Origin of the sequence: Chitinophaga sp., from assembly GCF_017745275.1 — a bacterium.
GTDB lineage: Bacteria > Bacteroidota > Bacteroidia > Chitinophagales > Chitinophagaceae > Chitinophaga.
On the sequence record NZ_JAGHZS010000001.1, the window covers coordinates 461372 to 519042 of the forward strand.

The 57671-nt window shown below is 46.7% G+C and carries 44 protein-coding genes (2 of these 44 running past the window's edge); 20 read left to right on the forward strand and 24 right to left on the reverse strand.

From position 1 onward, the window contains the following. A protein-coding gene (locus tag J7623_RS01780; protein ID WP_291916527.1) for a hypothetical protein crosses the window boundary here: on the forward strand, window positions 1-946 show its 3' portion. Its footprint begins 59 nt before the window's first position; only the last 946 of its 1005 coding nucleotides appear in the window; its start codon lies beyond the left edge, outside the window; its stop codon occupies window positions 944-946. Between the two features lie 202 nt (window positions 947-1148). Then, entirely contained in the window at window positions 1149-2000 is an 852-nt protein-coding gene (locus tag J7623_RS01785; protein ID WP_291916529.1) for an aldo/keto reductase, read from the forward strand. A 90-nt stretch (window positions 2001-2090) separates the two neighbouring features. Here J7623_RS01785 and J7623_RS01790 read toward each other — a convergent pair whose 3' ends face one another. Both J7623_RS01790 and J7623_RS01795 read right to left on the reverse strand, forming a co-directional pair. Further along, complete coding sequence (locus J7623_RS01790; RefSeq protein ID WP_291916531.1) at window positions 2091-3062, reverse strand: hypothetical protein; 972 nt, start codon at window positions 3060-3062, stop codon at window positions 2091-2093. Window positions 3063-3180: 118 nt separating this feature from the next. After that, a complete protein-coding gene (locus tag J7623_RS01795) occupies window positions 3181-4143 on the reverse strand; it encodes a hypothetical protein (protein ID WP_291916533.1) in 963 nt (320 codons plus the stop codon). 108 nt (window positions 4144-4251) lie between these two features. Between J7623_RS01795 and J7623_RS01800 the strand changes: the two genes are divergently transcribed. The 4 genes from J7623_RS01800 to J7623_RS01815 all read left to right on the forward strand — a co-directional run bounded on the left by J7623_RS01800 (window position 4252) and on the right by J7623_RS01815 (window position 7544). After that, a complete protein-coding gene (locus tag J7623_RS01800) occupies window positions 4252-5193 on the forward strand; it encodes a YafY family protein (RefSeq protein WP_291916535.1) in 942 nt (313 codons plus the stop codon). A 53-nt stretch (window positions 5194-5246) separates the two neighbouring features. Then, the gene (locus J7623_RS01805) at window positions 5247-6299 is read left to right on the forward strand and encodes a winged helix DNA-binding domain-containing protein (RefSeq protein WP_291916537.1); all 1053 of its coding nucleotides are present in this window, start codon (window positions 5247-5249) and stop codon (window positions 6297-6299) included. Between the two features lie 80 nt (window positions 6300-6379). Further along, a complete protein-coding gene (locus J7623_RS01810; protein WP_291916538.1) occupies window positions 6380-7180 on the forward strand; it encodes a HipA family kinase in 801 nt (266 codons plus the stop codon). Further along, window positions 7158-7544 (forward strand): DUF3037 domain-containing protein, encoded by a 387-nt coding sequence (locus tag J7623_RS01815; RefSeq protein ID WP_291916539.1) that lies wholly within the window; start codon window positions 7158-7160, stop codon window positions 7542-7544. The genes J7623_RS01810 and J7623_RS01815 overlap by 23 nt, the downstream gene beginning before the upstream one ends. A gap of 64 nt (window positions 7545-7608) precedes the next feature. Here J7623_RS01815 and J7623_RS01820 read toward each other — a convergent pair whose 3' ends face one another. From J7623_RS01820 to J7623_RS01840, 5 genes are all read right to left on the reverse strand, one after another. Continuing rightward, a complete protein-coding gene (locus J7623_RS01820; protein ID WP_291916541.1) occupies window positions 7609-10101 on the reverse strand; it encodes a glycoside hydrolase family 95 protein in 2493 nt (830 codons plus the stop codon). 171 nt (window positions 10102-10272) lie between these two features. Beyond that, entirely contained in the window at window positions 10273-12654 is a 2382-nt protein-coding gene (locus J7623_RS01825; protein ID WP_291916543.1) for an ABC transporter permease, read from the reverse strand. A gap of 616 nt (window positions 12655-13270) precedes the next feature. Further along, on the reverse strand, window positions 13271-14257 hold the full coding sequence (locus J7623_RS01830) for a hypothetical protein (RefSeq protein WP_291916544.1): 987 nt from the start codon (window positions 14255-14257) through the stop codon (window positions 13271-13273). 66 nt (window positions 14258-14323) lie between these two features. Further along, window positions 14324-15859 carry a hypothetical protein gene (locus tag J7623_RS01835; RefSeq protein ID WP_291916546.1) on the reverse strand — a complete coding sequence of 512 codons (1536 nt, stop codon included), beginning with the start codon at window positions 15857-15859 and terminating at the stop codon, window positions 14324-14326. Between the two features lie 43 nt (window positions 15860-15902). Further along, the gene (locus J7623_RS01840; RefSeq protein ID WP_291916549.1) at window positions 15903-18668 is read right to left on the reverse strand and encodes a TonB-dependent receptor; all 2766 of its coding nucleotides are present in this window, start codon (window positions 18666-18668) and stop codon (window positions 15903-15905) included. Window positions 18669-19225: 557 nt separating this feature from the next. Between J7623_RS01840 and J7623_RS01845 the strand changes: the two genes are divergently transcribed. Next, on the forward strand, window positions 19226-21061 hold the full coding sequence (locus J7623_RS01845) for a hypothetical protein (RefSeq protein ID WP_291916550.1): 1836 nt from the start codon (window positions 19226-19228) through the stop codon (window positions 21059-21061). A gap of 174 nt (window positions 21062-21235) precedes the next feature. Here the strand turns inward: J7623_RS01845 and J7623_RS01850 are convergent, their stop codons facing one another. Then, window positions 21236-21823, reverse strand: coding sequence for a sigma-70 family RNA polymerase sigma factor (locus J7623_RS01850; RefSeq protein WP_291916552.1), 588 nt, complete (start codon window positions 21821-21823; stop codon window positions 21236-21238). Window positions 21824-21952: 129 nt separating this feature from the next. Between J7623_RS01850 and J7623_RS01855 the strand changes: the two genes are divergently transcribed. From J7623_RS01855 to J7623_RS01885, 7 genes are all read left to right on the forward strand, one after another. Continuing rightward, window positions 21953-22546, forward strand: coding sequence for an RNA polymerase sigma factor (locus J7623_RS01855; RefSeq protein WP_291916554.1), 594 nt, complete (start codon window positions 21953-21955; stop codon window positions 22544-22546). Window positions 22547-22630: 84 nt separating this feature from the next. After that, on the forward strand, window positions 22631-23824 hold the full coding sequence (locus J7623_RS01860) for a FecR family protein (protein ID WP_291916556.1): 1194 nt from the start codon (window positions 22631-22633) through the stop codon (window positions 23822-23824). Window positions 23825-23988: 164 nt separating this feature from the next. Continuing rightward, on the forward strand, window positions 23989-27567 hold the full coding sequence (locus tag J7623_RS01865) for a SusC/RagA family TonB-linked outer membrane protein (RefSeq protein ID WP_291916558.1): 3579 nt from the start codon (window positions 23989-23991) through the stop codon (window positions 27565-27567). Window positions 27568-27584: 17 nt separating this feature from the next. After that, the gene (locus J7623_RS01870) at window positions 27585-29012 is read left to right on the forward strand and encodes a RagB/SusD family nutrient uptake outer membrane protein (protein ID WP_291916560.1); all 1428 of its coding nucleotides are present in this window, start codon (window positions 27585-27587) and stop codon (window positions 29010-29012) included. A gap of 22 nt (window positions 29013-29034) precedes the next feature. Continuing rightward, window positions 29035-29931, forward strand: a complete 897-nt coding sequence (locus tag J7623_RS01875) for a substrate import-associated zinc metallohydrolase lipoprotein (RefSeq protein WP_291916562.1) — start codon at window positions 29035-29037, stop codon at window positions 29929-29931. Window positions 29932-29954: 23 nt separating this feature from the next. Continuing rightward, window positions 29955-31337 carry a DUF4302 domain-containing protein gene (locus J7623_RS01880; RefSeq protein ID WP_291916563.1) on the forward strand — a complete coding sequence of 461 codons (1383 nt, stop codon included), beginning with the start codon at window positions 29955-29957 and terminating at the stop codon, window positions 31335-31337. 23 nt (window positions 31338-31360) lie between these two features. Then, window positions 31361-31759, forward strand: coding sequence for a hypothetical protein (locus J7623_RS01885; protein ID WP_291916566.1), 399 nt, complete (start codon window positions 31361-31363; stop codon window positions 31757-31759). Between the two features lie 102 nt (window positions 31760-31861). Here the strand turns inward: J7623_RS01885 and J7623_RS01890 are convergent, their stop codons facing one another. Next, a complete protein-coding gene (locus J7623_RS01890) occupies window positions 31862-33343 on the reverse strand; it encodes a PLP-dependent aminotransferase family protein (RefSeq protein ID WP_291916568.1) in 1482 nt (493 codons plus the stop codon). 92 nt (window positions 33344-33435) lie between these two features. On the opposite strand from J7623_RS01890, the gene J7623_RS01895 reads away from it, so the two are divergent. Beyond that, a complete protein-coding gene (locus tag J7623_RS01895; RefSeq protein ID WP_291916569.1) occupies window positions 33436-33876 on the forward strand; it encodes a carboxymuconolactone decarboxylase family protein in 441 nt (146 codons plus the stop codon). A gap of 6 nt (window positions 33877-33882) precedes the next feature. Then, window positions 33883-34314 carry a GNAT family N-acetyltransferase gene (locus J7623_RS01900; protein WP_291916571.1) on the forward strand — a complete coding sequence of 144 codons (432 nt, stop codon included), beginning with the start codon at window positions 33883-33885 and terminating at the stop codon, window positions 34312-34314. A 142-nt stretch (window positions 34315-34456) separates the two neighbouring features. Here the strand turns inward: J7623_RS01900 and J7623_RS01905 are convergent, their stop codons facing one another. The 5 genes from J7623_RS01905 to J7623_RS01925 all read right to left on the reverse strand — a co-directional run bounded on the left by J7623_RS01905 (window position 34457) and on the right by J7623_RS01925 (window position 39454). Continuing rightward, entirely contained in the window at window positions 34457-35023 is a 567-nt protein-coding gene (locus tag J7623_RS01905) for a YceI family protein (RefSeq protein WP_291916573.1), read from the reverse strand. Between the two features lie 129 nt (window positions 35024-35152). Next, window positions 35153-36796: a bifunctional aspartate transaminase/aspartate 4-decarboxylase gene (locus J7623_RS01910; RefSeq protein ID WP_291916574.1), complete on the reverse strand. Its 1644-nt coding sequence runs from the start codon at window positions 36794-36796 to the stop codon at window positions 35153-35155. Between the two features lie 17 nt (window positions 36797-36813). After that, window positions 36814-37860, reverse strand: coding sequence for a type II asparaginase (locus J7623_RS01915; RefSeq protein WP_291916576.1), 1047 nt, complete (start codon window positions 37858-37860; stop codon window positions 36814-36816). Window positions 37861-38056: 196 nt separating this feature from the next. After that, a complete protein-coding gene (locus J7623_RS01920) occupies window positions 38057-38482 on the reverse strand; it encodes an SRPBCC domain-containing protein (protein WP_291916578.1) in 426 nt (141 codons plus the stop codon). 60 nt (window positions 38483-38542) lie between these two features. Then, window positions 38543-39454 carry an AraC family transcriptional regulator gene (locus tag J7623_RS01925; RefSeq protein ID WP_291916580.1) on the reverse strand — a complete coding sequence of 304 codons (912 nt, stop codon included), beginning with the start codon at window positions 39452-39454 and terminating at the stop codon, window positions 38543-38545. Window positions 39455-39615: 161 nt separating this feature from the next. Here J7623_RS01925 and J7623_RS01930 point away from each other — a divergent pair, with 161 nt between their 5' ends. Beyond that, window positions 39616-40602 (forward strand): aldo/keto reductase, encoded by a 987-nt coding sequence (locus J7623_RS01930; protein ID WP_291916582.1) that lies wholly within the window; start codon window positions 39616-39618, stop codon window positions 40600-40602. A gap of 95 nt (window positions 40603-40697) precedes the next feature. Here J7623_RS01930 and J7623_RS01935 read toward each other — a convergent pair whose 3' ends face one another. Beyond that, a complete protein-coding gene (locus J7623_RS01935) occupies window positions 40698-42137 on the reverse strand; it encodes an arylsulfatase (protein WP_291916584.1) in 1440 nt (479 codons plus the stop codon). A 191-nt stretch (window positions 42138-42328) separates the two neighbouring features. Between J7623_RS01935 and J7623_RS01940 the strand changes: the two genes are divergently transcribed. Next, a complete protein-coding gene (locus J7623_RS01940) occupies window positions 42329-44071 on the forward strand; it encodes a hypothetical protein (RefSeq protein ID WP_291916586.1) in 1743 nt (580 codons plus the stop codon). 1 nt (window position 44072) lies between these two features. Here the strand turns inward: J7623_RS01940 and J7623_RS01945 are convergent, their stop codons facing one another. The 4 genes from J7623_RS01945 to J7623_RS01960 all read right to left on the reverse strand — a co-directional run bounded on the left by J7623_RS01945 (window position 44073) and on the right by J7623_RS01960 (window position 48339). Then, the gene (locus J7623_RS01945) at window positions 44073-44795 is read right to left on the reverse strand and encodes a LytTR family DNA-binding domain-containing protein (protein WP_291916587.1); all 723 of its coding nucleotides are present in this window, start codon (window positions 44793-44795) and stop codon (window positions 44073-44075) included. Further along, entirely contained in the window at window positions 44792-45784 is a 993-nt protein-coding gene (locus tag J7623_RS01950) for a histidine kinase (protein ID WP_291916589.1), read from the reverse strand. Before J7623_RS01950 ends, J7623_RS01945 begins: the two co-directional genes overlap by 4 nt. 297 nt (window positions 45785-46081) lie before the next feature. Further along, on the reverse strand, window positions 46082-47446 hold the full coding sequence (locus J7623_RS01955; RefSeq protein ID WP_291916591.1) for a Gfo/Idh/MocA family oxidoreductase: 1365 nt from the start codon (window positions 47444-47446) through the stop codon (window positions 46082-46084). Between the two features lie 29 nt (window positions 47447-47475). After that, on the reverse strand, window positions 47476-48339 hold the full coding sequence (locus tag J7623_RS01960; RefSeq protein ID WP_291916593.1) for a sugar phosphate isomerase/epimerase family protein: 864 nt from the start codon (window positions 48337-48339) through the stop codon (window positions 47476-47478). Window positions 48340-48585: 246 nt separating this feature from the next. Here J7623_RS01960 and J7623_RS01965 point away from each other — a divergent pair, with 246 nt between their 5' ends. Both J7623_RS01965 and J7623_RS01970 read left to right on the forward strand, forming a co-directional pair. Next, complete coding sequence (locus J7623_RS01965; RefSeq protein ID WP_291916595.1) at window positions 48586-48909, forward strand: hypothetical protein; 324 nt, start codon at window positions 48586-48588, stop codon at window positions 48907-48909. 4 nt (window positions 48910-48913) lie between these two features. After that, window positions 48914-51397, forward strand: a complete 2484-nt coding sequence (locus tag J7623_RS01970) for an Hsp70 family protein (RefSeq protein ID WP_291916597.1) — start codon at window positions 48914-48916, stop codon at window positions 51395-51397. 3 nt (window positions 51398-51400) lie between these two features. Here J7623_RS01970 and J7623_RS01975 read toward each other — a convergent pair whose 3' ends face one another. From J7623_RS01975 to J7623_RS01995, 5 genes are all read right to left on the reverse strand, one after another. Next, window positions 51401-53014, reverse strand: a complete 1614-nt coding sequence (locus J7623_RS01975) for a hypothetical protein (protein ID WP_291916599.1) — start codon at window positions 53012-53014, stop codon at window positions 51401-51403. 30 nt (window positions 53015-53044) lie between these two features. Then, on the reverse strand, window positions 53045-54691 hold the full coding sequence (locus J7623_RS01980) for a hypothetical protein (protein ID WP_291916600.1): 1647 nt from the start codon (window positions 54689-54691) through the stop codon (window positions 53045-53047). A gap of 26 nt (window positions 54692-54717) precedes the next feature. Then, window positions 54718-55971, reverse strand: a complete 1254-nt coding sequence (locus J7623_RS01985; protein ID WP_291916604.1) for a putative sulfate exporter family transporter — start codon at window positions 55969-55971, stop codon at window positions 54718-54720. Between the two features lie 25 nt (window positions 55972-55996). Further along, complete coding sequence (locus J7623_RS01990) at window positions 55997-57415, reverse strand: NAD(P)/FAD-dependent oxidoreductase (protein ID WP_291916605.1); 1419 nt, start codon at window positions 57413-57415, stop codon at window positions 55997-55999. 72 nt (window positions 57416-57487) lie between these two features. After that, window positions 57488-57671: the 3' end of a GAF domain-containing protein gene (locus J7623_RS01995; RefSeq protein ID WP_291916607.1), read on the reverse strand. Its footprint extends 2147 nt past the window's final position; the window shows 184 of its 2331 coding nt (coding positions 2148-2331); its start codon lies off the right edge, out of view — the gene reads right to left on this strand; it ends in the stop codon at window positions 57488-57490.

Below are 57671 nucleotides of genomic sequence, written 5' to 3' on the forward strand. Positions count from 1 at the left end.
GCAAACAGCCCTTAAATTAAAACTGGTGCAGGTGGTGTCAGACAAATTACCATTGCCGCCTGCTTCACTGGAAGGGGCATACAACCTGGCACATAGTGCCGGCGAGCAGAAAAGAACCGTGAATACCAGGCAGGATGTTTATAACCGTGCCCAGGAGCAAATCAATACAGTCATTGCAAAAATAGAGGCGGGCGCTCCCCCGCCATCACAGGCAGAAAGCGCGGATATCGCGGTAGATCTGGCAAAAAAAAGCAATTCTTTTGTAGCAGGTAGCCCGGAAATGCAACGCGCTATGCGGGATCTGCAGGATAAGCTGCAAAACGATGAAAAATTCGCCGAAGAATTTGAAGCCAAAAGCGATAAGGAGAAAGAGATTTTTCTGAAGGAGTGGAATAAGAAATATAACGTGAAAGCACCAACGGGGCCTGTGGTGACCAATGATGTAGTAGCCAAAGAAATGGAAATGTTCAAAAGCCTGAGCATGGAGATGGGTAACTTCCAGAAAAACATGGAAACCCGGTATTTCCAACCATTATCCAAACCGGATTTAAGTATACATGAAGCACTGGATAGGAAAGAAGCCGCTGAATTAAAAGCCCTGCCTATTATTCAAATGGGTGAATATACCGGGGCGGATCCCGGCAAAGAAAAGTTGATCCGCACCAAATATTTCAACGAGCACATGAAAGTGGCCAAAGACGCACTGGTAAAAAATAAAGAACTGTGGCTGCTGGCTCAAAAAGATTACCTGGCTGGCCTCGCAAGGTTTGATACGAAACTGGCGGAGATCGGCTGGGGTGATAAACTGGTGAATCCCATGCTCCGCCCTGGTGTTGGCGGCCTGCAAAAAGGTTTGCTGGAACTTGCAAATAAACTGGTGGATTGTGAACACGTGATGACCTACCAGGCAGGCACCTGGTACGCCGCCTCCCTGGACAGGCCATAGTCCGGACATTACATTAAGACCTCTTTTCTAGTTATAGTCAGATTTTCATCGTAAAATACATGAAGTTGGTATAAGGCGGGTGTCTACCCGCCTTTTTTTATGCCGGAAAAACAATTCTTTGATTTCTACAAGTTGGTCTTTTATTTTCACAATTTTTGTAACCAATTCTCCCCTTACCTTTGGTTCATTAAAATTTAAAAAAATGGCAACAACAACAATATCACAGCAATATACTTTTCGCCTGGGCAATGATCTGAATATTAACCGTATGGGTTACGGCGCCATGCGCCTGTCCGGCGAGCAGGCTTTTGGAGAAGGGGCAGATCGCGCTTCCGGTATCAAAGTATTACAACATGTAGTAGATGCCGGCGTGAATTTTATTGACACCGCCGCTGCCTATGGCCCTGAATTAAACGAACGACTCATAGCAGATGCATTGCATCCCTATAAAAAAGGACTGGTGATTGCTACCAAAGGTGGTTTCCACCGCGCCAATCCACAAGAATGGCGCACTGATGGCACACCGGCCTGGATTAAACAGGAAATAGACAACAGCCTTAGAAACCTGAAGGTAGAGCAAATAGACCTCTGGCAATTACACCGCGTAGATCCTAATGTACCGGTAGAAGAAACCATCGGCGCTGTAGCAGATGCCGTAAAAGCAGGTAAAGTAAAACATGTAGGACTGTCGGAAGTAAACGTAGAACAAATCCAACGCGCGGAAAGCGTACTGCCGATCGTATCTGTACAAAATTTGTATAACCTGGGGAACCGTCAATGGGAAGATGTGCTGGACTATACCACGCAAAAAGGTATTGCTTTCATTCCCTGGTTCCCACTGGCTGCCGGTCCGCAAACGCTGGAGGAAAAAATCAGCCACATTGCGGCTAAGTATAATGCCACCACTGCACAAATTGCACTGGCCTGGCTGCTGAAACGCGCAGATAACATCCTGCTCATCCCGGGTACCAAGAGTATTCACCACCTGGAGGAAAACCTGAAAGCCGTTAATATTGATTTATCAGCAGAAGATTTTGCACTGCTGTCAGCATAAAAAAAAGCTATCAGCTGTTAGCCTTTAGCTTTTAGCAAAATGCAGCGGAGATGAGCAGATGACCTGTTCTTCGCTGCATTTTTCATATAATTATTTCGCTAACCTTACCTGTGCAGGCAGTTGTTCATATCCTTTAGCAGGGCCTTTATATACAAACCTTCTCTCTTGTACAAAGTGTATTTTTTTCTTTCCCTGCAAAAGTGCGTCTACTCCTTTAGGTAAACCTCCTGCATCTGTGGCGATAGCCGTGCCCGTTGTCGTGACCACAATATCCCGGAAATATTTTTTATCACTGGCAGGCACGCTATAAGTACTCTTCCAGTTGGAAGCTATTCCTGTTTTGTCTTCATCTACCAATTGCTGAATATCATGCACGGCCATTACCTGTTGATAAGCGCCGTTAATACCTGCTATCAGGTAATACGTTTCATGAAACGGCCCATCACCCATACCACTGCTATGTTCCAGCATAAAAGCATATTGATCGGCTCCAATCTGCAATGGCTTCGGGGCCGGGCAGGCGGAGTAGTCGCCGTAAGCCTTGATAACCGGTGTAAACATGCGCAGGTGCCAACCCTGATCCGTGCGTACAAACTTAGCCAGTCCTAACAAACCACCTACCAAACGGGTTCCCTGGAAACCTTCTTTATGAAATACAGAATGGTTAAAGCTCATCACCTTATATTGCAGACCAGATGAATCTTTGAAATCCATTACATTCAGCAGGCGGGTAGCTATCCCTTCCGCTTTGGGAAAGTCCTGGAACCCATCGTTCTCGCCAGGTCCATTCACATCTTCGTATCTTTTCGGCATGCACGTTTTACATTTCCAGTTAATCATCTCATTTACATTCTTTCCATCTACCAACCGGTAATGCTTACCAGGAAATAACTGCAGCAAGGCTTCCTGCGGATTAAAATCACTATTCAGTATTAAGTTGCGGGTGGGTAGTAAAAAGGTATCGTTGATATTTTTTAACTGGAGATCGCCTTTGGGCGCCTGTGCAAAGCAGGTAAGCGTCAGGACTACCTGCATACATAACATAACAAACAAACGTTTCATAGGTATATTGCTTCTTGTATTTAAAATTCAGCTATTAGCTTTTAGCTTTTAGCAAAATGTAGCAGAGCCCACGTAATATGTTCTCCGCTGCATTTTGCTAAAAGCTAACAGCTAAAAGCTATTTCGCCTGACTAACCTTTGCAGGCAACTGTTCTTCATATCCTTTAGCAGGGCCCTTATACACGAATCTCCTCTCCTCCACAAACTTCACTGATTTCTTTCCTTTCAGGAAAGCTTCCACCCCCTTTGGCACATGATCCATGTCTGAAGCGCTGGCTGTTCCAGTGGTGGTAACCAGGATATCGCGGAAATACTTTTTATCACTGGCTGGTACGCTATACGTACTGGTCCAGGTACATGGCACTACCCCATCTTCTTCACCACCTGTTAGTTCTACAGCATAAGCAGCCATTACCTGTTGATAAGCACCATTGATACCAGCTATCATAAAATATGACCCGTAATAAGGACCACCGGCAGGGCCGTTGCTGGACTTGAGTATAAAGGCATATTGATCTACGCCTATCTGCAGTGACTTAGGCGTTGGGCAGTTAGAAAATGCGCCATAAGCTTTGATAGCCGGTGTGAACATGCGCAAATTCCAGCCCTGGTCTGTGAGCACAAACTTAGCTAACCCTAACAAGCCTCCGGTAAATCGGGATACCTGCGCACCGTCTGCATCAAATTCAGAATGATTAAAGCTGATTACTTTGTATTGCATACCGGAGGAGTCTTTGAAATCCATCGCATCCAGCAAGCGGGTTGCCACACCATTTTCATAAGGGAAACCACCAAGGCCATCTTCATTTACATCTTCATATTGCTTCCGTTTAGCGGTTTTACATTCCCAGTTAATCATCTCATTCACATATTTGCCATCTGTCAACCGGTAATGCTTGCCGGGAAATAACTGTTGCAGCGCAGTTTGGGGATTGAAAGGACCCTTCAGTAATAAGCTCCGGGTTGGCAACAGAAAGGTATCACTGATATTCTTTGTTTTAAGCCCGTCTTGAGGAACCTGTGCAAGGCAGGTAACCACCAGGCCCACCTGCATACATAACATAACAAACAAACGTTTCATATAGTATAATTCACTGCCGGGATTTTACGGCGCCAGCAAAGATAACGATGTATTTAAAATTCATATCTCCCAAAAACTGTACTTTAGCTGTTAAATATACCGTTACCCATGAACCGCTTCGATAGACTAACTGCTATTCTCATACACCTTCAATCTAAAAAAATTGTACTGGCCCAGGAAATAGCCGATCGGTTTGACGTGAGCCTGCGTACCATTTACCGCGATATCCGTTCCCTGGAACAAGCCGGTGTACCCATTCTCGGAGAAAAAGGTTTGGGCTACTCCATTATGGAAGGCTATCGCATTCCACCCGTGATGTTTACCGAAGAAGAAGTAGTGGCTTGCCTGATGGCAGAAAAACTATTGGAAAAACACGCCGACCTGTACAACAGCGAGCAGTTCAAAGCCGCCATGTTCAAAGTAAAAGCCGTACTTCGTCATGCACAGAAAACCGTGATGGAAAATTTGCAGGAAAATATCGAGGTAAAAGACAAAGTATCCGAACACAATCACCTGCTCAACGGCATACTTCCCCAGATCATTAAAGCAGTGGGAGAAAAATCCCTGCTGACCATACAATACGCTACTGAAACAGGTATCAATGAAAGAGAAATAGCGCCCATCGGAATTTATCATGAACATGGTACCTGGAACGCCATCGCCTGGTGTACCAAAAGCAAGAAATACCATCCCTTCCGCACCGAAAGGATACTCACCATTCGGGATACCGGCAAAACCAGTAAACAAACACACCTGAGCCTGCAGGAATACCTGGCGCAACGCCCGGTGGTGAATGATGGCTCCTTCCCGGTTACCATCTCGGTAAATAATTTCCTGGCCCGATACCTGGTAGAGCAAAAATACAATTACGGCTTCCTGAATGAAACACAAGACGCGGAAACAACAACCATGCATTTCCAGGCGCCCTGTATACAGGCGTTTTCCCGCTGGTATATCACTTTTGCAGATGAAGCCAGCATCATATCGCCGGCATCACTTAAAACCCTGGTAAAAGACCGCTTAAAAGAAATGTTGGCCAAAGTTTCATGACCCGTTTTAGCAACTGACATAGGGTTGTCATATTCCCCAGGTAATTTTGGTATATGAACAGTCAGCAAATTGCACAAATACGCCTGCAACAGCAGCAGATAAGAAGTACCCAGTTGACCAGCCCCGCCGCACTGGTGGAATGGATGGGATGTATCCAGGCCCAGGACTATGCCGGCGCCAAATGGGCCATCGGCAGCCGGATACCAGGCAGCACCGATGCTTCCATTGAAAAGGACTTCAACGATGGCCGCTTCCTTCGTACCCATATCCTGCGCCCCACCTGGCACTTTGTATCGCCACAAGACATCCGCTGGATGCTGCAACTGACTGCCCCTAAAATAAAAGCATTCAATAAAAACCTGCATGTTAAACTGGGCATCTCTGATAAAGATCTCAGCCAAAGTAAAACCATCATTGGCAAAGCACTGAGTAATAAAACCTTTCTCACCCGAAGCGCCTTGAAGCCCTTACTGACAAAAGCAAAAATCAATACCGATGATATCCGCCTCGGCTTCCTCCTGATGGATGCGGAACTGGATGGACTTATCTGCAGCGGTCCCCGGCAAGGCAAACAATTCACCTACGCCCTGCTGTCTGACCGGGCTCCCGCACAAGCGCCGCTGGACCGGGATGAAGCTATTTCCCGCCTCACCCTCCGTTATTTCTCCAGCCACGGCCCCGCTACGGTCAATGACTTCCAGTGGTGGAGCGGACTCAATATGACAGACATAAAAAAAGGATTGCTCCTGAATAAATCCGCTCTCACACATATTGTGGCTAACGGACAAGCCTATTGGTTTCCTGCTGCCCTTAAGGCCGATCAGGCGCCCCCTGTCACTGCATTTCTACTGCCATCTTATGATGAATACACGGTAGCCTACAAGGACCGCAGCGATATCCTGCCCCCCGCCCTGAACACATTAACCGGCTACGGTATTTTTAAACCGGTGATCGTGATTAACGGACAAATCCACGGTATCTGGAACCGCAAAGAAGTCGGTAAACAACTGGTAGTGGATACACAACTTATCAAAAAGCAAAAGAGCGCCGACCGGGCCATTACCGCTGCTATACAACGTTATAAGACATTCATGGGGAACGCATAAGCCAACTGCAAAAAAAGGCTGATATTTGGTGCTTGTTGACAACGCTATTCATATTATAGAAAACAATAACCAGATATTAGATGATAGAAGATATTCAACTTCAGCTAAGAACGGTCAACGTTACCCGCTACGTAACACCCTTGCGTGAAGGCGGTTCATTGCCCGCTATTGCCGAAGCAGACGATGGATTTTTATATGCCCTGAAATTCCGGGGAGCCGGACAAGGTGTAAAGGCATTGATTGCCGAATTAATCGGCGACGAAATAGCCAGGGTACTGGGTTTAAAAGTACCAGAACTGGTGTTCGCTAATCTCGACGAAGCTTTTGGTCGCACTGAACCGGATGAAGAAATACAAGACCTGCTGAAAAAGAGCGTAGGCCTCAACCTGGCCCTGCACTACCTTTCCGGTGCCACTACGTACGATCCAACGGTAAACACCGTAGCCCCGGCGCTGGCCTCGCAGATTGTGTGGCTAGACTGCCTCTTAACCAACGTAGACCGCACTGCACGCAATACCAATATGCTGATGTGGCGTAATGAACTATGGCTGATTGATGCCGGCGCCTCCCTGTACTTTCACCATTCCTGGCAAAACTGGCAGGAGCAGGCCCTGCGCCCTTTTGTGCAGGTAAAAGATCATGTGCTGTTACCGCAAGCCAGCGAACTGGAAAGTACCGATGCCACATTTCGCGCATTACTAACGCCAGCGCGTATACGTACTATTGTGGATATCATCCCGGATGAGTGGCTGGTAGCCGACCATTCCGATGAAACGCCCGCACAGCGCCGGCAGGTATATTTCGAATTTTTAACGACCCGGATCAGCCATTCAGAAATTTTTGTAAAAGAAGCACAACATGCAAGACAAACACTTATATGAATATGCCGTGATACGCGTAGTACCAAGTGTAGAACGGGAAGAATTTTTGAATGTAGGTGTAATTCTTTATTGCAGACAACAGAAATTTCTCCAGGCCGTATATACGCTGAACGAAGAACGGCTCCGCGCCTTTTCGCCTGCTATAGATATTCCTGCTATCCGTCCTTACCTGGACGCATTTGTAGAGATCAGCAAAGGCAGCAAAGCCGGAGGCCCTATCGCCAAACTGGATATGGCAGCGCGCTTCCGTTGGCTCACCGCTACCCGTAGCAGCATTATACAAACCTCCAAAGTACATCCAGGATTTTGTACCAGCGATGCAGCAGCTACACTGATACGATTGCAGGAACAATTGGTAGGTTAAGTAACGATCATAAAAAAAGCGCCTCACTGAATAGTGAGGCGCTTTTTTTATGATCGTGATATCCTTATTCTTTCGTGAAGGTGTACGTTTTGCCAGCCTGCGTGGCTACATCATATTCCACTGTTTTCTTTAATGCACCCGGGACTATGGAAGCCGCCGGATTCAGCAATGCCGCAGCCGTTTCATCAGGCTGGAAAAAGACATTGGTTTGTGGACCAGCAACTGGTGTCAGCCTGCTGTTGTTGTGCAACGCATTGGGTACCCGCAAACGCAAATTGCCTCCCAGGGTGGAACGGATGGTCACTTTACGTAGCTCCCCATTTTCCCAGGTCATCTCTGTTATTTCAAATCCGCCACGGGCACGCAATCCACTAACCCGTCCTTTTTTCCAGTCGTCCGGTAAAGCCGGCAACAGGTGAACGGCGCCGTCCTGGCTTTGTAACAACATTTCACAGATCCCCGCAGTACAACCGAAGTTACCATCTATCTGGAAAGGCGGATGTGCATCAAACAAATTAGGATAGGTACCACCGCCACTATTTTCTGCCCTATTTTTTCCTGCCGGCGTCAATTGATCTTTGATCAGTTTCCACGCATGATTACCATCCAGTAACCGCGCCCAGAGATTCACTTTCCATCCCATTGACCAGCCGGTAGATACGTCGCCACGCTGTATCAGCGAGGTACGTGCTGCTGCAAATAACTCCGGCGTGCGATACGCAGAAATCTGGTTGGCTGGATATAGTCCAAACAAATGTGACACATGACGATGTTTATCATCAGGGTTGTCCAGGTCCTGCAGCCATTCCTGCAACTGTCCGTACTGACCAATTTGCATGGGTGGCAGCCGCTTGCGGGCCGCTTTGAGTTGGGCTACCAGCTCCGTATCTGTGCCCAGTGCTTCTGCTGCGTGAATGGTGTTGGAAAACAGGTCAAATACCAATTGATTATCCATCGTAGCACCTGCAGCTATAGATACGTTTGGATATATTTTGGGATTATTCTCCGGCGACATAGAAGGCGATACTACTAACCATTTATGAGTAGGCTCTTCCACCAGGAAATCCAGGTAAAAGGCTACGGCACCTTTCAGCACCGGGTAAATAGTTTGCAGGTATTGCTTATCTCCGTTGAACATATACTTTTCCCAGAGGTGGCGACTCAACCACGCACCTCCCATCGGCCACATAGCAGAATAAATACCATCCACAGGCCCCGTAATACGCCATAAATCAGTATTATGGTGAGTAACCCATCCGCGGGCGCCATACATCACTTTGGCTGTTTCCTGTCCTGTAACAGCAATCTCTTTTACCATCTGCACCAATGGTTCATGCATTTCTGTCAGGTTAGTTTCCTCTGCCGGCCAATAGTTCATTTCAGTATTGATGTTGATGGTATACTTACTGCCCCAGGGTGGATTCATGTGCGGATTCCAGATGCCCTGCAGGTTGGCGGGCTGTCCGCCGGGCTGGGAAGCGGCAATGAGTAAATACCGGCCAAACTGAAAGTACAGGGTTACCAGTTGCGGATCGTTGCCGGTGGCAAAATCCCTCACCCGGATATCCGTGGGATGCTTGATGGAATCTGTACTTCCCAGGTCCAGCTGCACCCGGTTAAAGAAGCGCTGGTAAGCAGCAATATGATTTTTTAATAACCCGGAATATGATTTAGGCCATACCCGGTTCATATAATCGGTAGTGCGTTTTACCTCGTCGGCGCTGATATCAGCGTAGTTAACATAGTTGGTAGCGATGGAGACGTATACCGTTACCTCGTTAGCGCCGGTAACGTTGACGGTATCTCCGGCTGCGGTACTGGTGCCGCCGGTTGTTTTGAACCGTATCTGCGACTGGAATTTCACTTTACCGGGTACACCGTCTTTGTCGCCGCTGATCCCGGACAACACTATTTCGTTGTTATCTTTAACGGCCACGGTAGAACGTTGCGGACTTTTTGCCCGGGCGGTAAAGGTAAGGCGGCCAGGTTGGCTGGCGGTGAGGTGTATAATGATAGCCTGGTCAGGAATGGAAGCAAATACTTCGCGGGTGTAGGTCACACCATTGACGCTATAAGAAGTGCTGGCAACGGCTGTTTCCAGGTTCAACTCCCGGGAGTAGCCGGCATACTGCTCATGGCCCGGGAAATGTAGTTGCAGATCACCAACCGGCTGATAACACATGCCGTTGATTTTTTCCGCCTGGATATTTTTAGCGGCGAGATCGCTGGCGGCCTGCATTTTTCCTTCAAATATCAGTTTTCTGACTTCCGGTAATGCTGCCAATGCATGGGGGTTATCGTTGCGGTTGGGGCTGCCGCTCCATACGGTATTTTCGTTTAGCCGTATCAGTTCATCGCCGGGATTACCATATACCATGGCGGCCAGCCGGCCATTGCCTACGGGCAACGCTGCCTCCCATACTTTACCGGAGGGGCGGTCGTACCAAAGTTTCAGTGGCTGCTGCGATAGTGCAGGCCTGGCTACCAGGAGGGTAACCAGGTAAACGGCTATACGCCGTTTTAATTTTTTTTGCGTGGAATCGTGGAATTTTATCATTGTTATTTTAGTTAGCTTTTAGCCATTAGCTCTTAGCTTTTAGCAAATGCAGCGGGTGTCAAAGTATGATCACCTTCGCTGTATTTGCTAAAAGCTAAGAGCTAATGGCTAAAAGCTAAAAATAATCGGATTCTGCTTTATTCCAAAACCACTTAAAATATTTTTTGGTCGCTACTCTGCGCGCATACTTTTCACGGGATCAGCCAGCGCCGCTTTAATGGCCTGGTAACTGATAGTACTAATGGCGATGAGTAAGGCAATAATACCTGCTACCAGGAATACCCACCAGCCTATGCTGATGCGGTAAGCAAATACCTCCAGCCATTTGTGCATGCAATACCACGCTACTGGTGTGGCAATTAAAAAGGAAATAAGCACCAGTTTGAGAAAGTCGCGGGACAATAAATTCACGATATCTGTAACAGAGGCGCCCATTACTTTACGGATACCTATTTCGCGGGTACGCTGTATAGCGCTGTAGGAAGCCAGTCCCAGTAATCCCAGGCAGGAGATAATAATGGCCAATAATGCAAAGTTGAAGAAGAGTTTACCAAATCGTTCTTCTGTTCGATACTGCCGGTCAAAGAATTCGTCAAGGAAAAAATAAGCGAAAGGCCGGTTCGGCATGAGTGCTTTCCATTGTTGCTCAATGGCCGACAAAGTACCGGGAAAATCACCAGGCGCTACATTCACCGAAATCATATCGCAATCTCCTGGTTCAATGCGCATTGTAAGCGGGCTGATATCCTGCTGCAGGGAACGATAGTGATAGTTTTTTATAACACCGATGATGGTGCCTGTCCGGCCCCATTGCCGGAAGGTTCTGCCAATAGCTTCATCCGGTTTGGTATAGCCAAACAGCTTCACAGCAGCTTCATTAATGATCATTGCCTGCGTGGTATCTGTACCATAATCCTTCGAAAAAGCACGTCCAGCTACCATCTTAATTTTATATTGTTTCAGGTAATCAAAGTCTACATCATACAGATCCAGGTTGGCTACCTGCATTTCTCCCTGCTTATTCATGATCTCTGTATATGCACCATTGGCTTGCCCTCCGGGAACACCAGATCCCATACTCACTGAATTCACTTTCGGCATCCGGGCAATGGCGTCTCTCAGTGCGTTCCTGGCAGGGTCACCATGCGTATCTATGACCAGCATCTGGTCTTTATAGAAGCCCAGGTCTTTGGTATGCATATAATGCATCTGCAGATACACGATGATAGTACCAATGATCAGGGCAATGGAAATCGCGAACTGTGTTACCACCAAACCTTTGCGAAGAAATATACCCTTAGTGCCGGTGGCAAAACGTCCTTTTAATACAGATACGGGTTTAAAAGAAGAAAGGACCAGTGCCGGGTAAATACCTGCCAGCAAACCAATCACAACAGAAGCCACAAACAATATCGCGATATATTCTCCATGAGCAAAAACACCGGCACTGATGGTTTTTCCTGCCAGCTGGTTAAACGCCGGCAGTAACCCTGCAAATAATACGACCGTTAATGCAAAAGAGATACAACATAACAGCACACATTCCCCGATGAATTGTCGTATCAGCTCCGCTTTAGTAGCTCCTACTACTTTGCGGATCCCTATTTCTTTGGCACGTTCTACAGAGCGGGCGGTGGTAAGGTTAATGAAATTAATACAGGCAATAAAAAGGATAAAAATGGCGATTACGGAAAAAATATACACATTGGTGATACTTCCTTTTTGATAAGCAGAATAAGGTCCCGAGTACAGATAAATTTTCTCTAAGGGTTGCAGCTTTATGGTATAGAACATTTTAGTCTCCTTTCTTTCTTCCCCATTATGCCGTTCTATAAAATCAGGGAATTTTGCTTCCAGCGAGGCAGCATTGGTATTGGGCTTTAATAACAGAAATGTAGTTGCACCAAAATTCCCCCATTGGTTATCAATCCCCTTGTTCAACTTCACCAGCGTACTCATAGATACCAGCATGTCAGCCTTCAGCTGCGAATTCTCCGGCATGTCTTCCATTACGCCGGTAACTGTAGCGGGCATCTGCTCTCCGGTCAATAGTACTGATTGACCAATAGGATCCGCGTCGCCAAAATATTTCTTTACAGCGGTTTGGCTTAATACGATACTGTTGATATCCTTCAACGCCGTGGCTGGATCTCCTTTCAGCAGTTTAAAATCAAACATCCCGAAAATGCTGGAATCCGCGAATAACGAATGTTCTTCCTGGAAACTGACATTGCCTTTTTTCACCAGTAAGTTCCCTTTACTCACCCGCATAAAGGCTTCTACTTCGGGAAAGTCGCGTTGCATATTAGGACCAAACGGCCAGGGAGTAATTCCCCCGTTAATCAGTTCACTCGGGGTTTGTATATCACACGTAACCCGGTAAATGCGGTCGCCTTTTGAATGGAATTTATCATAACTCCATTCAAAATGCACATACAAAAAAATAAAAAAACAAGCGGTCAATCCTACGGTAAGACCCAATACATTGATCAGGGAAAACACTTTATTTCTCCAGAGATAACGCCAGGCAATTTTGAGATAATTTTTAAACATTGCTGATGGTTGAAAAGATGAATCACTTACACATGCCGGCTCAGGATGGCGAAGAAAATGCCACGTCAAAAGCAACTCAAAATCAAACCCTATCAAATATACAAATTAAAACATGTGTCCACTTCAGGACGGGCATTGTCCGGAAATGAACAAGCCCTTTTAAGGTCATTAAATATTATTTCGGAGGTGATAATATTTCGATCATCACGCAAATAAAATGCGTGGTGCGCAGGTATGTTTGTGATAGCAAAAGACGGTTTGTTAACCCCTAAATTTTAATAAATAGCATGACCCTTATAATGAATAGTTTGACCCCTTAAAACCCATTATTGTTAACCCTTAAAATCCATTGTTATTGATCCTTAAAAGTCCATAATTGTTGATTGAAGTCCATTGTTGTTGTTAACTAAAATCCATTGTTGTTAACCCTACCCCTCCCTTCCACCTATACCTATGTACTGTCCGGCGTTGTTCCCGTGGAAAGACGATTGATAAATAATCGGCTTCCACGGAATGATGTCCGGGAGCGGGCTTCCTGCGATGCTGTATTTCTATAGAATAATTTTCATTCTTCTACCCTTCTACCCCAGATATCCACCATTCTTTCTCCTACAACTTATTTCCTTTTATAAAATGAAATGGCTACTTTTTCGCTGGCATATTTTTTTGTCTCTGAATCCGTGAAATAACCGCTGCCATCCACCGCAAAGCACAAACCTTCTCCCTGGCGCTCATTGCGGGCATAAGGTGCATCCTGTGGCTTCCGCAATAAGGCAGCAGCAATAGTTTCGCCGGCTTGCCTTTTCCAATACCAGATCTGCCCGGTATTGCGTACCAATATCTCTGTTCCATCCGGCGAAATATCGCCTGCCGTGAGCAGGTCGAAAGGCAGCTTATCCAAAGCCACCAGCGTGGTTTTGCTGGTAATGGATTGCGGATAACGCGCCACGTACAGCGTACTGCGACCTTGTTCTTTAGTAGCGATGTACAGGTCTTTGGTCAACGGATCCAGCAACAGTGACTCAGCGTTTACCGGGCCGCCCGGATAGCTTAATTCAATTTTATCAACGGTAGTGACGTTAATTACGGTTGTAGCGTTGGCAGCCGATAAATCGGGCTCCGGGAAACGATAAATAAAGATGCCGGGCCAAACGGAATTGTTATCGCCAATTTCTGCTACGTAGATATACGACTTATCTTTCTCCGGCCCCGGACCGGTGGCAATATCTTCCCAATCGCGGTTCGTGATACCGGTCAACACCAGCTTGCCGGCGTTTCTGCCATCAGCAGCGGTCACATATACTTCGTTGGAATTGCCACTGTCTTCATGCACATATAACAATCCGGGGTTACGGTGACTGGGTGCTATGCCTGATAATTCCTGGTAGTCCTGCCTGGCGGTAACGCTCACCTGTGGCGTTTCATTAAACAACACACAGCGGTCCAGCAGGGAAAGATCATAGGTGGCTGTTTTTGTCGTGTCTACTATCACGCCGGAAGAATCTTTAACGGGTGCTGCCTCATCTCCCTTACTCCCTTTACTACAAGCCACCGTAGCACCTATGCAGGCAGCTATAAAAAGAAAACTATAAACATATTTCATCTCTGGAAAATTAAAATGAAAAAGGACGTACAAAGACGTCCTTTTTCGTAGGCTTAGGTATAGCGATTAATAAGTGTGCTGATTCCCTGAGTTATCGGTAGGGAATGCACCGAGATCTCTGTTAGGCGGAGTAACAGTAGCCCCATAGATACCGCCGGCAGGCACCACTTTCATTGGGAAACCATATTGTGCCAGTAAAGGAGCACCAGGTTTAGCAGGAATCGCATTTTTACCGGTACCACCCGGATAAACACCTGCACCAATGGCAGGAGATCCTGCTTTCAGGTGGAAGTCGGCGCCTCCGGGGATTTGGTAAACGCGATAGTTGAGGCCAAGGCTCATCGCAGCCATATCATAGTTAACAAACATTGGATCATATTTCAGGGAGTCGTTTGCAGGGTTGGTACCGTTGTTGGTACCGTCTGCTGCAATGGGACCATTGATGTAACCATTAATATCAAAAGACTGCTTCAGCGTGAACTGGTTAGGTTCAATGAACACCATGTATTGTTCTGCACCGCCCATTGGATTACCTCTTCCGATAGCGGTAAGGTTGTTATTGTACAGGGTATTCAGGGTATCGCTTGGTTTACCTTTCTCAGAGTGGAAAGATATTCTCAGACCCGCTTTACAGTTCACAATGATGTTATTGAAGATGTAACCACCAGCGTTGGTTTCGGTATTGATAGAACCATTACGGGTCGCTTTGGTTTGTCTGAATCCGCAGTTAACAACGGTGTTGTTGTAGATGTTTACCATGCAGGTTTTACCGGTAGCACCGGAAGTTTTCAGACCGTTGGTAGCGATACCGTAGGTAAGGTTATAAGCCATATCACCGTATACACCATCTTTGATGTTCAGTGATTCGCCACCGGTACCACCCATTTTAGTGAAGGTGTTGCGCATGATGCTCATGTATACGTTATTGGGACGGATACCATCATCTTTACTACCATAGAACCAGGAGTCTTCTACGATCAGCTTACCTAAATCAGTGCTTTTGCTGTTCATAGAAATAGTGAAACGGGCATCACCTGGCTTTGCACCATAATTAGGCGCATCTGCTCCCCAGGCGCCACCGGTATATTCTACGTGCGTCCAGCGGAGCAATAAAAGTTTAGCGTTACCACCGCATTGGAAACCGCCCCAGTAGCCTTTGAAAGCTGGGTCGTTAGCAGCATCATCTTTGAAGCTGTCATTCGATTTCTTCACTTCCTCTGTTTCTGCAACCGTAAACCAGTTCTGTGCATTTTTAGCGCCATCACTTACCAGCGTACCGTTTACCAGGAATGCGGGAGAAGTAAGAGGGCTTTTACCATCACCATGAATCAATACTTTTACACCTGGTTGCAGGTACAGGGTATCGCCTTCGTTGATGGTAACATCCGACATGATATGATAGGTTTTACCAGCCAGCATGGTGCCTTTCAAAGGGATCGAATTGTTATTGGCATCCTTCTTCGGGAGAATGGTGTCGCTGATAGTTTGACCAACTACCACCAGTGGTTTGGAGATGTCTACATGTTCGTCACCTTTTTTACAGGAGATGACAGACATTGCTACCAGGGCAACCAGGCCGCTTTGAGAGAGGATCTTTTTCATAAGTTTCTACTTGGAAATTTGAAAAATTTATTATGGAAAAATGTTAAAGCACAAATCTTGCACCCAGCTGAAAATCCCGACCGAATGTATCTTTCTGGATCAGTGTTTTATTATCTCCGGCCTTCGGCATAGGCACAGTGTTAGATGGCACGCCATTGATATATAACTCGTAAGGCGTATTCAACAGGTTCTGAATTTTGGTGAAGACAGAAAAATGTCGGCCGATTTTCTTCTCTGCAGAAAAATCAAACGTGTTCATGTCTTTCTGCCAGTAATCATATCCATAATAGGGAGATAACGCAGCAATACGCTTACCGGTGAGTTGCCAGTTCAACTGCATATCCAATCCAATCTTTGGATTCTTATACAGCAGGGCAGCATTGGCTATATGCGCCGACTGCCCCTGTAACGGACGCTTCTCCAGCTGGTTAGCTTCCGTACGGTTAAATGTGCGCTGCTTCATTGCTTCTATGGTAGAATTGGTATAGGTATAATTAGCACGGATACCAAAGTTGCGGATGTATTTTTCATACACTACTTCAAAACCAAAGTTTGTAGCGTCGCCATAGTTATTGGGTTGCAATATCTGCTGATTCTGTCCCATGCCCCGTACAAATCCCCACTCAATCGGGTTAGCCAGCTTCTTATAAAAAGCTCCAATCAATATCTGTTCTTCAGGACGCGGAAAATATTCATACCGAAAATCAATGTTGTCCGCTGTAGTATGCTTCAACTTTGGATTGCCCTGTTCCATATACTCATCTCCATTGTAAGGATAAGGTATCAGTTCAAAATAACCCGGGCGACTGATAGAGCTGAAATAAGACAAACGCAGGTTGGTTTTATTACTCAGCATATATTTCAAATGCACGCTGGGCATGATATCGCTGTAAGTAATCGCACCATTTTTACCTTCCATGCTTTCCGGCGCATCTGTAAAATATTTTTGATCAGTATTCTCCATACGCGCACCTACAATAGCTTCCAGCTTCTTCACTGTAAATTTCAGCATAGCATAACCAGCCGCAATGCTTTCATCAGCCCGGTAGTTATTACCATCTGCCGGCGATCCTGCCGGGTTGGTGACGGTCCAGTTAAAATGATAGATGTCTGTCCACAGTTGAAACGGCTGTCCGGCATCCGTAACCCTATCCAGTTTATACACCTGGTGAAAGTTATCACGGTGCTTATCCCTGTACATACCGCCAACAGTGATTTTGAAAGGAATCTCTGCTACATTCCCGGTATAACTGGCATTCAGGTAGCCGGCATAGTCGCGGTCATTATTCTTCCACCATTCCCGGTTGTAAGCGGTAACTACATTTGGATGCTGATAAGGATCCTTGTTGGTCCCATCTGCATAAAAACCGCCATCATACTCATATTCTGCCAGATCCGGGATACTGTTACTCGCTTTTGAATACACAGCAGACCAGTCCAGTTTCAATTGTCCCGGCAGTACATCGTGCTCTCCACGTAACGTTGTGCTGTTTATTCTTTGGCGCTGGTATCTCGCGCGGTTTTGATACCATACCTGCCCTAAACCCGGCGCCAGTCGCGGAGGTGGTTGTAAGGTATCCATGCCTATCCTTGCCTGCGCTTCATCTAATATGGCAGTAAAAGAGTACACACTGATTTTATTGTAATCATTAAAACGGTAATCTACTTTTGCATTTAAACCCGTTCTTTTAACCTCGGTAGAATAGTCACGTACGTAAGCATGTTTCATGTAGATGGTGCCATAAGCATCCGTCAAATCTATGTACTCATCCACGGGATTATAGATACTATGATATCCCTTATAGGAATGCTGGTAAGAACCTCCTAACATCACGCCCAGTTTATTTTTAAAAAACCGGTTACCGATAGATAAATTTGCAAAGAGATTCGGCGTAAAATTTTTCTTTGTGAAGTTCAGGTTATCACGGGTAAAATCGCCCGGTTGCGCCAGGTAAGCCGGTCCGTTGGCTTCGTAGGGCGACTTGCGGTTAATAGCACCAGTAGGGAAATAATCGAATTTCCGGTCCATCAATGTCTGATTATATCCTCCGGAAACACTACCGTTCACGTATAAACGCTCCGGTGCATTTTTCATTACCATATTCACCGTACCACCAATGGCATCACCTTCCATATCAGGTGTAAGTGTTTTATTTACTTCCACTTTTTCTACCAGGTCGGCAGGGAATAGATCCAGGGGCACATACCTGTTTTTATTATCCGGGCTGGGAATTTTCACCCCATTAATCAACGTATAGTTATAACGTTTATCCATGCCACGGATAATTGCATAACGTCCATCTCCGCTGCCGCTCTTCTCTAAAGACACGCCAGACACACGTTGTAATACGTTCGCAATGGTAATATCCGGTGACAACTGTATATTTTTTGCAGAGACGATATTCATTACATTACCTGCCAGCTGCTCCGATTTTTTGGCCGCAGCTGCAGATTCACCATCACGTTTTCCATTGATACTAACGGTATTCAGGTCTTTCGCTTTATTACGCATAGCCAGCAACAGGTAGGTATTATTGTCGATACGCACTACGGTATCAAGCGTATAATACCCCATGAAAGTCACCTGTAAATGATAGGTACCTGTGGTAAGTTTGTCCACACTGAAAGTACCATCCAGTCGCGCACTCCCGCCACGCTTCGATTCATGCAAACGCACCGTTGCACCTGGTAATTGTTCCTTGGTTTGAGCATCGATAATTTTTCCTTTGAAGACCACATCCGGCTGCTGACTGAAAACGGTTGACTGGCAGCAAAAAAATAAAAAGAAGATGAGTATCGTTCTTATCATCCTGTAGAATTTGTGCAAAGGAAATTTTATTTTTTTTCAGATAACAGGGCGATAATGCATCTTAATAGAATGGTAATTATAAGGTAATGATTAGTTAACAGGTGGTATTCTGATATAACAGGTAAATACGCGCAAATATTACCTGGCAGCGGAGCCTGCAAGATCGTTCATCGGCCCGCAAATGCAGGCAAACAGCTGAAAAACAATCCGGTAACATACAATATGTAATCATTCTGGAGGAATTCTGTATTCCTGAAAGTGGCTTATACGGTGAAATATCTTCCCATTATCTACCACTATGTCAGCGCATACTTTTAGTTGTTATAACACCCGGTTATGTTTGCAATCGAAATACTACCAGTACTACCGGTCCAACCGGTATATGTACGCGTTCCTTATTTTGCGCATTTCTCCGCTTGATAGCAATAGAATTTAGACGGACATTTGTATCGAAGCACAGGCCCTAATTGTAAACGTTCCCCAAAAAAGTTTGATCATTTATCATTACCCCAAAAAGTCGTGCTTCTATATTTCAATAACCCCAAAAAAAGTAAGTCATGAGCTATCAGTTCAAAGGCAATTTAAAAGGCATGCTATGCGATGATTACTGCATAGAAGCCATTGCCAACGTAAAAATCCGTATTTACCGGGCAATTGCCTCCCGCGAGGTGGTACAACAGGCCACCGCAGCCGCCAAGGAAACCTTCCATGAAGTCAGCGCAGAAGAGCTGAAGAGCAAGGAAAGCAGCCTCCTGGCGGAAACCATGACCGATGCCGATGGTAACTTCACCATTGATTTCGGCCGCGAAAGCAAATATGAAGGAGAAGCCTTCGACATTGATTTCGAATGTGGCAATGTACCTCGCCCCAAACCGTATCCTAAAAGGTTACCGGTATTGCAGTTCCACATTACCACGCTGCAACCGAAGTGGCGCCAACAGGAAAACGACTTCCTCGCGTACTGGGAGTACCAGATTCCCAACCGCTGGTGGTGCGCCATCCGGGGCAAATTTGACGCGTGGATTATTTGTGGCCGGGTGATCAACTGTAAAACCAAGTTGCCACTGAAAGGCTTGCAGGTAGCCGCCTTTGATGTAGACTGGCTGCAGGACGATCCATTAGGCAGCAATATTACCGATGCCACCGGGCATTTCCGCATCGACTATACCTCCGCTGACTTCAGCAAAACCCTGTTGCCTTTCCTTAACGTAGAATGGCCTGCTGGCCCGGACCTTTATTTCCGCATCACAGAACCCGTTTCCGGCGCTATATTGCTTAATGAAGACCGCAGCACCGGTCACCGCGCCGATCGTACCAACAGGGGTCCTTGTTTCTGCATAGAGCTGTGTGTACCACAAGATGTAACGCCCAATAATGAAGTACCGGCCCTCTTTGAAAGAGTAGGTGGTTATGACATCGGGCCTACCGGCGCACAGTTTGATGCCAACGGCTACACCACAGATGTTCCTAAACTGGCGTTCTACGGCGGTCTGGACCTGAACGGTACACTGCCAAGTGGTACCAATACCAATGAAATGGAATACCGCTTCCGCATCTTTAACGCGGATACCAGCTATGAGCTGACCGCCGCCCAGGTATTACATGCTATGGTGCCCTTTAAAATCGGTGAGCTGCTAAAACAAACAGGTCCTGTCACCTGGACACATGATCCCGTGATCATCACACCGGCACTTAACAGCGCCGGCGAATTATGGATCACCGTGCCTCGCGGCAACAATCTCACAACCGGTATATTTACGCCCACCAATGGCGTACTGGCCAGGATCGACTCGTCTGCTCTGGCGTTGGATGCTTCCAACACCACGTTCGCCAATAATGTGTTTGACTTAACCTCCCCAACAGTGCTTATTGCCGGTACCGCCGTACCCGCTGCCCAGCAGGCGCCTATTCACACCTTCAAAATTGTTTTTGAAGCGCGTAAAGTAGGTACTACTACTCTCACTGCAGTCAATACACTGGACAAAATTGTGATCTCGAATGTGAGCTACAAACAGCGCCGCCACCCAGGTTGGGGCTACACCGGCGATGAATCCATTATGGCCGCAGCAATGCTGGAAATAAAGGAAACTACCGGTAGCGGCCATGGTTGTGGAGGTATTACCACTACTGTTACGGCACAATATACCGTATGTCATCCGCATGTGGAAAGCTTTACGCTGCGCTTTGAAGGTAATCCAACACTGCCGGCTCCATTCAGCTCCGGTCCACCACCGTACGCCGCCGAATACCACGACAATAACAAAGCGTTCAGCACTACCGGTATGGAGCCTTGTGCTTATATCCTCTGGCTGGACCTTCAACTGGGCCTCACCAATGGCTATCAGAAATTACCACAGATCCATGATCATATCGCGTTCTGTAAAACAAGCTGATATGCATTATGACAACGAAGGCTGCCTCCTGTAATGGGAGACAGCCTTTATAGCGAAAAGCTGAAAGCAGAAAGCAAAAAGCTATTGAGGCGAGTGAATATTGCGAATATTTATACGCTTTGATCACTCGCCTCAATAGCTTTTTGCTTTCTGCTTTCAGCTTTCAGCTTTTCGCTACATCCCTGTCCTTTTCAAAATACACAACAGCAGCAGTAACGTGAAGTTACCGAACTGTCCACGCAAACGTTCCAGCGCGTGATACACCAACTGACGTGCACCGGCAACTGTCATGTACATGATCTCTGCCACCTGCTCATAAGAAAGGTCTTCATAATACTTCAGGAAAACGGCTTCCCGCTGCCGGTTGGTGAGATGCGTTAACAAAGTAGTGGAATGCGCGGCCAGGGCTTCCATCCGTTCACGGCGAAGCAGTGGGTGGGCACAGTTAAGATTCACGTTAAAAGGAATATGCTCGCCGGCCAGTTCCCCGTCATGACGCGAAGGACCTAACTCCAGCCTGCCGAGCAGGATACGACGAAATGCGTGATACAGGTATTGTTTCACGGCTGCAGGGTGTGCAATGCGTTCCCGGTTTTGCCACAACTTCAGAAAGAGATCCTGCATACTTTCTTCTATGTAAATGCGATCGGGGGTAAACTTGTAACCATAATTGGTGAGCGGGTGATAATATTGTTCATACAAACCTTCCAATGCTTTTACATCTCCCATTTTATAGGAGTACCATAATTCATTTTCGTGCATGAGTTGGAATATTGGGATTTGCTTTTGTGCTGACCAGCAAAATACAGCAAAAAACGTTTCCGGCAAAATGCCAATTGCTTATAATTTTTTTTAATTAATTTAGCCGGCGCACACTATGAAATAATTATTATGCGGTTGCCCGATACTTTTGATGAAGCCCAGATGCTGGAATTGCTCAGGCAGGGAGATGAATCTTCCTTTGCCAGTATATTCAGCCGGTTTCACCGCAAGGTATATGGTACCGCGCTGGGCTTTCTGAAATCCCCCACCCACTCGGAAGAAATCGTACAAGATGTGTTTATGAAGGTTTGGCTGAAACGGGCCGAATTTGGCGAAGTCAAAAACCTGGAGGCCTACCTGCTGGCCATGACCCGCCACCTGATCCTGGACCGGCTGAAAAAAGCCGCCTATGAAAATACACATCTGAAAGCCTTTACAGACTCCTGTACACATTTTACTGATACCACCGACCACCTGTTGCGTAACCGCCAGTGTGAAGTATTACTGGAAGAAGCCATCACATTGCTCCCTCCCCAGCAAAAGCAGGTATACCGCCTTTCTAAAACTGCCGGCTTATCGCAGGAGGAAATTGCGCAGCAAATGGGCATATCCCGGCTAACGGTCAAAAAACATATGGCCATGGCCCTCCACCGCATCCGCCATTACCTGGGCCAGCATATCAGCAGTTATGGCCCCTTTCTCCTCTGGTTATTGCTCCGGTAATTTTTTTTTGGTCCCACTACTCCCTTTCCTTTTTCCAGTCGTCTTATAAGTATGCATCGTATCGCCGAACTACTTCATAAGCATTTGCAAAACCATTTAACCCCTGCCGAAGAGCAGGAGTTAATGCAGTATGTAAAAAGTGAAGAGTTTGATGAAGTGATCAAAAACAAGATCAGTGAATACTGGCAATCTGCTGATGACACCCCGTTTTTGCCGGAAAATAAACAAAACGTTATTCTCAACAGGATCCTGTTCTCCGAACAAACCTCCACGCAGCTCTTACAGCAAACCACCACCCGTAAAAAGAAACGATATGGCATGCTGGCCGCAGCATCCCTTCTCGTCTTATTGCTGGTTGCCGGTGGATTTTTCTACCTGCAAAAAAAGACAGCTTTCCACCAACCACCCATCCTGGCACTCCAGGGTAAAAAAGATATCCAACCTGGTAAAACGGGAGCCATTCTTACCTTATCCGACGGTTCCACCATTGTATTAGACAGCGCCCGCGAAGGCGCACTGGCGAAGCAAAATGGCGCCAATATCACCAAAACAGCCGCTGGTTCACTCGCTTATGATGTAACAACACAAACAGATCCCGGCACCATTGCCTGGAATACCATTACCACGCCACGCGGTTCACAATATGAAATTACACTGCCCGATGGCACACGGGTATGGCTCAACGCCGCTACCTCCCTTCAATATCCTGTAGCCTTTGTCAAAGGAGCCGAAAGAAGGGTAATTTTATCCGGAGAAGCTTACTTTGAAGCCAATAGCAACGAGCAATCCCCTTTTAAAGTGACCGTTCAAACCCATCATAACAATGAAGGGGAAGTAACCGCATTGGGTACCCGCTTTAATATCATGGCTTATGACGATGAAGCCGCTGTACATACCACCCTGCTGGAAGGCGCCGTACTGGTATCCCGGGCGGGCAACAGCAAAAGGTTAGTCCCTGGCCAGCAGGCTATCTTTCCTCCTGAAAACAACAATACTATCCTCATAGAAAATGTAGATACCGAAATTGCTGTAGCCTGGAAAAAAGGATTTTTCCGGTTTGACCAGCAAAAGCTACCGGCCATTATGCGCCAGGTAGGCCGCTGGTACAATGTAGACATCTCCTATGAAGGCAGGACACCTGACATTATTTTTGGCGGAGGAATCGATAAACACCTCCCGCTGTCGCGCATACTGGGAGCACTGGAAAAATATGGGTTAAGGTTTGAAGTCACAGACCGGAAAGTAAATGTATTGTCGACGCAGTCAACCAATAATTAAGCGCACATGTATTATATCAACTGAAAATAAATAAGGTCACAAATCATTAGAATTAAACCCAAAAGCGTTAGCTTATGCATTCAACCAAAAAAGGTAGGCGCCGGCGTGTATCCAATATTACTGATACGCGTTGGTTGTTACACACAACTAAACCGCTGAAAGCGATGAAACTACTATTCTTTTGTTTACTTGCCCTTTGCCTGCAGGTAAGCGCCAGAAGCTACTCACAAAAGATCACCTATACGGCGAAACAGTCGTCCCTGATCAAAGTGCTGTCGGATGTTTCCAGGCAAACAGAGTATGTATTCCTGTACGACTATCAACTGTTGCAACATGAAACCACACCGGTTACCATTAATGCGAAAGAGGCCTCGCTGAACAATTTCCTGGAGGAATGCCTGAAAAATCAGCCCCTGGAATTTTCGATAGATGGCAGAATGGTGACCATCACCCGTGCTAAAACAACGCCCGGTGCGATGGTGCCTGCCCCGCCCATTCATGGTATTGTACGCGACGCCAAAGGCCAGCCTGTTGTTGGCGCCTCTGTAAAAGTAAAAGGCAATACCCAGGGCGCCATTACCAACGCCGCCGGCGCCTTTGACCTGGACGCCCCCGAAGGTGCTACCATCGTCATCTCTGCCATCGGCTATAAAACCCAGGAAGTAAAAGCCAAAAATAACCTGATCATCTCCCTGAGCGACGATGTGACAGAGCTGGGAAGCGTAGTAGTAACCGGCTTCCAGACCATCGACCGGAATAAATTCTCCGGTGCCGCCGTGACCCTGAAAGGCGACAACGTAAAAATAGACGGTGTGGTAGATGTAAGCCGTATGCTGGAAGGCCGCGCTGCAGGCGTAAGCATTCAAAACGTATCCGGTACCTTCGGTTCTGCTCCTAAAGTACGTATCCGTGCCGCCACCTCTATCTCCGGTGAAAATAAACCACTGTGGGTGATAGATGGAGTGGTACTGGAAGACATCGTCAACGTATCCAACGAGCAACTGACCACCGGTAACGCCACTACCCTGCTGGGATCTTCCGTAGCCGGTATCAATGCCAACGATATTGAAACCTTCGACATCCTGAAAGATGCTGCTGCTACCGCACTTTATGGCGCCAGAGCCATGAACGGCGTAATTGTGATCACCACCAAAAAAGGTAAAATCGGTAGCCCAGTAGTTTCCTATACCGGTAATTTCGGTGTACAACTGAAACCATCCTACCGGAACTACGATATCATGAACTCCGCTGATCAGATGTCGGTATACGCTGAACTGGAACGTAAAAAACTCCTGCAGCCGGAAGAACTGATCAATGAAGCAACCTCCGGTATCTATGGCAAACTGGGTCGCCTCCTGCAATATCCTGATCAATACAATAAATTTGAAGTATTGAACGCCAGGGAAAACAGGCAACAATGGCTGCTGAGATATGCCAATGCCAACACCGACTGGTTTGACCTCCTGTTCCGTAATTCACTGACCCAGGAACATTCACTCAGTATTTCCACAGGTACTGATAAATCACAGCTCTATCTCTCCACCAGCTTCTTCAACGACCAGGGATGGACCATTGCAGATAACGTTAAAAGATATACGGTAAACCTTCGCGCCAACTATACCCCTAACCGCAAGCTGAGCTACGGATTCCTGGTAAATGGTAACGTACGTCAACAGAAAGCGCCAGGTACAGAAGACCGCGTTACCGATGCGGTACAAGGTACTTACAGCAGGGACTTCGATATCAACCCCTTCTCCTATGCACTCAGCACCAGCCGGGCGCTAACAGCCTATGATGAAAAAGGTAACCTGGAATATTTTACCCGCAACTTTGCGCCGTTCAATATCATGGAGGAAACGAAAAATAACTTCACCGATCTTAACCTGATGGACTTCCGGTTACAAGGTAACCTCGGCTACAAATTTAATTCACACCTCAGCTACGAGTTTACCGGTGCTATCCGCTATGCTAAAACAACCGTAGAACATAAAGTGAATGAAAATTCCAATGAAGCCAATGCCTACAGAGCCGCCGGTACCAGCATCATCAGGGATCGCAATAGATTCCTGTACAAAAATCCTGACTTTCCTAACGACCTGGCAGTAGTAGTATTGCCATACGGCGGTTTCTATAAAAGAAAAGATATTGAACTGAAAAACTACACCTTCCGCAACCAGTTGAACTTCAACAAATCGTTCGACAATGAGCGCCATCAGCTCAATGCACTGGTAGGACAGGAAGTAAAATATGCTGACCGCGTTAACTCCGGCAGCACCGGTGTAGGTTATCAGTATAATACCGGCGGAACGCCTTTCATCAATTACCTGTTCATTAAAAAGATGACAGAGAGAAATGAATCCTACTATGGTATGAGCAATGAATACGACCGTTTCATCGCCTTCTATGCCAACGCCAGCTATACCTACCTGAACAGGTACACCCTCACAGGAACTGTCAGAGATGAAGGTTCCAACAGGCTGGGAAATTCTCCCCGTGCCCGTTGGCTCCCTACCTGGACCGTGTCTGGAGCGTGGAATGTAGACCAGGAAAAATTCATGGAAAACAGCAACGTGTTTAGCCACCTGCTCCTGAAAGCCAGCTATGGTTTGAACGCCAGCACCGGTAGCGCTACCAACTCTACTGCTATTCTCCGCTCCTTCGTCACTAACCGCCCTTATATCGTAGATCAGCAAACCGCTATCCAGATCGCAGCATTGGAAAATGCCGACCTGACCTGGGAGAAAAAATATGAGCTGGACCTCGGTACAGATATAGGATTCTTTAAAGAAAGACTGGGATTTGCCTTTGACTATTATCGCAGAAACAGCTTTGACCTCATTGGCCTGATCCGGACTTCCGGTGTAAGCGGACAAGTGAACCAGTTTGCCAACTACGCCAACTTGAAAGCAAATGGAGTGGATCTCTCCATCAATGGTAAAATCATCGCAAATAAAAACTTTGGCTTCACCAGTGCGCTGAATTTCAGCTATGCCAAAACGCTGATCACCAATGCTAAAAACAACCCGGTGATCATGGACCTGATTGGTGAAGGTGGTGGTGCACAGGAAGGTTACCCCGTACGAGGCCTGTTCTCCCTGCAAAATGCAGGTCTGGATCCTTATGATGGGAAAGCACTGTTTATCAATGATACCGGCACCGTATCACCTGGTGTGTATCTGCAAAGCCATAATGTAAAATACCTGAAGTATGAAGGCCCTGCTGATCCTACCATCACCGGCGGCTGGAATAATACTTTCCGGTATAAAAACTTCTCCGCCAGTGTACTGGTTACTTATCAGGCAGGCAACAAAATCAGGTTAACGCCGGTATACAGCACCGACTACTCTGACTTTAACGCGTTACCGAACGAATTCAAAGGGCGCTTTACCTTACCCGGAGACGATAAGAAAACCAATATCCCCTCCGTGGCCGATATTTATACGCAAACAGCGTTGTTGAATAATACCGCTTACCCATACAACAACTATAACTTCTCGCACGACCGCGTAGCTGATGGAGGTTTTGTAAGATTGAAATCTGTAACGCTCTCCTATCAACTGCCGACATCTATATTAAACAGGATAGGATTTAAAGGTGGCTCACTCACTGCAACAGGAAACAACTTATGGCTGATTTATGCCGATCCCCGCTTACATGGACAGGATCCGGAGTTTTACAACACAGGTGGTGTAGCACTCCCGGTAAATAAGCAAGTCACTTTTTCACTGAGAGTTAGCCTTTAATTCAAAAAGTATTTATTATGAAAAAACTACTCATTTATATAGGTCTCGTTGCCGGTACACTGGCTTTACCAGGCTGCAAAAAATACCTGGAGACCCTGCCCGATAACAGAGCGGTGATCACTACGCCTGAACAGGTATCACAATTACTTGCTACCGCTTATCCACATGGTACTTACATGTTGTTTTGCGAAGCATTAAGCGATAATGTGGAAGACAAAGGAAATACCGGGGTAGGCATCGATCTTCAAACTTTCCTGATCAATTCACAGGTTTTCAAATATGAAGATCCTCAGGCGATTACACCAGATTCTCCCGTGGCCTACTGGGATTCCTGCTATGCAGCAATTGCGGCTGCCAACCAGGCGCTCTCTTATTGTAACGGACCAGATTCTGCCAACTTCTCCGCGCAAAAAGGAGAAGCACTGGTGTGCAGGGCATACGCTCACTTCATGCTGGTAACACTGTTTTCCAAAGCATATAACCCGGCTACGGCAGCCAGCGACCCTGGCATCCCTTATATGACCGCTGTCAGCAAAAATGTTTTCACCAAATATAACAGGGGCACTGTAGCTGATGTATACAAACAAATAGAAAACGATCTTACTACTGGCATGCCACTTATCCAGGACAGGATATATGGTGATGCACCCAAATTCCATTTCAGCGCGCAGGCGGCCAATGCTTTTGCATCCCGGTTTTACCTGTTCAAAAGGGATTACGCCAAAGTAGTAACCTATGCCAATGCTGTTTTTGGACGCGCCAACCCCGCCTCGCTGATACGTAACCAGGTTGCTGTTTACGGCATGTCTTATAATGACATGGTAACACAGTATACCAGCTCTTCGAATCCAGCCAATATCCTGTTGCAGGAAGCACCGGATTCCAAATACATGGATAACTATTATTCTTACCGGTATGGTATCGGCACAAAGTTGAACCAGGACGTGTTCAATGCGCCGAATGTAACGAATGGCTTCTATGCCATCAGCATATATGGCGCCAGTCCACAGTATTTTAACTTCCCGAAATTTACCAATGCGTTGAAAATACAACCATTGCTGGGTATGGAGGAAGTGCTGATGAACAGAGCAGAAGCCAATGTTCACCTGAAGAACTATGCAGCCGCCATTGCAGACCTCAACATCTGGATCAGCAAAAACATTACCCGGTACGATCCCAACCTACACAATGTAGATGCTGCTAAAATGATGAACTTCTATGGATTACCGCAGGATGAATCGATGATTGCTACTGCACTGGACTTTAAAAGAGTTACTTATTTCCAGGAAGGATTAAGATGGCTGGATATTAAACGACTGGACATCCCTGTTGTACACACCGGTGCCAACAACTATAGCACCACGCTGGTACCTGGCGATAAAAGAAGATTGCTGCAATTACCACTGGAAGCCGTTAACGACGGCATGGCGCTGAATCCAAGATAAATGACCCTTTAAAATGAACAACATGAAATGGAATATATTTCGCACAATCATATTACTCCTGGTACTTGCAACCGGATGGAGTGCCTGTAAAAAGGAGAACGTGCACCTGGATACCATCCCGGTAGGACTGGGAGGCGACTCCACCGGTCAAACACCCACCGATGTATTTATCTACGATAGCTTGACCGTTCCTTACAACATCGCGGTGTATTACAAATGGCAACCCGGACAACTGGATTTTCCATATGAAATTGTACCACCGAGGGAAACACAGGTGATGCCTGCACTGAAAGCCCTGATGGCCATTACATTTGTGCCGTTCAACGACCAAACCGGCAGCACCGTTTTCTTAAGAAAATATCTGCCTAAAGTATTAAAAATGGCAGGTAGTGGTCAATACCAAAGTAATGGTAGTATAATCCTGGGACAAGCAGAAGGAGGTACCGCCATGCTGCTTTATATGATCAATGACTTTACCAGGCAAATAAAGGATTCTGCCGTTCTCAAAGAAATGGGACACACGATGCACCATGAATTTGGGCATATCCTGAATCAGAATATTGCTTACCCGGTTTCTTTCAAACAAATCACCCCGGCCTACACCGGTAACTGGTACAACATCTCCGACCAGGCTGCCCGTAAGCAAGGATTTATCTCGGCTTATGCAGAGTCAGACCCGGGAGAAGACTTTGTGGAAATGGTAGCCACCATGCTGATAGGTGGTAGAAATGGTTTATCTGGTTATGATGACTACGAAAAAATTATGGCAGAACAAACCGGTGGTCCGGGCTCGGATTCTTATGAATTGCTCAGGGCCAAAGAAGCGGCAGTAGTAGATTATTATGCCAGGGCATGGCACATCGACTTCTATGAACTGCAAGCCAGATGCCGTCGTGCATTAACCGGGTATTTCCAATAATTGTATCATCTGAATTGTTATTTATGAAAAAACTACTGATATATCTTCTTGGCGCCACTGCGGTACTTTCCGGCTGCGACAGGAAATCGGATCTGAATATAGATGGTAAATCAACGGATCAACGCCTCTCTGAAGCGCTGGCCAACTACCAAAAAAAGCTTACAGACGCACCTTACGGATGGATACTTACTGAGTATACCAACGGGACAGCACTCAATGGCGGCGTTACCAAATCCGGGCCCAAAGCCATCTTCTCATACTACATGAAGTTTGATAAGAGCAACCGGGTATCTATGATTTCAGACTTTAGTCCAGCGATGTCGTCCACGTTCAATACTTCATCGTACTTTATTAAAGCTACTCAACGCCCTACGCTGATCTTTGATACGTACAGCTACGTTCATGTTCCCTGCGATCCGAATGTTGGCATATCCCAGAGCCCATATGGCAATGGATTTGGATGGGGTGCAGACTTTGAATTTTCGTTTGCTGATAATGTTGCTGCTACTGAACTGGGAGACACTATTCATCTAACCGGCAACCTGAATAAAACCCGTGTCACACTGGTAAAAGCCACACAAGCGGATCAACAGCAGTACTCCACCGTGGGCTTTGCCGCTTATTCTACTTTTGGTAAACTACTCACCTACTTCAAACGGGTAAAGGGTGGTGCCGAAGAGATAGAACTGGCTCCCGGCCTGGGCGGAAGAACATTAAACATCAAAACGGCCAGCCATCCGGAACTACTAAACGTAGCTATACAATATACTCCCAATAGCATGGTGCTGGAAACACCTATTGTTGCAGGCGGACAAACCATTAAAAGCTTCAACAACCTGGTTTGGAATGCTGGTGCCCAAAACATCAGCGTGAGCATAAATGGTACTACACCAGCCGTGATTGACACCGCACTCGATCCGATTGCACCGGAAAAGGATATTGCGAGCAACTTCTATATGGAGGGTACTACTAATCCCTGGCTGGCTACAGCTGGCTTCCATGTAAATGGAGTAGACGATGCCTATGATATCCTGCACCTGACCTACCCCGGCGCCAACTTCTACCGCTTCGTATACTTTCCGGGCGGAGTGAACGGTGGAAGCCTGGATCTGATATCTCCATTCTTTGTTGGTGGTAGCTCCTCCTATCCCTACCTGCGGAAAGGATTAGCCAATACCTTCCTGGGAGATAACGGGCAACTGATATTTGAAATGCTGGACTATGGTGGCATAGCTGCTCCGCCTCGTTTAGTAGCAACCAATATTATCTTTGCTACCGGGAAAATTGCACCCCCTTACGCGGCTGATTCTCCTGGCTTCTATATCGTACGTAAGGAAGACGGAATTTCATACGACATGGTGGCCGCCGGTGATGGCCTGGCCTGGATGACATGGAGTCACCAGTAATCATCAATTTAAAACATCCGCAAATGAAAAAGATATTCTTAGTACTTATCATCACTGGTTGCGCCTTTGGTGTACAAGCACAACAAAGTGCCACTCCGGCAACCGATATTGTAAAGGCTGATCTGAAAAACACGTTGGCTAACCTGGACTATACCGACTTGTTTATGCCAAAGATTGCTGTATCTGATGCCCAAAAACCTGCCGCCAATAAAATTTTCGCAAACTATATGGCTGCCAGGAAAGCACTGTGGTTGTCTACCAGGAAGAATCCTGCTGTTTACGATCAGCAGCAACCGGCATTATTCAACACCTTTAAAACGAATCTGAGCGCTGTACTCAGCACCGAACAGATGAATGCGTTCATGGCTACCAAACCTGCCCGGGGAGATAAAAAGAATTATCTCACAGGACTGTTTTACTAAGCCGAAAGCGTAAAGCAGAAAGCATAAAGCTATTGTAGCGATTGACCATTGCGGATATTATACGCTTTGATCAATCGCTACAATAGCTTTATGCTTTCTGCTTTACGCTTTCAGCTCCTCCCGCACCAGCTTCTCCAATATCTTCACCGCTTCTGTTAGCTCCTTATTATTCAACGACGCGAAACCTAGCCGCAGCCCATTTTGTGAGGCAGCACCATAATGATACTGTTCTCCGGAAGCAATTCTCAATCCCCTGGCCCGTGCTTTTTCTGCTAGTTTTACAAGGGATATTTTTTGGGAGAAGCGTACCCAAACAGCCATTCCTCCCGCCGGAATCGTAAACTGTACGGCATCTCCCAGGCGCGTTTGCAACAGGTAACAAAGCAGGTCACGCCGTTCTTTATATATTTTGTTGGACTTCTTTAAATGCCGGTCTATGGTACCATCCGCCAACAGGTTGGCCAGGGCCTGCTCAGAAAGATTATCTCCCCGCAGATCCATCAATCCACGGAGAGAAGCCGATCCACGGATGAAGCTCGCCGGCGCAATCATAAAACCAATACGGATCGACAAGCCCAGCGACTTGGTAAAAGAACCAATATAAATAACATTGCCACCATGGTCCGCGCTGGCCAACGGTAAAATAGGCGCCGAACTATAGTGGAAATCGTAATCATAATCATCTTCAATAACAGGCAGATTATACTTCCGGATAATAGCCAGCAATTTCATTCTGCGGGCTGCACTGAGGGTCACTGTAGTAGGATGATGATGATGCGTGATCAGGTATAGCATCTTTATCTTTTTGCTACTGCACAACTTCTCCACGGCATCTACATCTATCCCTTCTTCATCTACCGGCACATACAACAAGCGTGCACCCAACTGTTCAAAGCAGAGGTCTGCATAAAAGTAATTCGGGCTACCCACAATCACATAATCATCTTTCCGGATGATCATGGCCGCCGCCAGGTAAATCGCCATCTGCGCACCACGGGTAATCATAATGTGATCAGCAGAAATGCTTAGTCCCCGCGTATCAGTTAAATATTTCACCATGGCTTCCCGCAGGGCTTCACTGCCCATTGCCTTGCCATACATCAGCAGCTTATGATAACGGGGATTTTCTATCACCGACCTACACTCCCGCACCCACTCATTCAAAGGGGCCAGTCGTGCATCCGGGAATCCGTCATTGAGCACCAGCATGGTTCCTGTTGCCGGCGGTGGTGTAGGTACCGGCAAGGTTGGAATGCGATGAAAAGCAAAAGCAGCTTCCTCACCATAAGGCGTAACTGTTTTCCGGTAAGTCCGGGGCCGTATCACAGGCAGGTTGGCGGCCACCATCACTCCTTTTCGGGGCACCGCCTCCAGCCAGTCCTGGCTGATTAGTTCGTCATAAGCCGCTATCACCGTTTTACGGTGCAGCGCCAGGTGTTCAGCCAATACCCTGCTGCCGGGCAGAAAGGATCCAGGCTTCAACAACCCTTCCTGTATCAGCCCGATCAGGCGATTAGAGATTTGCTGATATACTGGTAGTTTCAGCGATTTATCTGTTTCTATCAACGTTTTAAATGGAAGCATCTGGACTACTCACCAATTGTAAAGTGGACTACTAAGATACTCCAGCAACTTTTAATTTTGTTATATAATTTTTACGATAAAACAACAACGATATGACCGAGCGTTTTTTAATGAAAGAAACAGATCCGGCTGCCTTCAAAGTAATGCTGGCACTGGAAGATTACCTGGAAACCACCAGTATTTCCGCTCTTCACCACGAAATGATCCGGATAAGAGCCTCCCAGATAAATGGCTGCGGATACTGCATTAATGCACATACCCAGGATGCCCGCAAACTGGGAGAAACAGAACAACGCATCTACCTGCTCTCCGTATGGCGCGAAGCTCCACAATTCACGGAAGAAGAAAGAGTGATACTGGCACTCACAGAGGAAGTTACCCTCATCCACCAGCAAGGTTTGACCGCTGCCACCTACGAAAAAGCAGTACAGCATTTCGGCGTAAAAGGTACAGCAGAGCTGATTATGGCTGTTAACACCATCAATGCCTGGAATCGCATCGGTATTTCCTCACACCGGATACCCGGGAAATAATAACATATGCCTGATATTCAAAAAGCAATTACAGACGCCGATTTCATGGCTTGTGCCGAAGTAATTTTATACCTGCGCCCACACTTAAAAAAAGAAGCGCTGCTGGCGCAGATCAAAGAAATGCAGCAGGAAGACTACCAGATCATCTTCATTACAGCAGACGATGATCCGGCCAAAGCCGCTGCTTTCGCAGGCTACCGGCATATGAATAAGTTAGTAAGCGGGAAAGTTATTTATATAGACGACCTGGCCTGTTTACCAGACTACCAGGGCCGCGGCTATGCAGGAAGGCTATTGGATTATGTGAAGGCACAGGCAAAAGCAGAAGGATTAAAGAGAGTACAGCTGGATTCCGGTCATGACCGTCACCCCGCACACCGGGTATATCTCCGAAAAGGATATTATATCTCAGCGCACCATTTTACACAACCGCTGTAGAGCGGAAAGCGGAAAGCATAAAGCATAAAGCTATTGTAGCGAATGATAAGAGCGGATAAGTAATTTATTCCATACGCTCTTATCATTCGCTACAATAGCTTTATGCTTTATGCTTTCCGCTTTCTGCTTATGTTTTATGTTTTTAGCCTTTCTTCGCCAGCACCTTCAGTGTCACAGTAAGTTTATCATCAATAGCATTATCGGGGCCTACACCGAAGTCTCTCCGGTTAATAGTAAACGTTCCATCTAACTGGCAACTATTCGTTCCTGCTACGGCAGTAAAAGGAAACGCAATGGTTTTGGTGACGCCTTTGATAGTGAGCGCACCGGTGAGCTGGTAAGTGTTGGGTTTATCGGCAGCGGTGATACTGGTAGACAACAGGCGCATAACAGGATACTTAGCCGTATTGAAATATTTCTCGTCCATTAAATCCCGGTCCCGTTTACCAATACCGGTACTAATGGTATTCACCTGTACTGTAGCATCTACAACGGCCGACTTCAGATCATGCGGATCAAAGCGGACATGACCTTTCAGCCCTTTAAAATACCCGTTGACGGTACTGCTGAAAATAAGGTGGTTGACAATCGTGAATTTCACGGTAGCACCATCATCAGAGAGGGTGTATTGCTGTGCCTGTACCACACCGGCGCCAAATACCAGGATACTGCATAACAATAGGCGAAGAAGAAATACTGGAGCTTTCATGATACAAAGGTGTTTGTTTACTGGCATTTGGCCAAATCGCGTACCATGTTTCGGTTGGAGGACATAAAAAAAACAGCGGGCTACCCTTGCATAGTCACCCGCCGTATAGCTATCATTATGAAAAAAAGACTAGTTTTTGCCCGTTTCCTCCTTAAAAGCACTTACGTATTCGTGCATAATCTCCGTAAGACTTTCACCTATAAGCGTGTAAGAATCGGTAGGAAGATTGGCCAGAGATACCCGCACCGACCATTCCGGTCCCGCAAATCCGCCGCCATTGAGCAATACGATAGCCGTTTTTTCTGCCAGCCGGAAAAGAATATCCGTAGGCTCCATTTTCTTTTGCATCCATTTACAGAAGTCTGCCCCATAAATTTTTGTCGCCCAGGACGCAATATCTATCTCCGAATAATAACCAGTGTTCAGGGGATCATCCACCTGTTCCAGTTCTATTTTATCCCATAATAATTTCAGGCGTTTATGTACCAGTTGCTGTGCAATTTGCTTATAGTTATTTTCTTTATCGAGCAATGCAAACAACGCAAACAAGGTCATTTGTGTTTGCTGAGGTAATGAAAGCCCCGCGGTATGATTCAGGGCTACCTGCCGGCTATCGGCCACCATGCGATCAATGAATTTCATCTTCTCCGGGTGCAGCGTAGTGGAACTATAACGTTTGGCGAGTTCCTTTTTAGCGGAAGCTGGCAATTCAGCCAACTGCTTATCATAGATGTTATGTTCATGTACAGCAATCACGCCTAAACGCCAACCGGTACAACCGAAGTATTTAGAGAAAGAATATACGCAGATGGTATTGTAAGGAATTTTCGACAACAACGAATGAAAGTCATTAACAAAAGTGCCGTATACATCATCCGTTACAATCATCAGGTGTGGATTATGTTTTTTTACGATGGTAGCCAGCTTGTCCATCACTGTTGGCGCAATGGCCCGGGATGGCGGGTTGCTGGGATTCACCGTAAACAGTACTTTGATATCTGTATCTTTCAGTTTCTCCAGTTCTTCCTCCGGGTACTGCCAGGAGTGCCGGCCTTCTTTCGTTTGTCCGACTGCGTTGATATAAACAACATCAAATTTATAGCGCTCCAGTTGTGGAATTTCGAGATAAGGTGTAAATGTGGGCACCATCAACGCTATGCGGGAGCCATGTTTCAGCAGTTTGTTCTCCATCAGCGAATCGAAAATGTAGCACATGGCTGCGGTACCACCTTCCACGGCAAACAAATCGAATTTGCCTTTGGTCACCTCGCCGGCACACATCTCCTGAACAATATAATCATGCACAATAGGCTCAAAGTGTGCCAACATACGGCCCGGCACCGGGTATTCATTGCCGATAATACCTTCCGCCAGTTCAAACACAAAATCATCTTCATTAAATTTATGCTGCTGGATACCGTATAAATAAGCCTGCTGGAGCAAGTGAGCACCAGGTGTTTCTTTATGCAATGCGAGGAAGGCTTTAAACCGGTCGGCAATACCACTTCTTTCCGGAACACCCGCCAGGCCATGATTATCGGCCATGTTACGCCGGCATTCTGCTACGCCAAATTGCCCAAGCAGAAAATAAGCATCTCTCGGCTCAGTGGCCACCCAGTTGGGGTTACCACGCCCGGCATTCAACATGATCTCCGTACTTTTCCCTGCTTTATTTTCGGCCAGCGAAATGAGGGTATTCTTGAGTTCAAACGGGCTTAATTTCTGCAATGCACGCTGCTCTGCTACTGTGGTAGTGATATAAGATAGTCCCATAACTGATTATTAAGACATTAATATTTAAAGAAGTAACTCTGTAAAATATCTTTGTTGGAAGTTTGGGTGAGCCCCAACATCAGGAGTATCCTGGCTTTCTGGGGATTGAGATCATCGCTCACAATGGTGCCCAATGTTTTATCATCAACTTCATCATATTGTGTAACCCTTCCGGAACCAACGTGGCTGGATCTCACTACTACTACGCCTTTTTTTACAGCAGCATCAATGGCATCATAAAAAGCTTTATTGAAGTTGCCATTACCCACGCCGGCTATGATGATCCCCTTATATCCGTCTTTTACGAAATTGTTGATAGCACCCGCTTCTGCATCTGCATACATGTAGGCAATACCTACTTTAGGTAAGGCTTTATCCCCGGTAATATTAAATGGCGTTTCCTTATCGGCTTTGCGGATTGGATTCATATAATAAAATACCTTACCATCGTACACCTGCCCTATGGGCCCCAGGTTAGGAGAGTGAAAAGCGTTCACTTTGGTAGTACTGCCTTTGGAAACATCACGGCCGTCAAAAATATTTTCGTTAAATACCACCATTACACCGCGGCCATCTGACCTGGGATTGGCGGCTACGGTAACGGCATCATATAAATTTTTAGGGCCGTCTGCACTGATGGCGGTGGAGGGCCGCATAGAACCGGTAATGACCACCGGCTTGTTACTACGTATCGTCAGGTTTAAAAAATAAGCGGTTTCCTCCTGTGTATCGGTGCCATGTGTAATCACAATACCGTCCGCTTCATTATGGGTAAAAATTTCGTTGATACGTTTGTTGAGTTTCATCCAGATATCAATGGTCATATCCTGGCTACCTACGTTCGCTATCTGTTCCCCGGTAATATCTGCAATGTTCTCAATACCCGGAACGGCCTTCAGCAAAGATTCAATAGGTACTTTTCCGGCGGTATAAGCTGCCCTGTCGGCCGATGCGCCTTCTCCGGCAATAGTACCCCCGGTGGCCAGAATAATGACGCGGGGTTTCTGAGCAAAAGCGGTTACACAAACAAATAATACGACGATTAAAGTAAATAAGGATCTCATATGTAATGCTTTTAATACCTTTAGATTGTTTGGCAGGAATTGTCAGGATATTAGAACACCGGAAGCCGTCATATTGTTCGAAAGCAGAAAGCTAAAAGCAGAAAGCAAAAAGCTATAAAAGCGATTGCCAGTAGGGAATGAGTAATTTAAATACTCCCTACTGGCAATCGCTTTTATAGCTTTTTGCTTTCTGCTTTTAGCTTTCCGCTACCTTCTTCAACCCATCCAGTATCTGCTTCCAGTTTTCTTTGGAATGATCGCAGGCGGCCTGGTCTGCAAAATTAGACTGGCTCACTATAAAGTGGGTATTTCCCGGTCCATCTTTCTCAAGGCGATAAATGATGGTAGAGTAGTTTTCTGGAATGTCTTCTTTACCAGTGCTCAGGTAACTGTAAGATAGCAGCTGATCTTTTTCCACGTCCAGCACTTCTCCTTTCTCTTCATATCGTTGTCCTTCCCATTCGCCGGACCAGGTCACGGGGCTTCCTTTTTTCCAATCGCTGTTAACGTCGGTTCCAAAAAAGTATTTCTTGATCTGTGCTTTATCGGTAATGGCGGTCCACACTTTGGATGCGGGTGCGTGAATATCAACAGATGCTGTCATTGTCAGATGCTTGTCCATAATAATGTATTTTAAATGTTACTACAATATTAGGCGGTTACAGCAAGCATGAATTGCATTTTACGGATTAATTCTAACCGAATTAGGGGTAACGCCGAACTTCTTTTTAAAGGCATTATTAAAATGCTGCGGGGTAGCGTAGCCTAATTCATAGGCTATTTCTGCCGATGTTTTTTCGGTATCCAGCAGGTATTGATTGGCCAGTTCCAAACGTTGACCGGTTAGGTATTCAAATACGGTGCTGTTAAATGTTTCCTTAAAGCCCCGTTTAAGTTTATATTCGTTCAGCCCTACCAGTTGTGCTATTTCAGAGAGCCCTGGCGGATCATTTAATCGTTCATGAATCAGGTCCCGGACCGCAATAATTTTTTCTTTGTCGGCTTTATTTTTCAGGAAGATGTCTTTCTTCGCCGCAGCATAATTATAAGCTTCTGCCGATAGCACCAGCAATTCGATACTTTTCGATAAAAGAAATAATTTCTTCAATTGCCCGGTAAAGCGACATTGCATGATTTGCCCGATCACGGCCTGTGTAGCGGGATCAATAGGACCCCAGTTTTCAGAGAGCAGTGCATGCCGGCCTGCCAGGATATGCTCACAAAACCGCTGCAATGAATCGTTGCCTGTTTGCGTAAATTCAATGAACAGGCTTTTGGGAAACTGTATACCGAACGTTTCTATTTCAGGCGTTTTGGGCTGTACTTCTATTTCAAAGCCATCGGAGTACATAATGTTATGATGCCCGCCTACCAGGTCAAAGGCGCGGTTCAGTTGTTTGTAGGAAAAGGCGTAATCGCCTTTCATTCCAAAATGCAGCCGTACTACATCGCTGTCGTTACTGGTACGCAGTGTATCAGCCTTGCTGTAATCAGAGATCGTATGTGTAAGGCGGATATCATCGCTGTACCAGTCAGTAACAGTGGTAACGCTGTGAGGGGTCGTTATTTCATATTGCTTATCATAATTCCTCATACACTTTAAAATTACGAATAATCACTACCTTTAAAAAACAATCCTATGTATTGATCTCTTTGAAAAGCACAATTAATTCTGGTACTACTACAATTTTGGGCCAAACAGGCCATTTACCTTTGCTAATCCATTAACAAAACATCATAAAAGCAGATTATCACATGGAATACAGAACATTAGGAACTACAGACGTAAAGCTGTCTGCCATTGGTTTGGGCTGTATGGGCATGAGTGATGCCTACGGTATACCCGATGACGTGGAATCTATTGCCACACTTGAAAAAGCGCTTGAAATAGGTATCAATTTCTGGGATACAGCCGACGTATATGCGTCTGGCAAAAACGAGGAGTTGATTTCGAAGGTGCTGAAACCCAATCGCAACAAGATCTTTATAGCCACCAAGTTTGGATTTTCTATGGATAAGGAAGTCAGCGCCGGTAAATTTGACGGTTCTCCTGCCTACATGAGAAAGGCCGTGGAAGCCAGTCTGAAACGCCTCCAAACAGATGTGATCGATTTATACTATGCACACCGTATTGATCCGAATGTGCCGGTAGAAGAGATGGTTGGCGGCATGGCCGACCTGGTAAAAGAAGGTAAGGTACGCTACCTGGGCCTGTCTGAAGCCTCCGCCAACACCCTGCGCAAAGCATATGCAGTGCATCCGATCAGCGCACTGCAGAGTGAATATTCGCTGCTGACCAGGAATGTGGAAAAAGAAATATTGCCGGTGTGCAGGGAGCTGGGCATCACCTTTGTGCCCTTCAGCCCACTGGCCCGTGGCCTCGTGACCAACAACCTCGACGTCTCCAAATTGGCAGATGACGATTTCCGGAAACAACTGCCCCGCTACCAGGCCGAATATGCCGAAAACAACCGCCTGCTGACTGCCGGATTTGCTGAACTGGCTGCCGCTAAAAACTGTAGCCCCGCCCAACTGGCACTTGCCTGGGTACTGGCACAGGGAGAAGATATCATCCCCATCCCCGGCACCAAAAGAAGAAAATACCTGCTGGACAATGCCGGCGCTATCAATGTACACTTAACAGCTACCGACCTGCAAAACCTGGATGACTTGCTGAGAAAATATCCAAACACCGGCGAGCGGTATTCTGAGAGCATGAATAGGTTGGTGGATAAAAGCTAACAATTAGCCATTAGCTTTTAGCCATTAGCTTTTAGCAAAAAATGCAGCGGAGATAATCTTCGCTGCATTTTTTGCTAAAAGCTAATGGCTAAAAGCTATTTAAAAAACGGATACAGCGATGTCTCCACATGCGCCTCTTTCATATATCCCGCCATTTTCGCGGCAATATCCGGATGCGCTGCAGCTACATTTTTTGTTTCTGCCGGATCAACGGTCAGGTCATATAACTCTACCGCGCCATCCGGATGTTGCTGTGCCTGTTGCCGCACTGCTTTCCATTTGCCTTGTCGTACTGCCTGGCGACCGCCATCTTCATGAAACTCCCAGTACAGGTAAGCATGTTGCCGCTGTCCTTTGCCGCCTGTTAATGTAGGCAACAGGGATACCCCATCTGTGTGGGGCAGCGAAGGCGCCTTGGTAAGGGCGGCCAGCGTAGGCATAATGTCCCAGAACGCACCCTGGAAAGTGTTGGTGCTGCCGGCCTTTATGCGCCCCGGCCACCGCGCTATGAAAGGCTCGCGGATACCTCCTTCATACAAATCCCTTTTTACACCACGCAGGCCACCTGCGCTATTGAAGAAAGCGGGATCTGCACCACCTTCTGTATGTGGACCATTATCACTGGTAAATATCACGAGGGTGTTTTTGTCCAGTCCCAACGCTTTGAGGCGGGCCATTACCTCTCCTACGTAATTGTCCAGGCGGGTTACCATGGTGGCAAAAGTGGCGTGCGGATAAGCCTGGGAAGCGTATCCCGCCACGGTGGCCTTAGGGCCATAATCGTTACCTTTGTAAGGCTTCTCTGCAAATTTGCCTTTGAAGTGCCGGAACAAACTATCCTCAGGTACCTGCAGCTCGGCATGTGGCAAGGTATAAGTCAGGTATAAAAAGAAAGGTTTGCTTTTGTTTTCTTCGAGGAAACGCAGCGCCTGCTGCTGGATCATGTCCGGCGCGTAGGTGCTCATACGCTCCAGTTCTCCGTTTTCCGGCAATACGACCCTGGTATCGTTATCCCACAGGTGGGTGGGGAAAAAGCGGTGCGACTGCCGCTGGCAATTGTACCCGTAAAAGCGGTCCGTTCCATGGCGCAGCGGATCGCCGGAAGTTCCCACAGGTCCCAATCCCCACTTACCAAAGATACCGGAAGTATATCCTGCCCTTTTCAGTACTTCCATCACCGTTATAACGGTATCGGCTATAGGTTGCTGGCCCTCAGGCTGTACTTCTTTGTTGCCGCGGATAAAAGTATGGCCCGTATGTAATCCTGTAATCAGCGAAGCCCTGGAAGGAGCGCAAACAGATGTCCCCGCATAAAACTGCGTAAACCGCATGCCTTGTTTGGCCAACTGATCAATATGTGGAGTGCTGAATTTTTGTTGACCATATGCACTCAGGTCACCATAACCTAAATCATCTGCCAGGATAAAAACGATATTGGGAGTAGCGGTTGATTTTTGCTGCCCTTGTACAGGCGCCGACAACAGCGCGCAGCCTGCTACGGCAGGTAGCAGCCGGGTAAAGATGTTCCTCTTCATAGTACTTCATTGTTCTTGGTCCGGCCAAAATACAAAGTATTCCCGAAGTATTATATACAAATGACGACCCTTTCGGCGCACTCAAATTATTCAGTATGCCCTGCTGGTAGAAAAACCAGCCGCATTGGTAGAAAAACCCGGATATCAAAGGGAGATGGGGATACTTTTGAATAGTAACCTGCAAACGCTATATGCTCAAAAAAGTAATACTGTTCCTGTTCATCATCTTCCCCACTCCACTGCTGGCCTACAAGTATGGAGAGCACAAAGCCATTGGTGACAAAGCCTTTATTCAATTTCTCCAACGGATAGGCCATCAACCGATGCTGGCGTCCTTCCTCCAATATGCCGGCATCACTCCGGATAGTATGCAGCACCGTTATTATTTTCCTTCGCTGACAGAAGATGACAAATACCTGGTGTCTTACGGGGTATTAAACGGGTTGAGCGGTGATCACGAAAGCAATCCATTGTTGCTGGAAGAACAACTCCGCTACCACTATTCTGTATTACAGCGCATCCTGGTACTGCATGAGCAGTATATGGCGGCGGGCTATCCCGCTGCACCTGACGGCAAACTCACCAAAATAGATTTCAGTTATGCCTTGCAGGCAGCCATTAATATTTCACATTTCTACGAGTATAAAAAATCATTCTTTCAACAACTGCGTCACTTCGATAAAGCCAAAGTGAAACAATGTGAAAACCCTGCGCTGGTAACCGATATCTTTAAACAACTGAGTAATACCAATGCGCTCAATATGTATGTGACCCTGCATACCCTGGCCATTGACCTGGCAGAACAAAGCGCCAGGCTGGCGAAAATCCGGGATACAGCTGCGGGAAAATTATTATACTACGCCTTTCTATTTAATGGTTTTGCTGATCATTTCCTGGAAGATGCCTTTGCAGCCGGGCATCTCGTGGTCAACAGAACCATACTGGCCTCTGTGACGAACAACAAAGCGTTGCATGATTTTTATTGTAAAAACGGCGCTACGGTGGTCAATCAAAAAGGAGAAATATGGCGCGCCTATGGCGACGGGGAATATAACCACACCCATAGCAGCTGGAAGCAAACATCATCTCTCCAAAATATTACCTATCCCATTGAAACGACCGAATCTGCAAGGGTTATCAACGCCGTAACGTTATCCCTGCAGGATCTGTGGGATGCTTATCAACAGGCGTATACGGATGACCGTTATATCAATTTCCTGCAACGTATTCCGGACGATAAAGCCAGCCAGGCACCATTTCTCATTCATCATATTCCCAGCCTGGCATTGGTACCGATTCCTTACAACTCCGATCTGGCAGCGGTGATGGATAGTCAAACGGTGATTACACCGGCTATGCAACAAGCCAATCGCCCGCTGTATTATCGCAACTTCGTGCGTAGCAGGGTGTCCAACTCCCTGGTGGTAGGGATCAACAGCAACTTCACTGCCGGCGAATATTACCGCGCAATAGACTTCCGGCTAAATGTGGGCAACTTCACCAACAACTATTCCTTAAACAGCAAAGGAGGTAAGAAAGGTACACTCGACTACTGGCTCGGCTATACGGCGAGTTATGGTATTGTCAGATCCGCCGCCATGCAGTATAAAGAAAGCACCTGGGATGTGCAACAGGCGCGGTTAGGCATCCGGGGTAATTTCGACTGGTGGATCACCGACCGGAAATTTATTGGCATTTATAATTACACTGAAGTGGGGCTGGAGTTCACGCATCACAATACGGCTTTCATTTTTGTGCCTACCATAGGGCTGCAACTGGCATCGCTGATTAACCTGAATTATTATAATATGCCGGTATGGTTACGTATTCCGGCGCAATACTTTTTACCGCTAAAACTCAGTTATGGCGCGGTTTTATCACCTCACCAGTCCACCCGGTATTTCTCAGGGCTCGAAATGGATATCTTCTTTTAGCTTACTTGCTGAGTAATTTCTTCTTCACAAATTCATCAAAAAAATAAGTACGGTAATTATTACCGATCGCTATTTCATAATGCTGGATATAGATGGTATTGTTATCGAAGGTCTGGATGTGTTGCGTGTTGACAATATAGGACCGGCTGACTCTCACAAACAATTGTTGTGGCAACTGATCATAAATGGTTTTGATGTTCATAGCGGTAATAATTTTCCGCTCCGGCACATGTAAGATGACATAATCTTTCAGTCCTTCTATGAACAGGATGTCTCTGAAGTATACCTGGAAAAACTTCCGGTCGGCCTTCACATATACGGCATCGTTGGCCACAGATGCGCTGCCGCTGGTTTGGTGGGATTCGTCGAGCATACCACGGTATAGCAGTGCCTTATTCACCGCTTTCACGAAGCGTTCCTGGTATAGTGGCTTTACGAGGTAGTCCACCGCATCTACTTCGTAGCTGTTCAGGGCATATTCGGAGTAAGCGGTAGTAAATATGACCAGTGTTTCCGGGGAAATAGCTTTGGCGAAATCCAGCCCGTTCATGCCGGGCATTTGTATATCGAGGAATACGAGATCCACTTTGTTAAGTGCCAGGAAGTCGGCCGCAGATCGGGCGTTATTAAAACAGCCTTTCAGGTGGAGCCGTGAATCAGCTGCTATCAATACTTCCAGCCCTTCCCTGGCCAGCGGTTCATCTTCTACAATGATGCAATTCATACCGGTATAATTAAGGTGATATGATATTCTGTTGGCCCGTCTGCTATCACCAGCCGGTGTATATCGGGGTATTGCAGGTCCAGGCGGCGTTTCACATTGGTGAGTCCCAGGCGGCCATATGTTTCCGCCGGTGGTATCACCGCCGGCTTTGAATTAATACACTCAAAGATAAGCTTATCCTGTTGCCGGTTAAACTTCAAATGAACGTACGATTTCTCCAGTGGATCCACGCTATGTTTCACCGCGTTTTCCACGAAAGGAATGAACAGGAACGGCGGCATCAGTACCTGGTCGTTGCCGGTATCATCGGTGATCGTAAATTCAAAAAAATCGCGGCGGATCTTTTCAAGATCCAGGAAATCCCGTAAAAAACGAATGTCCGCGCTCAACAATACCTGCTCGCGATTGCTGTCGTACAATTGGTACCGCAGCAGGTTCGACAGGCGTAGCAATATCTGCGAGGCTTTCACCGGGTCCCGCTGGGTGAGCACATGTGCGTTGTTGAGCATATTGAACATAAAATGCGGGTTGATCTGGCTTTTCAGTTCCTGCAATTCTGTATTGAGGCGAATATTTTCCAGCTGGTGGATACGCTGGCTGTCAATGATCCATCGCTGAAACAGCTTGATGGCCGTAGTGGCGGCAATGAAGATACCGAAGATGATGCTGAAAGAAAGGATATCCATGGGGGTGGGTTCATTCTCTTTGGGAGCAGATGAAAACTGCTCGAAATAGGGACGTAGTACAAATACAATGAGGCAATAAAAAGAGGCAATGATCAATATCACTGCCCCGAGGTACTGCAGGTATTTCCGTGTAAACAATAGTTTCGGAACAAGTATATACAGATTGATATAAGGTGGTAACATCAGCAGTATAAACACCGTTACTTTCAGGTAAATTTCCATCCCCTGCCGCATATCGGAGTTGCCGGTGAGGACTACCACCAATAACAAACAAATGAAGGTTAAATGGCGGTAAACCTTCATTTGCGGGGATAGCAAAAATTTCAGAAACGGATGCTTATAAATATCGTTCAGCATAATTGGGTGGTTCCACTATTACTGTATAGCTATGTGTTTTAAAATTACGGAACAGGCTCCAAATGAGCAGGTCTTTTTCGACCAGGGCCGCCTTTTTTTTATACTAACCGGCTGCTGACGCAGATATGGTAAAAAAATAATCAGTGAAAAGGTCGGGGCTTGTTGGAGGTCAACAAAAAAGGCAGTAACAACAAGCGTAATGCTGTTACTGCCCTTCGGGAGATATTGTTCGCTGTGTGTGTACTACATCGTAAATACTTTTCCACCTACCATCACTTCCTGGGTAGCTTCATCGAAGGTGGATTTCATGCCGGTGCGATAAGCGGCATTACCCATGATCAGTGCAATAGAGTGGGAATATGCGGCTTCTATTGGTGCATTGGGTTGCTTACGTTCACGCACACACGACATCCAGTTACGGACGTGTGCATTGGTGAGCGGATCGCCTCCGGTGTTGGCGCTGGTAGCTGCCGCTTCTTCATTGCTGAGTGTTTGTGGTGTCAGCAGGTTGGCGTGCATGCCCATTTCCTGTGCTTCTTTTTCGGTGAGTCCGCCGGTGGAAGTGATCTTGTTGGTAGACATATCGATGGTACCGCCATTGGAATAATAAATTTCTTTGGTACCGCCGGCAGAGTTATGGAAACGGCTGCTATACATTACCTGGAAACCGCTGCTGGGGTCTTTCTCCGGACCATAGTCAAATACAGCGGTCAGGGTATCCGGGTTTTTACGGCCATCTTTCCACATATAGATACCTCCGTTAGCTACGGCGCTGCGTGGGTGTTTCAGGCCGCTGAACCAGTGTACGGTATCAATCTGGTGTGTCATCCACTGACCGAAGATACCGGAAGAATACGGCCAGAACAGGCGATATTCCAGGTATTTGCGTGGATCCCAGCTATCGTTCGGGCGGCCAGCCAGGAAGCGTTTCCAGTCGGTATCAGATTCGCGGATAGATTTTACCAGTTCCGGGCGGCGCCAGCGGCCGGGCTGGTTCACATTCCAGGTCATTTCCACCATGGTGATAGGACCAAACTTTCCTTCTTTGATGAAGTTGGCCGCAGCGTGGTAGCTGGGGCCACTGCGGCGTTGCGTACCTACCTGCATAATGCGGCCGGACGACTTCACCGCTTTCAGTGCGTTGCGTGCATCTTCCATGGTTTCAGCGAAAGGTTTCTCGCTGTATACGTCGCATTTATTTTTTACGGCTTCAATGGTATGATGGGCATGTGCGAAGTCGGGCGAAGCAATAAATACCGCATCCAATCCTTTGATATTATACAACTCATCATTATTCATACAGGCTTGCACGTTATGCCCGGTTTTTTGCTCCAGGAAAGCTTTGCCTTCTTCGCGGCGGCGGTTCCAGATATCGGACACCGCGATGAGGTCGAAGTTCAGCTCTTTGTTATTGTTGAAAAACGACGGCATCAGGGCTTGCCTGGCGCGATCAGAAAATCCTACCAGGCCCACGTTGATACGGTCATTGGCGCCCATAATGCGGGCATAGCTGCTGGCAGGCATACCCATGGCGCTGATAGTAATACCGGCTCCCGCCAGTAAGGATTGTTGCAGGAACTCCCGCCTTGTTTTTTTAGGTGCTGACATATTAGAGCGATTTTTTTTACTGTGGTGATTTATAGAATGCCCCAGGCCTCTTTTAATTGCTGTTGCAGGTAATCGAATGCCGGTTTATATTGCCTGGAAGGGTCGTCCCATCTGCATTCCATCATGATGTGGCCCTTAAAGCCTATTTTATGCAGGGCAGCGAAATAAGGCTTAAAATCCTGTTTGGCGACGCCGGGGGCTGCGCGGTTTTCTCTTTCTGCAATATGGCAATGTATCAGCAGATTACCGGCTTTTTCTATACTGGCGGCAGATTCATTTTCGCGCAGCATATGATAGATATCTGCGGTGATCCTGAAATTTGGATGATGTATGGCCGTAGCAATTTCACAAGCTTCTGCCAGCGTATTCACAAAATTGGTTTCTGATTTATTCAGGTTTTCCATCGCAATCACACAATCATATTTGGCCGCAATAGCGGCCATTTTCCGACCCAGCAAAATGAACTGTTCTGTTACCTGCTTACGGTCTGCCCCCTCCGGTATTTTGCGGGCTTCCCCGCTACCCAGTACAATGAGCTTTACACCGGCTATTTGGGCGCGTTGCATCACTGAGTCCACGTAGCCAAGTATCCTGGTTTCATTGACTTCGTTGCCGGTGAGTTTCATATATCCCGGAATAAATACGTTACAGCTCTGCACTTTACAGCGACTGCCACGCAGTGCGTGCAACTGTTCCCGGAACTGTACTTCGCTCAGGGAAGGAGATAATATTTTACGTACTGTTTCTTCCAGGAAAGTAAATCCACTGCCTGCTGCCAGGCTATCGTTCGAAAAGGAAGTACAGATACCAATGGCCGGCAAAGGCGTTTGTGCATTCGATTGCAAAAACGAGCCAGAGAATACGGAAAAGAGGAGTAGCAACCATGTTTTCATAACGTCCGGGTAGTTTTATGTGGAATGGAACAGCTTTAAGATAATATGTAATTCCGGAAAAACAAAATGGGATTTTAAATGGAGCAGAAAGCATAAGGCAGAAAGCATAAAGCTATTGCAGCGAATGATAAGTGCGACTAAGAAATCAGATATCCGCTTTTATCATTCGCTGCAATAGCTTTATGCTTTCTGCCTTATGCTTTCTGCTTTCAAATCAATATATTTGCTAATAACACAATTTACCGAATGGACCCACTATTAACCCTTCACATCAGGATCATCAACCAGGTATTCGAACTGGATAAGAAAACTGCGGCCAAACCTGAGTTGCAATCTCTACAGCGGAATGTGGACCGGATCAAACAGCATTTTGAAGAAGCAGGGTACACTATCGTGAACCCACTGGGAGAAGCCTATCATGAAACAAGAATAGATTACGAAGCCAGCATTACCGGCGATATGGCGCCGGAAATGGAAATTGTGAACGTAATTAAACCTGTTGTATACTATACCACCGGCGGACAAAAATCCATTTTACAAAAAGGAGTTGTCATCGCCGCAGCAAAATAAGCTTATGAGCCACCAAATTAATTTCGGAATTGACCTGGGTACCACCAATTCCCTGATCGGCAAATTCCAGAACGGCAGCGTTGAAATATTCAAGAATCCCTTCGGCCAGAAAGAAACACTGCCTTCGGTAGTCGCTTTCCGGAAAGACCGGATCATCGTGGGCGATAAAGCCCGTGAACTGATAGAAAAAGACCCGGAAAATGTGTTCTCTTCTTTTAAAAGAAAAATGGGGACATCGGAATCTTTCTTTGTGCCCAATACCGGCGACTTTAAAACACCGGTGGAATTATCTGCCCTGGTGCTGCGGGAGCTGAAAAACTTTATTTATACCGGCGAAAAACCGGATGCCGTGGTTATCACCATCCCGGCGTCTTTTGATACCATACAATCCAATGCTACCAAGAAAGCCGGCAATGATGCCGGGTTCCGCGAAGTACAATTGCTACAGGAACCTATTGCCGCCAGTCTCGCTTTCGCCAACAAACAAAACAATACAGCGGGTTTACAGGGCCAATGGCTGGTATATGATCTCGGCGGTGGCACCTTCGATGTGGCGCTGGTGAAAATTGTGGATGGAGAAATGCGCGTGGTGGATCATGAAGGCGATAACTACCTCGGTGGCGTGGACTTCGATATTGCCATCATCGAAAAACTGGTAGTGCCGCAACTACAGCAACAAGGCAACTACCCCGACCTGCTCAGCCAATTACGCAGCGCCCGCGGCAAATACAATACCCTGTATCATATCCTGCTGAAAAAAGCAGAAGAAGTAAAAGTACAACTCACCACCAGCACCGCCGCTGAAATAGAATTCGAAATCGACGACCAGGATATTTACCTCACCATCACCCGCGACGACTTCGAAACCACTATCTACGATAGTATCCAGTACTCCGTAGATCTCGTTAAAAAAATATTGACCCGCAACCAGCTCACTTCCGCCGATGTGATGGAAGTAGTGATGATTGGTGGCAGCACCTATATACCGCTGGTAAAAACATTGGTGGCGTCGCAACTGGGAATCCCCGTTAACTGCAGCGTAGATCCTACTACCGCCGTAGCTGTAGGGGCAGCATGGTATGCCGGCACCCGCTCTGTGGCAGCACCGCAAACAAAGGAAAATAAAGCCGCTGCCGGCAATGCCCCCGATATACATTTCAAAACCGCTTACCAAAAGAATACAGCCGACAAAGAAGAATATTTCACAGCTATTGTAACCGGCCCCGTATCTGGTCTGAGCTATCGCATTGTACGTGCCGATGGTGGCTACGACAGCGGTATTAAGCCCTTGCAGGAACGCATCTCTGAAATGTTATTGCTGGCCGAAAACAGCAACAATATTTTCAACATCCTGGTATTTGATGCCGCGCACAACGAACTGGCGGTGGACGCCCCGGCTATCTCCATCACGCAGGGGAAATTTAACATCCATGGACAACCGCTGCCTAACGACATCTGCATAGAAATAGATGACCCGGAAAACAATACCACCAAACTGGAGCTCATCTTTGAAAAGAATGCAATTCTCCCCCTGCGCAAAACCATTATCAAAGAGGTGATGAAAACCATCCTCCGCAGCGGACGTGATAGCTTACTCATCAACGTGGTAGAAGGGAGTCGTTATGCCATTCCCGGCAGTTGTGTACCATTGGGCATGATTGAAATCAAAGGTTCCGACCTCATCACCGACCTGGTGAAAGGCTCCGATGTGGAAATCACGCTGCAGATCAGCGAAAGCAGGGACCTCTCTGTGAAAGCCGTACTGCTCATGAATGAGCAGGAGTTTTCAGAGATCTTCAATCCGCTGGTGCGACAAATCAACATCGGCAAATTACAGGATGATATCCACCAGTTGAAAATACAGGCCGCCAGTAAAATGAAGCGGTTTAAAAGCAGCCAGCAATACGAGCTGGCAGCTACCGTACAGGAAATCCAATCCGACCTGGACAGCATCAGCGACCGATTGGAAGTGCTCAGCATAGATGACGTAACCGATGAGAAATACCAACTGGAAGAAAGAAAACGTAAACTGGCGCAGCAACTGGATAATACCGGGAAAGATCAGCAAATAGTGGAAGTAACAGAACAATACTTCAAACAAAAAGACCATTGCCTATGGCATATACAGGAAGAAAAAGATGAAGGCAGACTGGCCCGGTTTGAACAAATTACCAAAGAAGAAAGTACGTTCCTCTCCTCGCAGAGCTATTATACCATCAAAGCCAAAACCGACGAACTTATTAACCTCGGCTGGGAAATTGTCCGTAATAAACCTTCCACCTGGATTAATAACTATCATTTTTACGCCAACATTCCACCCAACGATTATACCAACCCGCAAATGGCAGCACGGTTCATGGAAATCGGGGAAAAAGCACTGGCCAGGCAAAACTATGAAGAGCTGAAAGCCGCCGTATACCAGTTGCACAACCTGATGCCGGACGATAAGAAAAATAATCAGCCGCTGAAAGGTACCGGTATCGGCTAAACGTTAATTGCCCAGGTACAGGGTTACACCAGATGCATCATTATCAAGCAAATTCGTGTATATCTGCTCGTCGGCGCCTATTTCCACGGGAATATACCTGTTGGAGCGGCGCCAATAAACCGGGTCCAGCACAAATGTTAATGCATTTTCCCGCAGAAAGGTATTCGCATTTTTATAGCTGGCAGCAAAATATCCGGGGAGTGGTATATGATGACTTTCCTGGGTAGCCAACGGCCTTGTCCAATATTGTCCTATATAAAAGTAAATACGATTAGCCGTTGTTTGTAATGGTAAAAAAATACTATCGTGCGCCACTATAAAACGGGAGTAAAAAGAATCCGGTGTTTGCACCAGCGCTACCATGGGCACATCCAGCCTGTTTAACAACAGCAGGCTTTGCCGGTGTAGTGAATCAGAAAAAGAAGCATCAGCCGGATCAATAGAAGTATCCTCGTCCGCTTTTATTTCGTCCAACCGGAATGATGGCGTATAAGGCAGACCAGTTAACTTCTTCATGAAATCCGGCCCATACACATCATCGCCGGTTTTAGGAGCAGGCGTTGTGGTGTCTATTCCCATTCGTGCTGTCATTGCCTGCTCCAGTTGCCCGAGCAGGGAGTTCATGGGAAGCCGGGTACGCATATTCGCCAACAAATCGGCTTCTTTACGTAACCGGGCTGCGGGGCTGCTTTTAGGCATGCTATCCATCTTACGGATACCCATTGTAATAATGGCTACACCCACCAATGCCAGTATCAGCCGGCCTGCATTTCTATCAGTAAGCCAATAAGGCCTGATGCGATAGGTCAGCGATCCCAACAGATCTACCAGTGGCCGGTCCTTTATCTTATATGCCTGTAATTCTTTCTTTCGTACCTGTAATCGCTCCTGTACAAAATCTGTGGTGCGTAATTGTGCTACTAATGTCAGCACCTGTTGGCCCCGCCTCAAATCTGTTTTATAAATAGCAAGTGCCAGGTTAATCAGGCTAATTCCATAATCACTTCTCCACTTTTCAAACTCCGCTGGCAGTATATTCAGTTGCGTGATCAACGTTGCATTTGCAAACCGTTCAAAACGCTTCCACTTATACCTGTTGGTATCAATTGCAGCGTTCAGTCCGTTATCCAGCGCTTTGAGGTAACGCAGCACGTGCCGGTAGCTGATGGTGATATGGGGACCATCCAGCAGCAACGGGCTACTAAAGAGATATTGAAGTGTAGCAACATCCTGCGTTTTCAGACTGTTTACCACACCGGTAGTAAACATCGGCTCGTAATAGGGCGCTATAAAGGAAAGGAATGCGCTATCATGATACAAGGGATGATCCACTATCTGCGCGGTCATGTCACCTGTTTGCAGGAAACGTGAGAGCACAGGATCCGCGGCTATTTGCTGATGATATTGCAGTTCCTGCGAAGATTGCAACCGGTCGAAAAACAGCAACAGGTCATTTTTACTGAGCAACTGCCCGTTGACCCGTAACATTTTATCATCTGCTAATTCCAGTTCTGCCAATGATTTTTTCCGGAGAAGGGATACCGCGTTATTATCCCGCAAATCAACGGGGCCGCCATGCAGTACAGTCAGAAAGTCCAGTGGGTTCAGGTATTTCATCTGACAGCAAAATAAGGAAAAACCACAAAACTATTCTCCTACCTTCAATTGTATACCATTAGTATTGCCCGACAACAGCCTCAGTACCAGCCGTTCCTCCGAAGAAACGGTTATTTCCACGGGAATATACCTGTCTGATGTTTTCCAGTAATTAGGGTCCAATAAAAACTGCAGGGTGGAGTTACGCAGAAAAAGATCGTGATCCCTGGCTGGCTGCATAAACAAACCCTTTACGGTGTAATCGGGAACATAATCCATATGCTTATAGCCTTCCCAGTCAGGATTCCACAGATCACCTACATAGAAGAACACTTTACTGAGCAATAGTGGTAATGGCATAAATGCGCTATCCTGTGGACTTACAAAGCGGGAATAAAAAGAGTCGGGTGTTTGTACCAATACAATCAATCCACTTTTCTGTCGGTTAAATACGAGTAAATGATGCGAGTGTCGTACATCGCGCCAGGCACTATCTTCTGGCACTGGCGGTTTCGAATGATCGAATAAAGGCTGCACAAAAGATTCTCCCACACGGCCCTGATGACTGAGCGCTTCCATAAATGCAGGACCATATACATCCTCGCCTGTAGTCAGTGATTTGAGTACTGGATGTTTCTCCACACCTTCCTTTGGTGCGTAAAGATTTACTGAAAGCTGCGATAACAGGTATTCCATTGTCCAATAAGTGCGGGAGCTGGAAAAGACATTGTTTTCGGCTGCTGCAAATTGCCGGGGTCCTTCTTTCTTTTCAAATTGTGATCCTATCATGATCACCAGCACGGTGAATACGGTAGTGCCTATTTGTATCAGTCGTTCTCTGGTGAGTCCCCATTTGGCCAATAGCTTACCGAACGCCGTAGTAGGTTCCCGCCGGAACTTAGGAGCCCCTCCGCCACCTTCTTTTATATACGTGATATATCTAACAGCGTTTTCCTGCACATACGCCACGCTCTTCAGTTGTTGTACATTGGCTAACAGCGTTAATGCTTTTCCCGCATCGCCCTGTTCATATAATACCAGTGCCAGGTTGATCAGCAAAATCCCGTATTCACTTCTTTCCATATGAAAGGCCTCCGGCAGCACATTCCATAATTCTATCTGTGTAATGCTGATCCAATTTCCCACTGCAGTCTGTTTATCCCTCCCATGAATTTTCAATCCCTCTTTATGCCCTTCTATCAGGCGATACTGCTGTTTTAAAAAACGGAATATTTTATCATAGCTCCGCTTCATACTTTCACCATCCAGTAATACAGGATTGGTAAAGAGGTATTGTAGCGGCTTTATCCGCTGCCGCTGCAAACTGCTAAGCACCTCATAGGTAAACAGCGGTTCATAAAATGGCGCTATAAAAGACAAGAAGGCTTTGTCTTTGTATAGTGCCGTTTCTATAAATAGTCCGGTGATACTACCTGTTCTCAGGAAACGGGATAACACCGGGTCTTTATTTATTTCCTGGTGAAAATATAAGGTGGTACTATCTTGTAGCTGATCAAAAAAATTCAGGAGGTCGTTCTTACTCCACCTTTCGCCTTTGATCTGTAATACCTTATCAGTGGAGAGTTCCAGTTCTGCCATCATTTTTTTCCGGAGAAGGGATACCGCGGCGGTATCTGTTGCATCTACAACAGCACCATTCATTTCTTCCAAAACGGCAACGGGATTAAGGTATTTCATATCTCCCCAAAATACTAAAATTTGCTTTATGAAAATAAGAGATAAGCCAGCACCAGGGTTACCACCACGTTAAACGACTGGGCTATCAGGAACGCATATACGGGCTTCCTGCTTTCGGTACCCACCAGGTCTTTGAAATTTGTTTCCAGTCCGATACTGGTAAACGCCAGCGCAAACCAGAGTCCCTGCAAACTTTTCAAAGGCCCTTTCAAAGTGGCCACTGTAGCCGGTGACACAAAAAAGGAAAATACCAGCGAAGCCAGGATAAACCCGATCACGAACTTGGGGAACCGTTCCCAGATTACTTTTAACGTAGGCTTGGTATTGGCATCACCGGCATTGGGATGTTTGGTATAAGTCCAATAAACAGAAATGGCAAAAGCCGCAATACCAAGTAATACATTTTGCGAAAACTTCACAATGGTACTCACTTTTAATGCAGTTTCCCCTACCAGTGAACCAGAAGCCACTACAGCGCCGGTAGTATCAATACTGCCACCCAGCCATGCCCCGGTTACCGCTTCCGGGAAGTTAAAATGCTTTGCAATGACCGGCATAAAAATCATCATTGGAATGGCGGTAATCAATACCAGAGAAATTACCAGCGATAACTTCTTTGCATCTCCCTTAATGGCACCGGAAGTAGCAATCGCCGCAGACACTCCACAAATAGATACCGCGCTGGAAAGCATCATCGTGAGCTCATTGTCTATTTTCAGGCGCTTACATACCCAATAGGAAAAATACCAGACTGATAATACCACCGCCAATGCCTGGATCAAACCCAGGCCACCCGCTTTCATCACATCTGAAAAAATGATAGTGGTACCCAGTAACACCAATCCAATCTTTACAAAAAACTCTGAGGTGAGTGATTCCCGGAACCAGGCGGGTAAAGAAAAAAGATTGCCTATCAACAGCCCGATAATCAAACTGAAAATCACCGCTTCCAATCCGTAATTATTTAACGTGGCATTGCCGGCTACAATCAGCGCCAGCGTTGTTAATACAAACACCACAGGGAAAACCAGCAAGGTATTTTTTATTGATTTGCCGGTTAAGAAAGATCCCAGTAAGGCAATGAGAATCACGTAAATAAATTGCGCGACGATTTTCAGGAGATTGGCACCGGCCAGTACTTTACCAGTTAAATCGTCCGTACTGGCCCATTTGTATTCAGGTATAGCCACTGCTACACCGGCCATCGAAAGAAGAATGATCAGGAAGCCAAGCACCACAATGGCCCAGTCTTCCTGCAAATAAGATTTTACTACAGGCATATAGATTCATTAAGATAGTGACACTTTAAAACATATCCTTCAGCACCGTATTAGCGGCATGGTATCCACACATGCCATGCACGCCGCCTCCGGGCGGTGTGGCAGACGAACAGATATAGATCCCTTTGGCGGAAGTCCGGTAAGGGTTCAGCCGCAAAGCCGGGCGCGTATACAATTGACGGATATCCAAAATTCCACCATTGATATCGCCGCCAACATAGTTCGGGTTATAGGCTTCCATCTGTTGGGTATTCATCGTATGCTTCGCCAGGATCAGGTCGCGAAAACCGGGTGCAAACCGCTCTACTTGTTTTTCTATGATGGCAGTCATATCCACATTGCTGCCATTAGGCACGTGGCAATAGGCCCAGGCCGTATGTTTTCCTACAGGCGCCCTTTCATCAAAGAGGCTTTGCTGTGTAAACAGTACATATGGCGATTCATTCAACCGGCCGTCGTAAGCGCGTTGTTCCGACAACGCTATTTCTTCGAACGTACCGCCCAGGTGCACCGTGCCCGCACGGCGACACGCTTCTGCAGTAAATGGAACGGGGCCACTCAGCGCCCAATCTATTTTAAATACTCCCGGTCCATACCGGTAACGTGTCAATTGTTGCCTGTAACCCGCCGTAAACCGGTCGCCCGCAATGGTAAGCAACTGTTTCGGCGTAAGATCAAACAGCACCGCATGATGCGATGGCAACTGCGATAGTGCGCTAACGTGCACGCCTGTTTGAATTTTGCCGCCCAGCGCCACAAAGTATTGGGCCAGCGCATGCCCAATAGCCTGTGATCCGCCTTTCGGCACAGGCCAGCCATGCTGGTGCCCAACTGCGGTAAGTATCATACCAATAGCAGCAGACGCTATATTGGTCAGCGGCTGAATGGCGTGGGCACACATGCCCGCCCATAGCCCTTTCGCTGCAGTAGTAGTAAATCTTTTAGACACGGCCGCTGCTGAACGCAGGGCATTCCATCCAAACTTCGCCATGATCAGCGGATGACGCGGAATGGCAAAAGGGCCCAGGCTATCTTCCGCTACCAATCCCCAATGATCGGCTACCGGTTGAATCAGCCGGCGGTAAGCCTGTTCATCGTTACCAAGAGCTGCTGCCGTTTCATCCAGCGACCGGGCCAGGAAAGCGGCGGTACCATCATCAAAAGGATGGGCCGCTGCCAACGGCGGCTGTATAAACGATAACCCATAATCTGCCAGTGGAAGTGTGGAAAAAAACGGAGAACCCATCGCCATCGGGTGTACAGCGGAACAAACATCATGGTAAAAACCGGGCAACGTCAGCTCCTGCGTACGCATACCACCACCAATGGTATCTTTTGCTTCCAGCAGTAATACAGATACTCCCGCCTGCTGCAGGCGTATGCCCGCAGCCAGGCCGTTAGGCCCCGATCCTACTATGATAACATCGAACTCTTTTTTTTCCATGGCTGCTGGCATCGGTGGATGCGTCCTGCAAATAAAATATACAATTCACGGGAATGCAAACGCTTTTTAAATTTACTCCGGTAATACAATCCCCACACGGATAGCCTGTAAACCACTAAGTCCCTGCAAATCCTCCAGCTCCAGCTCTTCCATTTCCGGAAGTAATACGCCTGTATCCTGTAAATAACGGATAAAAGGCAGGTAATCTTCCACATCCTTCCGATCGGAATAAATCAGGGCTATTTTATTGGGCTGG

Bases quoted from the DNA above. Each gene is read 5' to 3' on its own strand.
- J7623_RS01880 (WP_291916563.1), top strand. From the start codon at position 29,955: ATGAAAAAACTACTGATATATCTTCTTGGCGCCACTGCGGTACTTTCC.
- J7623_RS01930 (WP_291916582.1), top strand. From the start codon at position 39,616: ATGGAATACAGAACATTAGGAACTACAGACGTAAAGCTGTCTGCCATT.
- J7623_RS01825 (WP_291916543.1), bottom strand. From the start codon at position 12,654: ATGTTTAAAAATTATCTCAAAATTGCCTGGCGTTATCTCTGGAGAAAT.
- J7623_RS01955 (WP_291916591.1), bottom strand. From the start codon at position 47,446: ATGTCAGCACCTAAAAAAACAAGGCGGGAGTTCCTGCAACAATCCTTA.
- J7623_RS01915 (WP_291916576.1), bottom strand. From the start codon at position 37,860: ATGAGATCCTTATTTACTTTAATCGTCGTATTATTTGTTTGTGTAACC.
- J7623_RS01885 (WP_291916566.1), top strand. From the start codon at position 31,361: ATGAAAAAGATATTCTTAGTACTTATCATCACTGGTTGCGCCTTTGGT.
- J7623_RS01820 (WP_291916541.1), bottom strand. From the start codon at position 10,101: ATGATAAAATTCCACGATTCCACGCAAAAAAAATTAAAACGGCGTATA.
- J7623_RS01835 (WP_291916546.1), bottom strand. From the start codon at position 15,859: ATGAAAAAGATCCTCTCTCAAAGCGGCCTGGTTGCCCTGGTAGCAATG.
- J7623_RS01935 (WP_291916584.1), bottom strand. From the start codon at position 42,137: ATGAAGAGGAACATCTTTACCCGGCTGCTACCTGCCGTAGCAGGCTGC.
- J7623_RS01795 (WP_291916533.1), bottom strand. From the start codon at position 4,143: ATGAAACGTTTGTTTGTTATGTTATGTATGCAGGTGGGCCTGGTGGTT.
- J7623_RS01840 (WP_291916549.1), bottom strand. From the start codon at position 18,668: ATGATAAGAACGATACTCATCTTCTTTTTATTTTTTTGCTGCCAGTCA.
- J7623_RS01785 (WP_291916529.1), top strand. From the start codon at position 1,149: ATGGCAACAACAACAATATCACAGCAATATACTTTTCGCCTGGGCAAT.
- J7623_RS01990 (WP_291916605.1), bottom strand. From the start codon at position 57,415: ATGGAAAAAAAAGAGTTCGATGTTATCATAGTAGGATCGGGGCCTAAC.
- J7623_RS01790 (WP_291916531.1), bottom strand. From the start codon at position 3,062: ATGAAACGTTTGTTTGTTATGTTATGTATGCAGGTAGTCCTGACGCTT.
- J7623_RS01805 (WP_291916537.1), top strand. From the start codon at position 5,247: ATGAACAGTCAGCAAATTGCACAAATACGCCTGCAACAGCAGCAGATA.
- J7623_RS01855 (WP_291916554.1), top strand. From the start codon at position 21,953: ATGCGGTTGCCCGATACTTTTGATGAAGCCCAGATGCTGGAATTGCTC.
- J7623_RS01975 (WP_291916599.1), bottom strand. From the start codon at position 53,014: ATGAAATACCTGAACCCACTGGACTTTCTGACTGTACTGCATGGCGGC.
- J7623_RS01900 (WP_291916571.1), top strand. From the start codon at position 33,883: ATGCCTGATATTCAAAAAGCAATTACAGACGCCGATTTCATGGCTTGT.
- J7623_RS01945 (WP_291916587.1), bottom strand. From the start codon at position 44,795: ATGAATTGCATCATTGTAGAAGATGAACCGCTGGCCAGGGAAGGGCTG.
- J7623_RS01910 (WP_291916574.1), bottom strand. From the start codon at position 36,796: ATGGGACTATCTTATATCACTACCACAGTAGCAGAGCAGCGTGCATTG.
- J7623_RS01985 (WP_291916604.1), bottom strand. From the start codon at position 55,971: ATGCCTGTAGTAAAATCTTATTTGCAGGAAGACTGGGCCATTGTGGTG.
- J7623_RS01895 (WP_291916569.1), top strand. From the start codon at position 33,436: ATGACCGAGCGTTTTTTAATGAAAGAAACAGATCCGGCTGCCTTCAAA.
- J7623_RS01870 (WP_291916560.1), top strand. From the start codon at position 27,585: ATGAAAAAACTACTCATTTATATAGGTCTCGTTGCCGGTACACTGGCT.
- J7623_RS01925 (WP_291916580.1), bottom strand. From the start codon at position 39,454: ATGAGGAATTATGATAAGCAATATGAAATAACGACCCCTCACAGCGTT.
- J7623_RS01980 (WP_291916600.1), bottom strand. From the start codon at position 54,691: ATGAAATACCTTAATCCCGTTGCCGTTTTGGAAGAAATGAATGGTGCT.
- J7623_RS01965 (WP_291916595.1), top strand. From the start codon at position 48,586: ATGGACCCACTATTAACCCTTCACATCAGGATCATCAACCAGGTATTC.
- J7623_RS01800 (WP_291916535.1), top strand. From the start codon at position 4,252: ATGAACCGCTTCGATAGACTAACTGCTATTCTCATACACCTTCAATCT.
- J7623_RS01950 (WP_291916589.1), bottom strand. From the start codon at position 45,784: ATGAAGGTTTACCGCCATTTAACCTTCATTTGTTTGTTATTGGTGGTA.
- J7623_RS01940 (WP_291916586.1), top strand. From the start codon at position 42,329: ATGCTCAAAAAAGTAATACTGTTCCTGTTCATCATCTTCCCCACTCCA.
- J7623_RS01810 (WP_291916538.1), top strand. From the start codon at position 6,380: ATGATAGAAGATATTCAACTTCAGCTAAGAACGGTCAACGTTACCCGC.
- J7623_RS01960 (WP_291916593.1), bottom strand. From the start codon at position 48,339: ATGAAAACATGGTTGCTACTCCTCTTTTCCGTATTCTCTGGCTCGTTT.
- J7623_RS01815 (WP_291916539.1), top strand. From the start codon at position 7,158: ATGCAAGACAAACACTTATATGAATATGCCGTGATACGCGTAGTACCA.
- J7623_RS01875 (WP_291916562.1), top strand. From the start codon at position 29,035: ATGAAATGGAATATATTTCGCACAATCATATTACTCCTGGTACTTGCA.
- J7623_RS01865 (WP_291916558.1), top strand. From the start codon at position 23,989: ATGAAACTACTATTCTTTTGTTTACTTGCCCTTTGCCTGCAGGTAAGC.
- J7623_RS01905 (WP_291916573.1), bottom strand. From the start codon at position 35,023: ATGAAAGCTCCAGTATTTCTTCTTCGCCTATTGTTATGCAGTATCCTG.
- J7623_RS01830 (WP_291916544.1), bottom strand. From the start codon at position 14,257: ATGAAATATGTTTATAGTTTTCTTTTTATAGCTGCCTGCATAGGTGCT.
- J7623_RS01890 (WP_291916568.1), bottom strand. From the start codon at position 33,343: ATGCTTCCATTTAAAACGTTGATAGAAACAGATAAATCGCTGAAACTA.
- J7623_RS01845 (WP_291916550.1), top strand. From the start codon at position 19,226: ATGAGCTATCAGTTCAAAGGCAATTTAAAAGGCATGCTATGCGATGAT.
- J7623_RS01920 (WP_291916578.1), bottom strand. From the start codon at position 38,482: ATGGACAAGCATCTGACAATGACAGCATCTGTTGATATTCACGCACCC.
- J7623_RS01970 (WP_291916597.1), top strand. From the start codon at position 48,914: ATGAGCCACCAAATTAATTTCGGAATTGACCTGGGTACCACCAATTCC.
- J7623_RS01850 (WP_291916552.1), bottom strand. From the start codon at position 21,823: ATGCACGAAAATGAATTATGGTACTCCTATAAAATGGGAGATGTAAAA.